At 36.4% G+C, this 57,671-nt stretch carries 43 protein-coding genes, 4 pseudogenes and 1 riboswitch (2 of these 48 running past the window's edge); of the genes and pseudogenes, 20 read left to right on the top strand and 27 right to left on the bottom strand.

All coding sequences use genetic code 11. The features are described 5' to 3' along the window. Window positions 1–144, bottom strand: partial view of an IS21-like element helper ATPase IstB gene (gene istB, locus ACV3PA_RS17135; RefSeq protein WP_341088992.1) — the 5' portion only. Its footprint begins 558 nt before the window's first position; 144 of the gene's 702 nt are visible here — the first part of the coding sequence; it begins with the start codon at window positions 142–144; its stop codon lies off the left edge, out of view. A gap of 11 nt (window positions 145–155) precedes the next feature. Beyond that, complete coding sequence (gene istA, locus ACV3PA_RS17130) at window positions 156–1,592, bottom strand: IS21 family transposase (protein ID WP_456126029.1); 1,437 nt, start codon at window positions 1,590–1,592, stop codon at window positions 156–158. A gap of 521 nt (window positions 1,593–2,113) precedes the next feature. Between istA and ACV3PA_RS17125 the strand changes: the two genes are divergently transcribed. Both ACV3PA_RS17125 and ACV3PA_RS17120 read left to right on the top strand, forming a co-directional pair. Beyond that, window positions 2,114–2,545 carry a hypothetical protein gene (locus ACV3PA_RS17125; RefSeq protein ID WP_456126028.1) on the top strand — a complete coding sequence of 144 codons (432 nt, stop codon included), beginning with the start codon at window positions 2,114–2,116 and terminating at the stop codon, window positions 2,543–2,545. 128 nt (window positions 2,546–2,673) lie between these two features. After that, window positions 2,674–3,114 (top strand): transposase, encoded by a 441-nt coding sequence (locus ACV3PA_RS17120; RefSeq protein ID WP_456126027.1) that lies wholly within the window; start codon window positions 2,674–2,676, stop codon window positions 3,112–3,114. A 536-nt stretch (window positions 3,115–3,650) separates the two neighbouring features. Here ACV3PA_RS17120 and ACV3PA_RS17115 read toward each other — a convergent pair. The 9 genes and pseudogenes from ACV3PA_RS17115 to ACV3PA_RS17075 all read right to left on the bottom strand — a co-directional run. Beyond that, a complete protein-coding gene (locus ACV3PA_RS17115; protein ID WP_456126026.1) occupies window positions 3,651–8,078 on the bottom strand; it encodes an Eco57I restriction-modification methylase domain-containing protein in 4,428 nt (1,475 codons plus the stop codon). Between the two features lie 2 nt (window positions 8,079–8,080). Next, window positions 8,081–8,974 (bottom strand): restriction endonuclease, encoded by an 894-nt coding sequence (locus tag ACV3PA_RS17110; protein ID WP_456126139.1) that lies wholly within the window; start codon window positions 8,972–8,974, stop codon window positions 8,081–8,083. A gap of 403 nt (window positions 8,975–9,377) precedes the next feature. Further along, on the bottom strand, window positions 9,378–9,617 hold the full coding sequence (locus ACV3PA_RS17105) for a Tn7-like element transposition protein TnsE (protein ID WP_456126138.1): 240 nt from the start codon (window positions 9,615–9,617) through the stop codon (window positions 9,378–9,380). A 66-nt stretch (window positions 9,618–9,683) separates the two neighbouring features. Continuing rightward, the gene (locus ACV3PA_RS17100; RefSeq protein ID WP_456126025.1) at window positions 9,684–10,103 is read right to left on the bottom strand and encodes a hypothetical protein; all 420 of its coding nucleotides are present in this window, start codon (window positions 10,101–10,103) and stop codon (window positions 9,684–9,686) included. 77 nt (window positions 10,104–10,180) lie between these two features. Continuing rightward, a pseudogene (locus ACV3PA_RS17095) lies at window positions 10,181–10,876 on the bottom strand (ATP-binding protein); the annotation flags it as partial. Beyond that, window positions 10,851–12,968: a Mu transposase C-terminal domain-containing protein gene (locus ACV3PA_RS17090; protein ID WP_456126024.1), complete on the bottom strand. Its 2,118-nt coding sequence runs from the start codon at window positions 12,966–12,968 to the stop codon at window positions 10,851–10,853. The pseudogene ACV3PA_RS17095 and the gene ACV3PA_RS17090, both read right to left, overlap by 26 nt. Continuing rightward, window positions 12,965–13,120, bottom strand: a complete 156-nt coding sequence (locus ACV3PA_RS17085; protein ID WP_456126137.1) for a hypothetical protein — start codon at window positions 13,118–13,120, stop codon at window positions 12,965–12,967. Before ACV3PA_RS17085 ends, ACV3PA_RS17090 begins: the two co-directional genes overlap by 4 nt. A gap of 24 nt (window positions 13,121–13,144) precedes the next feature. Continuing rightward, window positions 13,145–13,558 (bottom strand): TnsA endonuclease N-terminal domain-containing protein, encoded by a 414-nt coding sequence (locus ACV3PA_RS17080; protein WP_456126023.1) that lies wholly within the window; start codon window positions 13,556–13,558, stop codon window positions 13,145–13,147. Window positions 13,559–13,777: 219 nt separating this feature from the next. Then, window positions 13,778–14,974: pseudogene (locus tag ACV3PA_RS17075) on the bottom strand (IS1182 family transposase); the annotation flags it as partial. 3 nt (window positions 14,975–14,977) lie between these two features. Between ACV3PA_RS17075 and ACV3PA_RS17070 the strand changes: the two are divergent. Continuing rightward, window positions 14,978–15,346, top strand: a pseudogene (locus ACV3PA_RS17070) (transposase); the annotation flags it as partial. Between the two features lie 20 nt (window positions 15,347–15,366). Here ACV3PA_RS17070 and ACV3PA_RS17065 read toward each other — a convergent pair. From ACV3PA_RS17065 to ACV3PA_RS17035, 7 genes are all read right to left on the bottom strand, one after another. Continuing rightward, window positions 15,367–15,651: a hypothetical protein gene (locus ACV3PA_RS17065; protein WP_456126022.1), complete on the bottom strand. Its 285-nt coding sequence runs from the start codon at window positions 15,649–15,651 to the stop codon at window positions 15,367–15,369. Window positions 15,652–15,980: 329 nt separating this feature from the next. Next, entirely contained in the window at window positions 15,981–17,285 is a 1,305-nt protein-coding gene (locus ACV3PA_RS17060; protein WP_456126136.1) for an LLM class flavin-dependent oxidoreductase, read from the bottom strand. Between the two features lie 54 nt (window positions 17,286–17,339). Continuing rightward, window positions 17,340–18,092, bottom strand: a complete 753-nt coding sequence (locus ACV3PA_RS17055) for a 3-oxoacyl-ACP reductase (protein WP_456126021.1) — start codon at window positions 18,090–18,092, stop codon at window positions 17,340–17,342. Between the two features lie 135 nt (window positions 18,093–18,227). Then, window positions 18,228–18,328, bottom strand: a riboswitch (TPP riboswitch). 118 nt (window positions 18,329–18,446) lie between these two features. After that, window positions 18,447–19,529 carry a hypothetical protein gene (locus tag ACV3PA_RS17050; RefSeq protein WP_456126020.1) on the bottom strand — a complete coding sequence of 361 codons (1,083 nt, stop codon included), beginning with the start codon at window positions 19,527–19,529 and terminating at the stop codon, window positions 18,447–18,449. A gap of 19 nt (window positions 19,530–19,548) precedes the next feature. Further along, window positions 19,549–20,367, bottom strand: coding sequence for a hypothetical protein (locus ACV3PA_RS17045; RefSeq protein WP_456126019.1), 819 nt, complete (start codon window positions 20,365–20,367; stop codon window positions 19,549–19,551). Further along, the gene (locus ACV3PA_RS17040; protein ID WP_456126018.1) at window positions 20,364–21,044 is read right to left on the bottom strand and encodes an ABC transporter ATP-binding protein; all 681 of its coding nucleotides are present in this window, start codon (window positions 21,042–21,044) and stop codon (window positions 20,364–20,366) included. The genes ACV3PA_RS17045 and ACV3PA_RS17040 overlap by 4 nt, the downstream gene beginning before the upstream one ends. Next, window positions 21,037–21,423, bottom strand: a complete 387-nt coding sequence (locus tag ACV3PA_RS17035; protein ID WP_456126017.1) for a GntR family transcriptional regulator — start codon at window positions 21,421–21,423, stop codon at window positions 21,037–21,039. The genes ACV3PA_RS17040 and ACV3PA_RS17035 overlap by 8 nt, the downstream gene beginning before the upstream one ends. Window positions 21,424–22,458: 1,035 nt before the next feature. Here ACV3PA_RS17035 and ACV3PA_RS17030 point away from each other — a divergent pair. The 6 genes from ACV3PA_RS17030 (at window position 22,459) to ACV3PA_RS17005 (ending at window position 27,904) form a co-directional block, all read left to right on the top strand. Continuing rightward, window positions 22,459–22,800 (top strand): DUF3139 domain-containing protein, encoded by a 342-nt coding sequence (locus tag ACV3PA_RS17030; RefSeq protein WP_456126016.1) that lies wholly within the window; start codon window positions 22,459–22,461, stop codon window positions 22,798–22,800. Between the two features lie 1,263 nt (window positions 22,801–24,063). Beyond that, window positions 24,064–24,843, top strand: coding sequence for a hypothetical protein (locus tag ACV3PA_RS17025; protein WP_456126015.1), 780 nt, complete (start codon window positions 24,064–24,066; stop codon window positions 24,841–24,843). Between the two features lie 110 nt (window positions 24,844–24,953). After that, a complete protein-coding gene (locus ACV3PA_RS17020; RefSeq protein WP_456126014.1) occupies window positions 24,954–25,367 on the top strand; it encodes an SRPBCC family protein in 414 nt (137 codons plus the stop codon). A 109-nt stretch (window positions 25,368–25,476) separates the two neighbouring features. Continuing rightward, on the top strand, window positions 25,477–25,722 hold the full coding sequence (locus ACV3PA_RS17015) for a DUF2164 family protein (RefSeq protein ID WP_055966353.1): 246 nt from the start codon (window positions 25,477–25,479) through the stop codon (window positions 25,720–25,722). Between the two features lie 681 nt (window positions 25,723–26,403). Continuing rightward, complete coding sequence (locus ACV3PA_RS17010; RefSeq protein WP_456126013.1) at window positions 26,404–27,309, top strand: helix-turn-helix transcriptional regulator; 906 nt, start codon at window positions 26,404–26,406, stop codon at window positions 27,307–27,309. A gap of 79 nt (window positions 27,310–27,388) precedes the next feature. Continuing rightward, entirely contained in the window at window positions 27,389–27,904 is a 516-nt protein-coding gene (locus tag ACV3PA_RS17005) for a DinB family protein (protein WP_456126012.1), read from the top strand. 598 nt (window positions 27,905–28,502) lie between these two features. On the opposite strand, the gene ACV3PA_RS17000 is transcribed toward ACV3PA_RS17005, so the two are convergent. Both ACV3PA_RS17000 and ACV3PA_RS16995 read right to left on the bottom strand, forming a co-directional pair. Further along, window positions 28,503–28,862: a LysR family transcriptional regulator substrate-binding protein gene (locus tag ACV3PA_RS17000; RefSeq protein ID WP_456126011.1), complete on the bottom strand. Its 360-nt coding sequence runs from the start codon at window positions 28,860–28,862 to the stop codon at window positions 28,503–28,505. 17 nt (window positions 28,863–28,879) lie between these two features. Further along, entirely contained in the window at window positions 28,880–29,356 is a 477-nt protein-coding gene (locus ACV3PA_RS16995; protein WP_456126010.1) for a LysR family transcriptional regulator, read from the bottom strand. Between the two features lie 120 nt (window positions 29,357–29,476). On the opposite strand from ACV3PA_RS16995, the pseudogene ACV3PA_RS16990 reads away from it, so the two are divergent. The 7 genes and pseudogenes from ACV3PA_RS16990 to ACV3PA_RS16960 all read left to right on the top strand — a co-directional run bounded on the left by ACV3PA_RS16990 (window position 29,477) and on the right by ACV3PA_RS16960 (window position 37,592). After that, window positions 29,477–30,219 (top strand): annotated as a pseudogene (locus ACV3PA_RS16990) (SDR family NAD(P)-dependent oxidoreductase). 136 nt (window positions 30,220–30,355) lie between these two features. Continuing rightward, window positions 30,356–31,789 carry a hypothetical protein gene (locus tag ACV3PA_RS16985; RefSeq protein ID WP_456126009.1) on the top strand — a complete coding sequence of 478 codons (1,434 nt, stop codon included), beginning with the start codon at window positions 30,356–30,358 and terminating at the stop codon, window positions 31,787–31,789. Window positions 31,790–32,832: 1,043 nt separating this feature from the next. Next, complete coding sequence (locus tag ACV3PA_RS16980; RefSeq protein WP_456126008.1) at window positions 32,833–33,909, top strand: hypothetical protein; 1,077 nt, start codon at window positions 32,833–32,835, stop codon at window positions 33,907–33,909. A gap of 648 nt (window positions 33,910–34,557) precedes the next feature. Next, window positions 34,558–35,346 (top strand): ParA family protein, encoded by a 789-nt coding sequence (locus tag ACV3PA_RS16975; protein ID WP_456126007.1) that lies wholly within the window; start codon window positions 34,558–34,560, stop codon window positions 35,344–35,346. Continuing rightward, window positions 35,330–36,016 carry a hypothetical protein gene (locus tag ACV3PA_RS16970; protein ID WP_456126006.1) on the top strand — a complete coding sequence of 229 codons (687 nt, stop codon included), beginning with the start codon at window positions 35,330–35,332 and terminating at the stop codon, window positions 36,014–36,016. The genes ACV3PA_RS16975 and ACV3PA_RS16970 overlap by 17 nt, the downstream gene beginning before the upstream one ends. Beyond that, the gene (locus tag ACV3PA_RS16965) at window positions 36,013–36,792 is read left to right on the top strand and encodes a ParA family protein (RefSeq protein WP_456126005.1); all 780 of its coding nucleotides are present in this window, start codon (window positions 36,013–36,015) and stop codon (window positions 36,790–36,792) included. Before ACV3PA_RS16970 ends, ACV3PA_RS16965 begins: the two co-directional genes overlap by 4 nt. Continuing rightward, window positions 36,789–37,592, top strand: coding sequence for a hypothetical protein (locus ACV3PA_RS16960; protein ID WP_456126004.1), 804 nt, complete (start codon window positions 36,789–36,791; stop codon window positions 37,590–37,592). The genes ACV3PA_RS16965 and ACV3PA_RS16960 overlap by 4 nt, the downstream gene beginning before the upstream one ends. A gap of 64 nt (window positions 37,593–37,656) precedes the next feature. On the opposite strand, the gene ACV3PA_RS16955 is transcribed toward ACV3PA_RS16960, so the two are convergent. Further along, a complete protein-coding gene (locus ACV3PA_RS16955; protein WP_456126003.1) occupies window positions 37,657–38,412 on the bottom strand; it encodes a coiled-coil domain-containing protein in 756 nt (251 codons plus the stop codon). A 111-nt stretch (window positions 38,413–38,523) separates the two neighbouring features. Further along, window positions 38,524–39,252: a hypothetical protein gene (locus tag ACV3PA_RS16950; protein ID WP_456126002.1), complete on the bottom strand. Its 729-nt coding sequence runs from the start codon at window positions 39,250–39,252 to the stop codon at window positions 38,524–38,526. Between the two features lie 670 nt (window positions 39,253–39,922). Between ACV3PA_RS16950 and ACV3PA_RS16945 the strand changes: the two genes are divergently transcribed. Beyond that, window positions 39,923–40,612, top strand: coding sequence for a 4'-phosphopantetheinyl transferase family protein (locus ACV3PA_RS16945; protein ID WP_456126001.1), 690 nt, complete (start codon window positions 39,923–39,925; stop codon window positions 40,610–40,612). 6 nt (window positions 40,613–40,618) lie between these two features. Here the strand turns inward: ACV3PA_RS16945 and ACV3PA_RS16940 are convergent, their stop codons facing one another. The 5 genes from ACV3PA_RS16940 to ACV3PA_RS16920 are packed head-to-tail and all read right to left on the bottom strand — an operon-like array spanning window position 40,619 to window position 44,790. After that, the gene (locus ACV3PA_RS16940; protein WP_456126000.1) at window positions 40,619–42,172 is read right to left on the bottom strand and encodes a hypothetical protein; all 1,554 of its coding nucleotides are present in this window, start codon (window positions 42,170–42,172) and stop codon (window positions 40,619–40,621) included. Beyond that, window positions 42,165–42,878, bottom strand: coding sequence for an ABC transporter ATP-binding protein (locus ACV3PA_RS16935; RefSeq protein ID WP_053451822.1), 714 nt, complete (start codon window positions 42,876–42,878; stop codon window positions 42,165–42,167). Before ACV3PA_RS16935 ends, ACV3PA_RS16940 begins: the two co-directional genes overlap by 8 nt. 19 nt (window positions 42,879–42,897) lie before the next feature. Beyond that, window positions 42,898–43,665 carry an ABC transporter permease gene (locus tag ACV3PA_RS16930; protein WP_456125999.1) on the bottom strand — a complete coding sequence of 256 codons (768 nt, stop codon included), beginning with the start codon at window positions 43,663–43,665 and terminating at the stop codon, window positions 42,898–42,900. Beyond that, entirely contained in the window at window positions 43,662–44,564 is a 903-nt protein-coding gene (locus tag ACV3PA_RS16925; protein WP_456125998.1) for an ABC transporter ATP-binding protein, read from the bottom strand. The genes ACV3PA_RS16930 and ACV3PA_RS16925 overlap by 4 nt, the downstream gene beginning before the upstream one ends. Beyond that, window positions 44,548–44,790, bottom strand: coding sequence for a PLDc N-terminal domain-containing protein (locus tag ACV3PA_RS16920; protein ID WP_456125997.1), 243 nt, complete (start codon window positions 44,788–44,790; stop codon window positions 44,548–44,550). The genes ACV3PA_RS16925 and ACV3PA_RS16920 overlap by 17 nt, the downstream gene beginning before the upstream one ends. Window positions 44,791–45,210: 420 nt before the next feature. Between ACV3PA_RS16920 and ACV3PA_RS16915 the strand changes: the two genes are divergently transcribed. The 3 genes in view from ACV3PA_RS16915 to ACV3PA_RS16905 are tightly spaced (at most 20 nt apart) and all read left to right on the top strand, a layout consistent with a single transcriptional unit that may run on beyond the window. Then, on the top strand, window positions 45,211–52,407 hold the full coding sequence (locus tag ACV3PA_RS16915) for a condensation domain-containing protein (protein WP_456125996.1): 7,197 nt from the start codon (window positions 45,211–45,213) through the stop codon (window positions 52,405–52,407). After that, window positions 52,394–56,668 carry a condensation domain-containing protein gene (locus tag ACV3PA_RS16910; RefSeq protein ID WP_456125995.1) on the top strand — a complete coding sequence of 1,425 codons (4,275 nt, stop codon included), beginning with the start codon at window positions 52,394–52,396 and terminating at the stop codon, window positions 56,666–56,668. The genes ACV3PA_RS16915 and ACV3PA_RS16910 overlap by 14 nt, the downstream gene beginning before the upstream one ends. 20 nt (window positions 56,669–56,688) lie before the next feature. Further along, on the top strand, window positions 56,689–57,671 hold the beginning of the coding sequence (locus ACV3PA_RS16905) for a condensation domain-containing protein (protein WP_456125994.1). It continues 8,962 nt past the right edge of the window; 983 of the gene's 9,945 nt are visible here — the first part of the coding sequence; it begins with the start codon at window positions 56,689–56,691; the stop codon falls past the right edge of the window.

Raw genomic sequence — 57,671 nt, 5'->3', positions numbered from 1 at the left:
TTTTTTTATAAGTCGCTCTGCCTTCGCTTCTTCACGAAGCCTCATCTCCATTTCAAAAAGTGTCAGGAGAAACGTCTCGGACGATTCCATCGGAATCGTTTCGTAAATTTCAGCGACGTAAGCGAGCCGAAGGGATTTGCACATCTCTTTTAGATTCACGACTGCACCTCACTCTGCCACGGTCGATTCAAACTGTCATACTTGCTCCAGTCGACATCGTAGGGGTGCTCTTCGATGTCAGAATAGGCATCGCTTTGGCTCAGTAGCTCATACAATCGTTCATCGATTTCAGTGATGGAATGCAGGACTAATCTAGAACGTAGCCATCCCAGTCTTTCTCTACGTATCATCAGATTTTGGATGTTCAGATACTCTCGAATTCGTCCAGGGAGGTACTCCGCGTGACGTGAATGACCATAACTACGTGGCTTTTTGTACCATTCGTTGAGAATGCTTTCCCAAGGTAACGCCCGTTTCGTCATCATATAAGGTCGTTTTTCTTCGTACAGGATTTCTCCATGACGAGAAATGATTTTCATATCGTCCCATTTTAGGATTGCTCTCACTTGTCCATGTCGGAAACCCGATGGAACGAGAATCTTTGTTTGATCGATGGTCACTTCTCCATATTTGTTCACCTTCAAGAGTTCCTCTCTAAACACTGGAAAATCTTCTTCCGGCAGTCGAAGGAGGTGCTTCTGCTCTTCCACAACGAGATCTTTGATCCGTACTTTCTTTTCGTAATGGATACGTTCCATGTCATCCCTGAGGGATGATGCGAGGCGCCGATTCAACGACTCGAAGTCATTCATGATAGGAGAAGGAACCAGGAAGTTGTAACGGACATATCCGACCTTGTTTTCGACGCTTCCTTTCTCATTCCCACTGTACGGATTACAGCTTTGAACCTGGAAACCATAGTGCGCCACGAATTGCTGAAAGGCATCCGTATAAATGGCTTCTTCTTTTGTTGTCCGTACTTTAGCGACAGCTGCCGGGAGATTGTCGATTCGTAATTGTTGCGGCACGCCTCCGATTTCTTCGAACAGTCTCTTCAATCCGATCAGGAAACATTCCTGGTTCTCTGCTGGTAATGCAACCGCAGCTGTTCGATTGCTATATGGCATGGATAGGATCAAGCAATGCACATCGACCGCATGACTATCCTTCACGACTTCCATGACACCAAAATCTACTTGTGCTTCTCCGGGAGGGTGGGCCAATCGTTCGAATCGACTATCGTTTTCTAAATCGCGACCTAGTCGCCATTCTTTTATAAATTGACAGACGGTCCGGTAGGACCCTTCAAATCCATATGTACATAAGGTCTCATATAGTTTTTTATTGGTTCGCCGTTGTTTCTTTTTCATCATCGCATCTTCCTGTAGCCAGTCCTCAATCATCTCGCCCCAACGGGTGCCATACATCATGCCTCGCTTGGAAGAAGAACTTTCTTTTGGTAGAAAAGACTCATCGGCATATTTTTTAGCAGTTCGCCAGTTCAGGTTAAGATCTTTCGCGATTTTATTGATGAAATAGGATTTATGGTTCCTTAAAAATTTGATACAATTGATTTCGGACATTGTTAGCATTCCTTTCATCTCCTTAACGTTCTTATTTCGCAACTTAAACGTTAGGATGAAGTTGTGGGTGCTGGCAAGTCCTTTTCTTTTTTCGCAAAAGGAGTGCAGAACTGTGTACGTTTCCGTCGCACAAGTCTGCACTCCTATTCTGCATTACACAAGGCTTAGGTGATTTTTGAACTTTTACTCCTGGAAGTATAGAACTAAAATCACGTGAAGCTTGAGCGGAATCAGCATTTTTTACGTAATTTTTGAAACCTTTTCTACTAGTTTCAGTAAGTCGAGCAGTGCTTCTAACTGCTCCCCAACCTATTGGAGTTGTTTTGCGCAAAAAATCTCAACACCTGGTTCTTCCATATTGAAAGAATCATTAATATCTATTCTATCAAAGTCCGAAACAATTTCTTCTTTTTCGGAAAAAGGTCTACATGATGCCTGAACAGGCTCATCTGAAAAAGAGAGATTGAAGAAAAAGAAAAATGTTAAACAAAATACATGAATTTTCTAATTATATAAAAGGAGGTTTTTTGTTGAACAACATTAATCTTGAATTCTTACTTAGTGTTGAAGACTACGAATTAGAATTGGATACAATGTCTTTAAAAGGCAATGACCATTATGCCATTGATCTATATTTTTATGGAGCTGAAGATGCATCAAAATTAATAATAGGTGATTCATCACGCGATTATTTTTTAATGTGTTTCGAAAAGTATTCTGTGTTTATGGGAACTCTTCAAGAGCATGGAATCATTGAAGAAGGACTCAGGAATCCCTATCCAGTCGTAAAACTAAAAGAGTCGGTTTTTGGTGAGTTCACTGAGAAGCATATGAAAACAAAAGAAATTTACACCGAACGTGGTGAACTACATTTATTTGTTATCAGGACGCATAACCAAGAGTTTTATATTCTTTCTTATAGTGATCCGATGGTCATAAACAATATGGCTAAGAGCGAGTAAAAAATTTGTGAAAACGGTCGATTTCGACCGTTTTTTCGTTCTTGGCTTGCTATTAACGTCATCGTTGAGAGGAATTGTCATTTTACGCAAGCATATAAAAAAGTAGAAAAGAAGAAGGAGGACTTTCTATGATGGGTAAAAGAGATCACCATCATCGCTCAGAGAATGTCACCATCACATTGGAACAATTGGTCCCGCAGGACCATCTCTTCCGAAAAATAGATGCAGTCATCGATGTCGATTTCATTTATAGTGCCGTAGAGAACTTGTATAGCGAAAACACAGGCAGACCAAGTGTCGATCCCGTTCTGTTAATCAAAATGGCGATTCTTCAATATTTATTTGGTATTCCATCTATGCGGCGTACCATCAAAGAGATTGAAACCAACGTGGCATATCGTTGGTTTTTAGGTCTTGGTCTGGATGAGAAGGTGCCGCACTTCTCTACGTTCGGCAAAAACTATGACCGGCGTTTTCAGGATACAGATGTCTTTGAGAGTATTTTTTTATCAGGTCCTCACGCAAGGAGTCGAAGTCGGATTCGTAGACCCATTGGTCCTCTTCATTGACTCCACCCAAATCAAAGCAAACGCGAACAAACGGAAGTATAAGAAGAAGTTCGTTCGACGCGCCGCACAACAGTACAAAGAAGAACTAGACCAAGAAGTCAACGAGGAGTGGATTTTGCATGGAAAAAAGCCTTTCACCAAAGCTGAAGAATACGAGACGAAGGAGAGTACGACAGAGTTGTTGGTTTGGAATAAAGTTTGATTAAAAGTGTTCTGCAAACGTTGATTTTATAATAGAAGAAACCCATGTATTTTGAACAAAGATTAATCAAAATTCGTAGGTTTGGTTTTGAACTGGATTTTGTTTTTATAAAAAAGATTGATTAAAACTAAATAGCTATTTCAACCTCTTCGGAAATCAAGCGTTGTACAATGCTATTATGAATAATAGCTACAAATGTTTTTAGGCTCATATTACCATTATAAGCGTTTGTAAATTTATATCATTAATTATAAGCGTTTATTAGCAGTATAATACATTTATAAAACAAAAAAGACACCTAAAATCAGGTGTCCTTAAAGTATAGATTTAGAAACTAAATCATTGGTTTAATTTTACTTTCAATGTACTCAATTTCTTGAGAAGTTAAATTGTATTTAGCATATAATTGCTGATCAATTTCTGATATAGGAAGAGACCAATCAATTTCTGTTGAATCATCGAATTTTTCTAATGGTACAAAGCGATAAGTATTTCTTGTACCATGTTGACTACTTTTTGCTAAACTATGCAAATATCTAGAAAACTTACACTTTAGATATTTAACAATATTTCTTGCTGAATTAACAGTTAAATTTAGGTTAGCACCAATTACCAAATAAGTTTCAGTACAAATAGTTCCTTTTTCTGCTATAAGAGTATTTAAGTTATCGTCATTCAATTCTGTTCCAATGTTATTAGAATATGGTGTTAAAACTTTAATCTGATCTATCCATTCAGAATTTTTATTAATACTATTTTTTTCGATATAACCTATGATTCCTTTATTAGCAAAACACTTAATTGGAACTGTTAAGCCCTTCATAGAAGATTTAAAATTCGAACTTTTAGTGTAATTTGTTGCAAATCCGAATGGATTTCGAGCTGAAATATAATCCATTAGACTCTCTTTATTTATATCTAAAATTTTATCTAAAATTGTTAGTGATTTAGAGTCACGCACAAAAATATTAGAATCTTTAAATTTTAAAGGTCTAAATACATCAATAATAGCTTGGTTACCTTCATATGTTATTACACGAGTTTCATTTAAAGAATTATCATATTTTTTATCCCATAGAAAATATGATACTCCCCCTCGAATGTTCGTATTAGGAAATATATCCTCAGGAGTTAACCAGTCATGTAGTTCTTTTAAACATATGTCATTTAACATCTCTTCTCTAAAATCATCTAATCCTTTTCCACCAACATACCAACGACTTGGCATAATCATTGAAATATAATTTGGATTCATAGATTTAGCTGTACGTACAAAATATTGATAAATAGGCGCTGCACTTGATTGTGCACCTCCATCTTTTTCTTGATAAGGTGGGTTTCCGATAATTGCATCAAATCTCATATTCTTATCTCCAAATTCATTAAGTATTACTTCTTTCGTTTCCAATAAATTATCCTTAATTCTATTTGTTAAATCTTCAATATAAACTAAATTCTTTTCAAATTTTTCATTTATTTCATAGCCATTTAACGTCCTATAAGTGATAGTTCTTGCCATAGGGGTTTTATTTAGTGCGAAAATATTATTTTCCAATACTTCTTGCCACAACGCTTTATCTTTTTGGATATAATCTGTTTTACTCCAGTTTATATTCTCTTGTAAATAGCGACGTTGATAAATATTAAATGCCATATACAATGGATAAAGACCTGTTTTACTATTAATCTCTAAAATCCTTGTCTCTTTATCAAAGATTTCATTAGTAATTTCCCCATTATCAATATATCTAAAAGAAGCATTATCAAGAGCTTCTCTATACGTTTCATCGAAAAAGTTGTATCCACCTATAGTTTTACCTAATTGAAGATTAACCACTCTCCATGGTGTTAAAACTGTCTCTTTATCAGGGTTTTTAAATCCTGAAAAAATAGACGTTATTTTTTCTATTCTATCTTGATAACTTAAATTATTCGCAGACACTGCTGCTTGACGAATACGGTGCCCCGCCTCTATAAAAATCTCAGGATCATAGAATTTTTTGAATTTCATAAAATCAAACTTACTAATACCTTTAGGCATAAATTCTTCCCATGAAACATCATCAACTTGTTTTATAAAATCCTCTAGCGTAATATCCTTATCTAAGTCTAAATTCATACCATAAATCATTAATGGAATCCTGATAGATATACCACGTAGAATAGAAATCATATTATTACGTTCTTTACGCAGTTTTTGTTCTGCCTCTATTGCAGCTTGTTCTTCTGGAGTGCGTTCTTTCTTAGGCTTTTTCTTTCCCCTTTTTACTTTTTCTCGTTCTTGCTCATTTAAACCTGTTGTATTTACATCAATTTTTTTTGTAGCTTTGGTTTGTTGTGTTTTTCCTAATTTGCCACTCAAGTCGTTAAACAAATTTATATCTTCCTGAGTAACTTCCCATAACTCATCATTATAAATAGACGCATCATCAAATCCAGATAAAACAGCTCTTTCAGCATATGCTTTCTTTAATTGACGCATCATTTTATCGACTGAGAAAGTTTTCATTTCATTACCTGATTGTTCAATAACAGGCAAGAAATTCAAGAGTGTACCTAATTTATCTCGTTGGTCATTCGTATTTAAAACACCTGCTTTAGGTGACATTGATACGGATTTTGCTAATATATTTAATGCTCTATCTGGAGCAAAATCAAAAATATAGGCTTTTTTCTTCATACCTAGAATTTCATCGGAAAATGGTGTTTGTGCACGAAAAGCTGCTTGAAGATAATTTTGCGCACTCGTAGTATTGTTTAAAAATACTACGCCATTTAAAGCAGGAATATTTACACCTGTTGTTAATTTCCTAACTGTTAGAATAATTGTTTTTGTTGCTGATGGTCTGTCTGTAATCACTTTACGGACACGTACCAAATCTTTATCATTTTCACCAGCAATTTCATTATCATTGTCATTTACAATATTAACTACAGAATATTCACTAAAAACAGCGTGATGGTCTAGCAATTCTTTCAATGCTCTAGCTGATGCTCTACTTGGAAGCAACCAAAGTGTATGTCGAATACTTTCTCTAAATTCTTCAGTCGAAAAAGGATAATTGGTCTTTCCGTCTGTTGAAATTTGATCAAGCCATTTAATAATCGACGATTCATGTACAAATTTCCCACTATTATCTTCTACTTTAAAAAACTCCGCGAAATCAAAATATTTATCGCTATTTTCATATTGTTTATCCACTGCCATTTGGAATGTGTACATTTCTACTTCAGGTAATGCTTCATATGGATTAACCTTTTCTGGGTTCTCTAGTGAAAAGCGAATTTTAGCTTGTTGCTCCATAATATAATCCCAAGTGAATACTTGTTCTTCACTAAATTCATCAAGGATATTAAAAGGCGTACCTGATAATTCCAACATTTTAGTTTCTGTTTTCATAAGACTTTCATAAAGTCTATCACCACGATCTGTTTGTGTACCTTCATGTGCTTCATCAACGACAATTAAATCCCAATTTATTTCAAAAAACTCACTATTTTTTTCGTGTTTACCTCCTACTTCAATTGCACCACGTAAATCTTGTATAGACACAAAATAAATAAAAGGTGTTTTACCATTAGCCAATTTTCTTAAGTCTTTTTCACCTTTTATTTTCGAAGCATATTCATATCCTTCTTTAGCCATTTCTATTTTCTTAAAATCCTCAAACCAGGAATCTGAAACAACTGGTCGATGGGTCATTACTAAAACTTTTTCATACTTGTTCCTTTTAATTAACTCATAAGTAGAAAGCGTTTTACCAAAACGCATTTTAGCATTCCAAAGTACCTTGTTATGTTTTTTGAATGCTTTAGTTGCTTGATTTATAGCTGCTGTTTGTTCAGAACGCAAATTAATTTTAGGTAAATCGATATCATTTTTACTATTAATAGAACTTCTACCTTCTTTTACAGCTTTTATAGCAACTTTTGCAGTTTCTAAATCTACTTCAAACCACTCTGTACCATCTAACTTTTCAGAACGTTTATAACCAGAACGCAACAATACCTCATGAACATCTTTGTCGCTAAACCAACGTTTAGATTCCTTAATCCAAGCTAGCTCTGCCCAACTAATTTTTGCCGGAACTCCGGATGTTTTCATATAACTATTAATTCTTTTTTTCGTTACTGACTGTAAAAAATCACTATTTGGCGACCAATTTTCCTCTTGATCCTCTTCAGGAGCTGTTGTTTCACCAATTTTTTCATTACCTTCATACACTGACCAATTGCCACTATTATTGTCAGCTGTTTGTACATAAATTATTTTACGTTCTCTATTATTTTTGAACCTTGATACTACAGTCGGTTCAACAAATTCACTTCTAATAATTTTAATATCATTCTGTGTAGTAATATACCAATGTAAAATTATTCTTAATTGATTTAAAGCTTTATAAGCTAATTCTTCATCATCCACTACACTATGAGCGCCCAGGTTCCCGCTACTTTTTATGTCATAAAAAAGATCAATAATTGCTGATGGAATATCATATTTTTTAGATTTAATGATCGATAATTTATCATTAAATGTTGCTCTATTCGGTACAAAATCATAATTCAAATCAATTATTAAGCTTGTCAACGAGTCTACTATTTTTCTAACATTCACTAATGTATTATCAAAAGCTTTTAAAGCAAAATCTAATTCTGCTTGTGTAGCTGTTTTATAGAATTCTGTTAAATCACTATCTAATTTCATAAATTCAAAGTTGGATTTCTTTAATTGAATATCAAATCTTTCAAGTGTTTCACTCACAGTCAAATAGCCCCTTTATCAAAATACTCCATTTTATTTGTTTCCCAATTCATTATTTTTACTCTTTTACCTGGAATAATTTTAAAATCTTCCACTTCTTCATTAACTTCTTCGAATATAAAATCAAAGCTCATTTGAACTTCTTTTGATTTTTCTCTTTTTTCTGACAATGGTAAAATATAATACAATCCAGAATTTTTCATTGGAACACCCTGTTTTTTCGCTATCCCATCCATTTGAAAAACATTGTAACTTATAATCACAGCAATTTTCTTAAATTCCTCATATAAAGGTTCTTGTTGCCACTTTTCAACATAATAATCTCGATATGTGTATAAAAGATTTTCTCGAGCCAACAATAACGAGTCACCATTCCACTCAAAACCGTAACTTGCTTGATAAGCTAATTCAACTAAACGTTGCCATTCAGCTTTATCAGCAATCTTAGTATTAATTCTTGTTAATTTTCGATCGACAAAGCCCACCCGTTTATTTAGAGATATCGATTCACCTGTAACAGTATCATAACGAGTTGCCATATATGGGCCTTCTCCACATGTTATCTCAAGCCATGTACGTTTTACATATGTTTCTAAATCGTCTTCTAAATATTCTTTATCTACTAGATCATTTTGTTTTTTTACAATCCAAATAGGTGTGAATACTTCCGCACTCGATTTTGTTCTCTCTTTTTGAAGTTTTTGAGTTTTTAAAACACGGGGCATAATTAATTGACCATTTCTCCCAGTCACTAATTCAGGTTTTATTTGTGCAGTTGGTCCATAAATTTCACGTTCCCTATTCACATAATTTTCGTTAGCCCAAATAATATTTTTTATAGTTTTTTCCGTCGTTAAAGTTCGATCGATTAATAATATATCTAAAATCTCTGGCATTTTTTCACGTATACTATTTTCAGATATATCTGCAGATTTTAAACTTCTATTTATTTCATTTCCAAATAATGATAGTCGATTTTCGTTTGACCTATTATTTTGCACAGCTACCTTCCTTCCGAAGCTCTTTTAATCAAGCACGTATTAATTCTCAAAATGAAGTTTTAATTAATTTTATTATATCATAATAGATTTTAAATTAATTTATCAAAACCCCCTCTCTGAACCTCTACATTTGACTCTTTTGCTCCAACATTTCCAAAAACGACTCAATCACCTAGCACCGATAGAATATCGACACCAGATGGCTACTTAGTCTTTTTATAGCTATCTACTTGACAGGGGTAAGTCCCACATTTAATTAATAATAAAGGTTAGTTATTTCAAATAACAAGATTGCATATTACATCATTTTATTAACCAACAACTTCGCCCTATGTTTATATCCCTTTTTACTATGTTTTGCTTTTTGTATGATTACATTGTTTCGTTCTAAACTTTCAAGCGATTCTTTCACCCATGTCCCACTATTATTCACTAGATTTAATAACAAACCTTCAATCAACTGATTCCAATTAAATGATTTGGTAGAAGAAAAAATCAGCATAGAAAGTGCGCGATTTTCTCTTTCTATTTCTAAGATTTTAAATTCTTTTTCATTAAATAAACTAACTGTCGCTACTGCATATTGGCGTGCTGTTACGCCATCCTATAAATAACTAAACTTTCTATTTTCCTCGGGGGTTAGTAGCGAACCTAATTGTATATTAATGGACCTTACTTCTTTATAATCCTCTAATTCCTGAAGAACATGTACAAATTCACCCAATTCTCTTTCTGCCTGGACTTGCTGCAAAGATTGATGTTCAATCCCTCTCGCTAGACGATTACCACCTGTATCTGAGGCTGAACGAATTCCTGAATCTTTAAATGTATATCGTTTCGTGCTTTCATCTTCATATGTTCGTTGCTTTGTTGATTTATCTTGAACCTTTACAATACTTGGCGATTCAGTGTATTTATGAACTTGTTTATTCATTTCAATTAATTCAAAATCCTCTGTTGTACCTTCTACCGTTTCATCTATTATCTTTTCCCTTTCTTCAGTAGATGATTTTAATTCACGCATCGTAATGAAGTGAGTTTTACAACCGCTTTAATTGAAATTGGTTGTCGGAATAACCACTCAAACTTCAATTCACCTGTATTTAAAAATGTATAGGCAATATTTTCAAACGTTTTTCTTAGATCCTGATTACCTAATAGCCATACTAATTGATATAAAAAGCTTTTACATAGTGTGGAAAGGCTGCCGTCATACGGACAATCAATTTTCATCCAGACAATTTGTGTACGTTTAAATGGTTGTTCTTCATACTTCTCATGCTTAATTACTTGTGGATACATTAACAATAAGCGTTCAATTGCTGTTGTTTCTCCGATACCTGAAATCCCGATAATAGATAAGCTATCTGCTGTCGAACGAATGTAATTTAAGCGTTCATCTATATATTTATGAGCATCTTCTTCATCTTTTCGTAATTGGTGTAAAACTCGAATACGTTCCAAAAATGTTTTATCTAAAGGGTTTCTGGCTAAGTAACCTCTACGAATCAACGTAGATAATCGACGTTCTACTTCGAAATGAATAGGTAATGGCTGAATAAAATTTTTTATACGTTTAATCACATGATAGCGAATGTTTGTCGCACTCTGCTTATCTTGATTTGTGATTCGTGGTGTCACCATAAATCGATCCATCACATCATCTTCACTCAAAATAGGTGGGAGCGCCTCAATGAAGGGATTTTCACTGTACTCCGACAGCAGTTGCTCTTTATACTCAGCTTCTTCAAAGTTGCCTTTTAAAACTACATTAGTCATCTTTTCCAAGCTGCTCATCTCGTTTCTTCTTCAATTTTTCCATAAGACGTGACGACGATTTTTTAGGTGGGTGTTCTTCTAACTTTGTTCCTGATTCAAAATATATAATTTCTGGTGAATGTTCAGCTACTGTAGGGGTTAAATCAAACTTTTCTTTATTTCTATTCGCTTCTTTTTCAAATTTTTTATTATCACGTATAGCTTCAATCTTCTCTTTTTTACTTATAGGTTGGTGCGTAACTTGGTTTTTCCTTTTGACAGCTGATTTTATAATTTGATCCATCATTGTATCAGCGTTAATAGTTAGTTGTACTTGCTTCGAGCGGTTCTCTTCTTCTAAAAAATCTTCTTTATATTGCTGACTCGGCTCCAACAATATACATGTTTCAAAATCCATACCATCATCATTTGGAATATAGATTTTATCTAAATGTCGTGGATCATAGACAATATCAATGCTTTTATTTTTCAACTTGGCATACCATTGTTCTTCGATTGCTTGTTTTGAACCATATAATAAATTTTTAAATTTAATACCTGTTCTAGATATAGTGGCTTTACCTCTTGGCAGCACATTCAACCGTAAAATCGCTCTGTCTATTGTCCTTAAACGTCCTTTACGATTTTGTACACCCCATGTCCATAAATTAATAGGTGTTGGCACAATTTCATCTGTAATCATCTCTTTTTCCATTAGATATTTATCAATAATTTTATGATTATGATGGAGTATCATTGTAATAACTAATGCTGTAAATTCTTTTAAATTTAACGTGGCATCTAATCTGTAATCTCGATCTCCTCGTTCTCTATACTCTTTTTGAATAGCACCCGGAGCCTTTTGCTTAACTTTCCCATTAATCGTGCGGAATTTACGCTCAACAATCCCTTTTAAATCTCCTCTATAAGCAGTCGTATTTTCAATTTTAATATTTAAATTATTAATGAGCCCCGCAACAGAATAACCTTCGAATTCTCCTCGGTCAGCAATAATCACTTCTGGTAAATGATGTGTAGGCCACTGTTCTTCTGTAATATCTACTCCGTATTGTTTACAAAAATCAGTCTTATTAGCCACCATATTATCTAAAGCCATCATAGCACCTAGCCACGAAGGTCCTTCAAGTCCGACATACAGCCCCGTAACCATGCGCGGATAAACATCAATAATTGCATAAATAACCGGTCTACCAATAATTCGATTTGCATCAAAAGAACTCACTAAATAAATGTCTGCAATCGTTGCATCAACTTGAAACCTTGTACCTGGTCCATTTGTTTCAACTTTAGAATTACTTAAAATAGGGCGATGCTTTAACTCATATTCTTTCGCACTCTTACGAAATGTTATATCTTTTTTAGGATCTTCTAATTTTTTAAACCAATAATAAAATTGATTATATGAAGGAATCAAATTGGGTTCCCATATACGATACTGTATCTCACCATTTTCTTTGTATCGTGTAGAATAAAAATCTCTCAAAATAAAATGATATACATCTTTTAAAGAATAGTTATTATCTCTGCGATAGTATTTATTAATCGCATGCTCAAATTGGATTTTAATCTCGTCTGTGATGTTGATCCCGCTTCGCTGTTCTCCACTTATAGCTATTCTACGTGGACGACCAACCTTATCATTACTTAACTTTTTAGTTTTGCCTCTACCACCGGATTTTGCATAATCAGGTAACATTGCATTCTTATTCATCCCACGCTGCCAATAACGACTGAGGAGTTTTTTTACTTTTGTAGGTGTGACATCTAATTCCTGAGCTATCTCCTTAATTTTTATTTCTCTACCATTCTTCTGAAGCAAATCATTCATATGTTTTAAACAATATTTTTGAACAATATCCCAATCTAAATCTCGTTTCTGAATTTGAATATCTGTTAAGTCTTCATCTTCAATTACACATGCAAATGGATCCGTAATAATAATCCATTCTCTTTGTTCTACGTCTGTTAAAAACGATGTGAATAGCTCTTTCTTAGGCATTGATGTAATAGCATCCACATTAACGATATACACATAGGATTCTTTGATTTCAACAATAGGTATTCGTTTTGAGTCCTTCACAGATTGCAACACTTGATTAATATAAATCATCCGTATTTCACCTGCTTTAATTTACTTTCGTCAATGGTTTGAATAACCATAGTTTCTTCTATATTTAGTGGTTTTAACATATCTATTTGAACGATTTTTTGAGCTAACAAATGATAAAATAATGTCATTCCGCTGCCTAAAGACAAGTGCACTTCTTTATCAAACAAATTTGTGATTTATCGAATACTTTTATCCGTATCTAATACTCTCTTCAATAATTCAATTCCTAAATCTTCAATAGATTGTGGACTAATATTTTGGTATGCATCATATTGTTGAATATCATAATAGTCATGTATATAACTAATATTTCGTGCCAGTGTTTTAAGTATTTCTAATTCCGTCACAATACCCCAGTCCACACCTCTTTTTTTCCAATAAACACGCTCAATTTCAAACTTCTCAAGAACCCGTTCTTTTAAAAGTTCATCTTTCATTTTTATTGTTCTGGCAAGCTCTACGCTACCTTCACCTTTATCTACTGTTAATAAAAAATCAGTTGTCATGACAATTGGTTCACCAGTTTTCGGATCATTTGGATGTTTAATTCCTAATTCATCGGCAATGACAAGTGTTTCTTCTAACGGCAACAGCGGATATTGTTCTCGAATGTCGACAATAGAATCCGAAAATTCAGTTAAATAGAAGTAATTTCGCTCCAAATCCGATAAAAATTCATGTTGACTATTAGATGTTCTAGTTCTTTTTGACATAAAAACGAGGCTGGGACATAACTAGCTGAATTTAACAAAAAGAAGGAATTGTCATCACTCAGGATGTGCAATTCCTTCTTTTTTCGTTGTCTCTCGTCAAGCTGCCCTTCGGGCAACGCTTTGGATGAGCCATTTTCTTAAATTTACGGCCATGAGGATAAAGCCGAGCTCACGCTTCACCTTCGCTTTTCCTCTCACAGAAAAGCGAGTGAAACTCAAATTAGCCTTCAGATATCCAAAAACTGGTTCCATGTCTATCTTCCGCTTCGCATAGAGGGATCCTGTTTTTTGATCTGAAAGCCATTTTTTCATCTGTTCTTTTTGTTCTTCCCATGAAGTGTTTATGTGTACCTATCGGTGACGACCCTCTTTGGCCTTGGTACAACGGGAGCGAAACGGGCAGCCATCACACCCTTCGCTTTCATACACCTTGAAATCACGCGTGAATCCGTACCGATCTGTTCTCTTGGACATGTAACGGAACGTTACGTTTTGTCCATTAGGGCACACAAAACGATCCGACCTTTCATCATAAGGCCAGTTTGCTGTGTTAAATGGATCATTGCGCCATTTTCGCGACTTTTCTTTTTAGAACATCGTGTAAGGGATGAGTGGAATGCGCCCACGGCGCATCAGAATATCCTGATAATTCTCCTGACTCCCATAGCCGGCATCCGCAACGATATGTGGTGGTAGTGGTAAATATGAGCTGACCTTATCTAAGAAAGGGAGTAACGTCCGGGTATCCGTCGGGTTTGGATAAATATCATAAGCGAGTGTGTATTGTCCTTCGGTTGCGATTTGAACGTTATAGCCTGGCTTGAGTTGTCCATTTTGCATGTGATCTTTTTTCATTCGCATGAACGTCGCGTCCGTGTCCGTTTTCGAATAGCTATTCCGTCCAGCGAGCGTCCTCTTTTGGATGGCATATCTCTGTTTCCGCTCGATGAAATCTGTAATCTCCTTTCGAAGGAGACGTGGTTCCTTCCGTTCAGAACGTAGGCGTTTTCTTTCTTGGATGTCCTTACTCGCCTCGATTTTTTGGTTGATGGAGGCGATATGTGCGTCTACAGCTTCACCCATGTGTTCGAGTTCTGAGAGGGTGAGCTCGTCCGGGCTTTCACGTTCAATTTCCGGCAGGATGTCTTGTTCGACGAGGTTGTCATAGATACGGTTCGATTTGTCCACGAGAGACGTACTATGACGTTCGATCGATTTCCGCCAAACAAAAGTATATCGGTTCGCATTCGCCTCTAGCTTCGTACCATCGATAAAGATGGCTTCTTCATTGATTTCTCCCAATGTACACAGTGTCGCGACCACAGAAAAGTCATCCATCGCCATCTCTGGAAAGAGGCGATGGATGAAGTGGAGCACCTCAGACATACAGTTGTGAATCGTGAGTTGTATCGAAAGCGTCAGGAAACAATTGAACGTGTATTCACAGACACCAAAGAGAAGCATGGCATGCGTTGGAGCCGCTATCGAGGGCTGAAAAAAACGACGCTCCAAGCGATGCTTACTTTCATTGCCTTGAACCTCAAAAAGCTTGCGAATTGGTCCTGGGATTCCTTTGGGAATCCATGTCTTCAATACGTTTTAATGGGGAGTACATACAACAAACCCTCATTCCGATCACGAAATGAGGGTTTGTCTACAATCTGAGCGAAGAACTTAAGAGTTCTTCACTTTTTGTTTTTAAGACCTAATGGAATTGCAATAATAACAAGAATTCCAATGATAATAGTTAAATAAAATGGCACGCTTGATCCATCTTTATTTAGATCGTCAGTTAAAGAACCCGCTTTGAAAAACAACATGATTGAAATGACGGCGAGGACTACTGTATTAAATGATATGTATACAAAAGACGAAATTTTAGATGGAATAACCAAGAAGATTACATTTAATAAAACCAGAAAAACTAACAAGTAAAAAATTGAATTCAAAGAATCAAAAGTACCAGCCAAACAACCCCCCCCTTTAATTAGTATAAGAAAAATATAGCATTTTAATTTTAAAAATTGTAATTATCATATTACAAATGTCGCTTTTTAACATTTAAATCAGTGTGATTATATTTTTACAGCTCGATAATCGCGTCTCTGAGATTTCACGATATAATTCAATTTCCTCTGGATGCTGAGCTTCCCATTCGAGATTTTGCAACACTAAGATTTGTATCGTTTCTTTCATCTAAATCTTAAAGTTCGTAAATCGTAAGTCACGCCGATTCATATTTGATCTTTAAGGCTTTCTTCGAAATCTTTTCGGAATTTAACTAAACTTTTCATCTAATTTAATCAATTAAACCTAGATGCTCTCTAAATGTAGTACTTTGATAGGACACTTTAAACAATCCTCTTTTTTGTAACTCAGGAATGATCATGTCTACAAAATCTTCTAAACTTGATGGTAGTGACGGTGGCATTAAGTTGAAGCCATCCGCCACTCCTTCGTTAAACCAAGTTTCCATCTGATCCACAATTTCTTCCGGAGTACCAATCAATGTAAGGTGCCCTCCTCCGGCTGCTAAATAGCCTAACAGTTCTTTGAGCGTCGGATCCGTATCTTCGATAATCTCTAGAATCGTTTGATAGCGTCCAATGGGACCTGAAAAATCTTCAATTGATGGTAAGATCGGAATCTTTGCTTCGAGATCCCATGTGGAGCAGTCCTGTTGCAAAAAGAAACTCAATTGTTTTAATGCATTGACAACCGGTAATTTTTCATCTAGTTCGGCTTTTTTGGCTAGTGCCTCTTCTCTTGTTTTACCAACATACGTTACTAAGCCTGGGTATATCTTAATCTTCCGATTGGGTGATTCAGTCTGTGTAATTTGCTTATGGAGTTTTTCACGAAAAGCATGGGCTTGTTTAAAATTCCATGACACAGAATAGACAGCATCCGCATGTTTTGCTGCAAGGGCAATCCCTTGTTCAGAAGCCCCCGCTTGCATCGCTACTGGCTTTCCTTGGGGACTACGTGGCGTAGACAAGGGACCTTTTACGCTGAAATACGCTCCAGCATGATCGGTAGCTTGAATCCGTTCAGGATCAATCAATTGGTTATTTGATCGATTTGAGAGAAAAGCTGCTTGGTCCCACGATAAAAATAGCTTTTCCATCAAACTCGCAAATTCTTCCGCCTTGTTGTATCGTTCTTCCCTTGGAGGTAGTGTCTCCATCCCGTGGTTTAACGCTTCCCAATCTGTCATCGAAGTCACTAAGTTCCAGCCTACTCGTCCTTTCGTCACATGATCGAGACTTAGGAGTTGCCTGGCTGTTGTATATGGATTGGAGAACGTGCTCGATATCGTAGAGACTAATCCTATATGATTCGTCACTTGAGAAATAGCCGTCAGATTAATTAAAGGATCCAACCAAAAGGCAGGTAAATCCGTCGCATTGGTAGCCGGAAAGGATTGATTGTCAGCAAAAAATACCGCATCCAAACATCCGCCTTCCGCTATTTGAGCCAAACGCTGATAATAGCGACTCTCTCCGATTTCTTCAATTGCAGAATCAGGCATCAACCATGCGGCTTGGTGATGACCACATCCATATAACAAAACGCCAATATTTAACTGATTCCTGTTCGTCATCTTCCTTTCATGACTCCCTTCTTTCATCGCTGTGAATCTCTTTAGACGTCTGCCTTAGTTCATCGTTAGACCACCATCGACCGTTACGTTTTGACCCGTAATCCCGGATGCTGCTTCTGATGCCAAGAAGGCGACCATTTGCGCTACTTCTTCTGGACTTGTCACTCTTTTCAATGGGGTCGATTGGGCAATTAAGTCAAATACTTCAGGGGTTGTCACAGCACTCGCATCTGTTACTTTCAACAATCCACCGGAGACGACATTCACGTTTATGCCATATTGACCTAGTTCCGCGGCCAAATTGCGAGTAAATCCTATTAAGCCTGCTTTTGCTGTTGTGTATTCATGATAAGGAACAACTGGGTTTTGATAAAGGTTTGTTCCAATGCTGATGATACTACCGCTATGTCGTTCCATAAATTGCGGCAGGACACTTTGGATGGTGTAAAAAGCCGCTTTTAGCGTTCCATCCAGTTGCTTTTGATAATCTTCCCACTCTAAATCGATGAACGATTTTTGAGCAACCGGATCAAATTTAAAATCTACTAATGCATTATTGACGACAACATCGATTTGACCATAATGTGCTGTTGCGGATTGCATCATGCTCTCAACATCTTCCCGCTTCGTGACATCTGCATACAAGACAAGTGCATTCTCTGCTCCCAGTTCGATCACAAGGTTTTCTGCCGCCTCTTTGCTTTTATAGTAATTAATCACCACTTTAAATCCATTGTTCACTAACACCCTTGCAATCGTCGCCCCAAGTCCTCGGCTACTGCCCGTCACTAAAACTGTTCTGCTCATTCTTGTCCACTCCCTCATCCATTTCTGCAACTTAAATAGCGAAGTAGTAAATAAAAAAACGCAACTCTCCAAAAGGAAAGTTGCGCACGTCTAAATAATCACATAGCAAAGAGCGACATCATCGTCTCCGCTTGTTCATCAGAGTTTACACTTCCCTACGCTAGTACGACCTAGTTCAGGTTCAAAGGGTTTGAGTAGCTACTCATCTCAGTTTAACAACACCCCTAGTGATTCTATTTAAGTTACTTTCACTGTAGTGGTCTTGAAAACCCCTGTCAATGACTCTAACAGATAAATTCATTTCGAGTACTCTAAGAATCAAGTGAACGAGATGAACCTATGCGTCTATCAAGATTACTCCGATACAGTGACATCCTGTACCAAACGATTCTTTTTAGCATTTTTATCTTTGATGATTCCTTGATACGAAATCGATTCACTTTTCGTATCGACTACCGTGACTTGGAAATCCGAATCATTGATATTAGCGATATGGTATAGCTTTCCCTGCGCAATCATTGTATAGGAGCCATTGAAGCGGTAAGCATGCTGCCCTTCCACTTGATGTTGCTTGACTTGATTCGTCTTAAAGTCATAGGTACTCCATTTGATGCTTTTACTTTTTTCTGAATCAAACGTACCGTAAGCGATCAGTGATTGGCTATTTTCATCAGCATTAAAGTTCCCTTCCGCTGCATACGCATCAAGTGCTTTGATTCGTTTGATACCTTTGCCGTTATCTAGATAATAAGCGCTATCTTTTTCTACCCCTTCCGCATCATATGCGATTTCACGATAGACAATTCCATAGTCGTTCACTGCCACATAATGACGCTCTTGATTAGTCTTGAGTTGCTTGGATTGAAGCGTCTCCACTTTTCCTTTTGCAAGGTTGAGTAATAACACCGTCGATTTTTCCTTTGCTCCATGATCATCCCGTTGGACGTATACGTTCATGCCGTCTTGATGGAAGACACGGATGTCAGCCATTTCACGATCCGGTACCGTTAAACGATGAGAAAGCGTCTTTTTAAATTGTTTCTGTGTACTTTTGTCATAAGAATGATAGTTCAACTGAGATGCCTTTACTTCAATTCCGTATGTCCGCGAGCCCATTTCACTAGTAAATACGTCTTCCTTAGAAAGAAAGCGATAGAAATCAGCAGGGAAGTCTGCAGCGTAGCTATTGAACAACCCTGTGATATAGTTCTGCGACTCACTATGGATTTGACCGTCCAATTGGATATTGTATTGAGTAGGCTTGATGTCTCCATTTTCAATCTCGATGTTTACTTTTTTAAGAGCTTCTGCATTTTCTTTTCGTATACTCTCGACTTCATAATCCGATCCTTTAATGCTTACGGCGTAACCAAAATAACTGAGTAAGGTGACGCCAGCAATGCCTCCTACGATGATCAGTTCTTTATATCGTCTCATGACTTCCTCCTTCTAATGATTAAATAGATACTTTATGGTTCAGTAGTCGAACACATTTCCAACTTATATACGCAAAATAGATGAGGATAAAGGAAAGATAGACGAATACTTGTTGATTCGGGATCAGAATGCTAGTCAGATCAAATAAGTAACGTAATGCAATGAATGGTACGATTAAGAGCGCTACATCCTTTGCGATCGTCAGCAAAGCTTTCCCTTTTTGATAGGACCGTTCTGTCAAAACGAACAAGAAGACCATCGTGATGACGAAGAGTGCGAGCGCTAGAATGACGAATGTATCGATCACATTGAAGGTATAGAGCATGTTCAACGCAGCTGACTCCCCGATGATTTTTGATGCAGCTTGTAAATGTTCCGGGAGTAACCATTCGTAGAGTCGACGACTTAAAAGAATCGTGATCCACTGGATGCCCATGAAACCACATACAAATACTAATACTGTTGTCAGTTTGGATAAGAGGATTGTGATGCGTTTACCCGGTAGCATCAATAAACGGTAGATGTACTTGGACTCGCCATACCAATCGCGGTACCAAATCTGAAAAGCATATAGAATCGTGAACATGATACCGATTGCAATCATGTACTTGAAGTAGTTGGTCGCATCGCCAAACGTCAACGGTCCATTCAATTGATCAACGGCTTCCATTTCCGTAAGTCGCTCTTTTTTCATCAAATCCTCCAGCTTGGATTGATAATGAAGAACCTGATATACGACCGATGTGAGTTCAACAATCACTAACATCGTCAATATCGAAAGGTATAGTTTGAAGCTTCGCTTGATTTCCTCGTTTGATAGCATAAAGAATTTCTTCATGTCTGATAGACCTCCCTCATTCGATCCTGTACTGATTTCCCGTAAAGCTCACGCATCTCTTCCGAGTCATCTTCCTGTATGATGGTCCCGTTCTGAAGAAAAATAACGCGGTCGATGAGATGTTCCACTTCTGCAATCTCATGAGTCGTCATCAAGATGCCCTTCCCTTCCATATAGTGACTAGAGAAGATCCACGCAATTTGTTCTTTCGTAAATAAATCAATCCCAGCCAACGGTTCATCGAGCAGTAAGTAAGGTCGATTCATCGCAAATCCAATCAACAGATTAACCTTTGCTTTATTCCCTTTCGATAAATTGGCGATGCGGTCTGTCGCCATCAGTTTAAAGAACCCCATCAGCTCCTCTGCTACTTGTTGATCCCAATCCGGATAATAGTCGCGCATATAGGCGACGGCTTCTCCGACGCTCATATACCCAGGCATCGTAGAAAGATCCGGAACGAAAGCGATGCTATCGTGGGTCGTTTTCCCATCCACTTTGATTGTTCCAGCATCTACTGGGACTAAGCCCATGATGGCTTTCAAAATGGTGGATTTGCCTTCCCCATTCAATCCAATAAGACAGGTAAGTTGATTTAATGGAACAGTGAACGATACATCGTTCAGGACATTTTTTTTTGGACCATATGACTTTCGTAATCCACGGACTTCAAGCATCTAGCTCACTCCTTTTTCGAATGTTGTATTCTTTTTCAAAATTAATGATGACCTCTTCTAATGGAATCTGGATTGCATATATCGACTCTACGAATTGCTTCACTGCATTTTCAAGAAGCTCTATTCGCACTCGATCAATGATGGATTGATCCAGCGTCACCTTACTCGGTACGTTACGGTCAGTTGTAATCAACCGTTGATCTTCCAGTTCCTTATATACTTTTTGCGCGGTATTCGGATGAATTTTAAGCTCATTTGCCAGTGCGCGACGCGAAGGGATACTTTCCCCTCTTTTGAATTCGCCCATAACAATACGTTTTTTAAACCAATAAAGTACTTGTAGATAAATCGGGGTACGTTGATCAAAATGCAATAACATCACCTCTCTTAATGAATGTTGTATTAAAACACTAATACACTTTATAACTGTATGATATGGTCAGTACAGTGAGAAGTCAATGTTTTTTTATTACTCTTTTTTTATTGTTAGAAGATTGGCTATGATTCACTTTCTGTTATTCATAGTGATTTAGATTCTTCATGAACGGAGTGTCAGCATCAAAAATAAAAAAATCCTTGAATGGAGTCATTCAAGGATTTGAGAAAAATAGAGATACCGTGGAATATTCGAATCACTTTACTGCAAACAATTTTTTGATAAGTTATGTATCAGTAATAGAAAAACAAATAGGTTTAAGAAATAACACTAAATAAAAAGATACAAAATGACGTTCTATAAAAAAATCCATGGTTTATACAACTATCCTTCTATCTACTTTATCTCAAGTTGAAATGTATAAAGTTTTTATTAGAAAAATCGTCATTTTGCGTGTAATTGCAGAAAAAGTCATCAAATCCATAAGGAAGCGATGACTTTTTATTAAATATCCGTCGTCTATTTTCTCTTCATAGTAAATAATTTTTCACCTGAGATCATCAACAATATCCCAATCACGAACTCTAACCCAATGATCCACAAAACAAGATTTGGAACTGCTGAAAATCCATTTTCTCCAATACTACCATATACATCTAACTTCTTAAGCATATAAAAATCAGTTAGGTATATAGATAACCAAAGCTTTGAAGAGCTAGCTAATAGAAAAAGAAAGCCGATTTTTCGCAAAGAAATACCCCCAATCAATATATATATAACAATAATTAATGTAACACTCTTTTATTGAAATTTCCCCGAATTCAAAAAGGATATTACCAACTTACAATTGAACGATAGATTTCGCTTTATAGAATACTTTCCCTGACTTCTTACAACTTGTAATGATAATTGAATATGGTTTTACCTCCATTGAAACGTACTATTAAATAATCTTTATAATGTAACTGATGCATCAAACGGGATATTAATGTTAGCATTAATACTTAGAATCTTATATTGATTTGAGGGGGCATCATTATGAAAAAGGCATATTTGTTCGTTTCTATTCTTATGATTGTAGGGATTGTTATCATAGGGGCATCAGCCTATAAGAGCTTTTATTACGATAAAAAACAAGAGACTACAAAGAACATCAACTTCTATCTCAAAGAACATAACTATGAAAGACAAGTTCAGAAAAAAGAAATTCGACGAGACTCTAAAACAGCTGAATACTTTGCCAAAGTTACGTTTAAAGATGAACCTAATAATGAGTATGAAATTCATCAAACTGGATCAAATCATTTTGAAGTTGTCGGTTACAAAGATGGAGTACAAATAACTAATAAAAAAGTAGGAAAATACATTACATCTGAGTGAATTTTCTCAAAGAGAGAATAAGTTCAATTATATAGATCATTAAAAATGATACTTTCACTAAATCAAAGTTTACGATTAAAGATATTTATTGAAACTTCAAGTAACTTGCTAAGCTAAAAACATCATTCGCTACACCAATCTTAGAATTTACTTTTATTCCTACTCTCTATTAGTCATGAGAAATATACTTGATATTTTTACAATTAAAGTTAGGATTACTTCGGTTATGGAGGCGCTTAATGAACAAACAACTTTCGAATAGAAAAAATATGGTTAGGTTTTTTCTTTTATCAATAGTTCTGATTGTTTTTTCATCATTCTTAGAGCTATCAAGTCAGGTGACAAATACGATAATCATATTGACGATCATTAGTTTGATTAACATGGAAATTAAAATTAAGGTCCTGAGAAAAAACTCTACTTTTTAAGGATAAGTAAATAAAGGGGTTCAATCGTTTCCGATTGTTAGAGTTCTCACTTGCTCTTTTAGAGCAAGAACCCAAGTCGTAATTCAATATTTAAATTCAGCGTTTCCATCACATTTTCTTTTGTGGTGTACTAAAATATAACGCTCAATCCCTTCTACTGTGTTTGATCAGGAACTCTAGTCGTTTTTAGAACAGATAGTGATTCTTATTTTTTTTACTTAGTACTCAAAATAAAAAATCTATATTAAACCACTGGAGATGACTAACTTAATATGAAAAATGCTAAAACCATTTTAATTTCTAACCTGATTATTTTAGGAGTCATTATATTAATTCAATTGCTTTCTCCATCCCTTGGAACCTATTTGCTCGATTCAAAAATAGAATTTTCGAATGAGGATTCAGCGTATTGGATTGCTAAACTAATTGAAATAAATACTGTTCAAAGATTTTGTTTATTAGTAGGATTACTAAACGTCAGCTTAATAGCTGTCTCAACTAACTACCTTTTAAAACATAATTAAAAATTAATGATATGCAATAGAGCTATTCTTCTCGTTAAGAAAAGAATAGCTCTATTCTATTTACATCACTTTAGTCATTTCGCTAGATAAGTATTATGTTTTTAAAAATTAAATCTTGGCCGTTTTCATAAAAAGATTTTGAGAAACCTTATTCACTATTAAATAAAAAATTCCACCTAGCTTTTCCACAAAAATATCTTTAATTCAAGGAACAAATTAATATTGAAATCATTCTTATTGGAGTAGTTTTTTTCTTACTAAGCTGTAAAATAAATGTAACGTATACATTTCATTAAAAAGGAGGCAAACTTATGCAGGTTAGAAAAGGAATCTTACTTGTCGTGATTGCGATTGTATACCTTTTACTGTTTACCATCACCTTTTGGAGTATCATTGGTCTATTTATCACTATTTTAGGTCTATATTTCTACTTCAAACCAAGACTTCGCAGTCCTGTCAAATATCCCGTGGTTGTTGTTTGGCTAGGTGTTTTCATCGCTTTTGCAATTTCTATCTATATGGTGAAAGGAACAGAGACGCAAAAGGCAGAAATCAAGTCTTCTTCACAAGACTCGAAAACGATAATTGCATTTAAAAAAGAAGCGACGGAATTGAAAGCATCTTTGCAAAACACAGAACGTAAGCTTAAAGAACAGCAACAAGAAATAAAAAAGTTGAAAGAGGAGTTAACACGCAAGGAAGAACTACGCCTACAAGCGGTTGAAAGTTATCAAGAGGAAGCAGACAAACGTTCTGCCCTTGAAAGTGAATTGAAAGAAGAAGAGACAAAACGAATCGCGGCCGAAGAGAAAGTGGATGAACTCCAGTCATCCTTAGCAAGTATTGAAACTTTGATGGAAGAATCGGAAAACCTTGCTGACGAGGAGTACGAGGAAATCCCTGAAGAAGAATATGTAGAAGAAGAAGTCGCAACAGAGTTAGAATACGATCCGAATGGCGCAGATCGAGATTGTGGTGATTTTTCAAGCGCACAGGCTGCTCAAGATTTTTATCTGGCTGCCGGAGGTCCTGCCAACGATCCTCATGACTTAGACCGTGATAACGACGGGAATGCTTGTGATTGGAACTGATTTCTTTGTCAGATCTTTTTCGCATGTCGTATTTTTCATACATGTATCTTTTTTTCTTATCCAACTTTACTTTATGAAATCAATAAAAAATGATTAGGTGGTAATATATCATGAATCAAGCTGTAGAAGACATCAATCATTCGGTCTCCATTGAAGCTCCTATTGAAGAGGTCTGGGATCGAATCTCGACCGCTCGTTCTCTATCACAATGGTTTATGCCGAATGATCTCATTGCACGTCCAGGATATGAGTTTCATCTTCAATCCCATTTTGGTCCATCTCCTTGTACAGTACTCAGCGTACTGCCAGAGAAAGAATTGTCATTCCGTTGGGATGAGGATGGATGGATTGTAACTTTTTCTTTAAGTACAATGAATGACCTTACAATCTTTACGGTGAATCATAGCGGTTGGAAAAATGCGAATGATCTTGTCCCGAAGGTAAAGCAACCACAAGGTCAAGTTCGTAATTTCATGTCCCAAGGCTGGTATGGGATGTTGCAAAAATTGAAAGAAACTCTTTAATCAAAGGCGTGTACATTTTTCTTTGCCAAAGTATAGTCTGTGATTTCAAGACGACCTCCCGTATAGTTTTTTTAGGTTAGACATTATTAAAGCAAAAGGAAGTGTCGTCATGTTTGATCGGTTTAACAAAGAACAGCACCAACAAATTATTCAGTCCATTCAAGATTTTTTCCTAGAAGAGCGCGATGAAGAATTATCCGAGTTCGCCGCAGAACGTGTTTTGGATTTCATCAAAGAATCGATTGCCGTTCATTTTTATAATGTGGGGATACAAGATGCTCATGCAGCGGTGTTAAACCAATTCTCTTCATTAGATGATGAATTGTTAACGCTTGAACGTCCACTATCTAAATAATGATGATAGAGACATCATTTCATTCTGTTCTAATTAAAAAGTGTGCGCCGGCGCACACTTTTTAATTTTTGTTTACTATTATGCAAAACATATCATATAGAGTTTTATTTATGTAAATCACTATATCTTACTTATTTAATCTAAGCTATATGTACTGTAGGGTCATTTCAATCGAATATATTGAATCATTTTATAGATAAAATAGAGAACGACCATGATAAAAAAGATATTACCTAAAACTCCTAAGAACGCGATCTGATCCATCTCCGCCACTCTCCTTTTAGCTGAACTAAAATGTATAGTTGAATTGACCTGAATTCTAACATACTTTGATTCTTAAACGAAACCCTTGCTTTTAGATTTCCAAGATGGAGTATACATTTTTTTTATGAGTATTCGTTTTTTATTTTATAGTGTTAGCTGCTTAAGCTTTACTAGCCAATGCATTATAAGATGGAATAGGTATAATGAACATTTCGGGTTAAATGTATAGCTAACTATTTCCATTAAGAATGTGGTGAGTGAAATAATAAAAAGTATGCGCCAGCGCATACTTTTTATTTTGTATTTTTTTAACGTTATTAAAGTGTTTTTCAATTTTTTTTGTAAATAAATCTTATATACTTAAAAGAAGAAATACATAACAAAACCGTTATTGTGCTTAGCGTAAAGGAGAATACATTGAAACTTGAACGTTTACTAGCTATTATTTTTAAATTACTACATCGCTCTACTATTTCTGCGACACAATTAGCCGAGGAATTAAATGTCTCTCAAAGAACGATTTATCGAGATATCGAAACGATCAGTGCAGCCGGTATTCCCATTACCTCATACCATGGAACAAACGGCGGATTTGGTATTATGGAGAACTACAAATGGGATAAAACGTTTTTAGATACTTCTTCTATGGTTGAGGTATTATCTTTAGTAAAAAGCTTATCGGATCAATTAAATGATCAAGATCTCAAAAAAACACTTGATCGCTTATCTATTCTCACAGAAGAAGAACAAAAAAACTACTTACACATTGATTTAACGCATTTTTCTGTTGATCCTTCTGATTTAATTGATCTAAAAAAAAGCATTAAAGAATCAAAACGAATTAGCTTTCAATATATTAGTGCTCAAAATGAACAGACTACGCGAGAGGTCGATCCGCTTTCTCTACAGTATAAATTCCGGACTTGGTACTTATACGCTTATTGTCATTTAAGAAATGACTATCGAGAGTTTAAAGTATCGCATATGCTTCATCTTCAGAGATTGACTACCTCTAATATGGATTCTCATTCTTTACCGAAAGAGAGTCCATTAGTTGATCCCCCAAGAGAACGTATCATTCTACGTGTCCATCCTCAATCCATCCATTTAATATTGAATTATTTTAACCATCAATCGATGATTCAAGAAGAAGATGGGAGTGTTACAGTGACATTGATGTTACCTCCACCATTGCATGCAGAATGGCTCATTAACATATTGTTAAGTTTCCGATCAGGCGTAGTAGTCATTCAACCTTTATACTTACAAGATGTCTTAAAAAATGAAGCTAAAAAAATATTGAATTTATATGAGGATATATGACAGTCAGTTGTCATATATCCTTTTTTATACTAAACGTAGTTACACAACGATTACTATTACAACTAAAGGAGCGATTTGAATGAACGCTGGAAAAACGATGGTTTCTTATCATGAATGGGCAATGAGAGTGATGTTAGATCATCTAGATAAATTGCCGAAAGAAGTTTTAAAAAAGGAGATCAAAAGCTCTTATCCTACTATTGCTAAAACCCTCAGCCATATTCTTGCTGTTGATACCATGTGGATTCAAATTCTAGAAAAAGTAGATTTTCAACAAGCATTACAGGATGCGATGAGTCAATTACTGCTTACTGATGCCTATACAATTGAAGAATTCAAAATGGCATTCAAAAATGTAGCATTAAAGTATCAAACCTTCTTAAACGAAAACTCAGACCTCACTGTGATGATAGATGTAAATAATCCTTGGTCAGGTCCACGGCAAACAACCTATGAAGAAATATTCTTACACGTATCTAACCATGGGACGTACCATTTAGGTAATATCACTACCATGCTTAGACAACAAAATGAAACTTCACTCATGATGGATTATTCTCTTTTTTGGTATGAAGACACAACAGTTACATTATGAAGGGACGTATTAATAGTTAGTAATCAATTAGAAATTCTGTTTTAAAGCAAAAAAGTGTGCGCCGGCGCACACTTTTTTGCTTATATGATTTATGGTAAGCCTCGAAGATACACGAACTATATCCTAAGAATAAAAATCAGAGGCGCAATTTCGTTTCATACATGTTTCATCAACTAATTTATTCTCTAATCGATCAACTCATTTTCTTTAAAAGGTTTCTTCGCAGTATATACAGTTTTGTTTCACGTGAAACCTTATCTACTTTATGTTTTCCAGTTTATACTCATTGATCTTCAAATTCTCTCGTCATGTTTTTTGCACGACGTGACGACGATTTTTAATTTATCTCAGTTAATTCATGAAAATAAAACAACATATTTATGATTGATAATTTACTTGTTACGCGTAAAGTTAAACTTCAAAGCTTTCTCATGGTAAGTTTATTTTGTATTAAACATGATAAGTAAAATAACAAAAAGTATGCGCCAACACATACTTTTTGTTATTTTACTTTCACTTTTACGAAAGACTTTTTTTATGCTTAGTTTTAAATTTCAAATTCAAATTGTCCTCTATGTTACATGATCATACCTTAGTCTCATACGTTCAGACATAATGATTTTATAAAGCGAATGAACTTCTGCAGACTCTTACTAGGTTTTCTTTTCAGGCTAACTATGAATTCTATTCGAACAGGCATAGGTAAATCAGATTGGATGATTCCCTGCATCGTTTTTCGATTATCTAAAATCCGCTTCGATACGACACTCATACCCATTCCTGACTCTACGGCATTTAAAATGAACTCGAGTGTATCGAACTCCATTATTTTAGGGTCCGTATACCCCTTGTCCTTCGCGACTTCGAATGTTTTGTTCCGGTACGTACACGTAGTGTCACTATTGACGATGAGCGTCGGGCATCCATCTTCTTTAACCTTGAAGTCCTGATGTGACAAGATTACTATATCTTCAGTTAACTATGTACGGACTCAAAACGTTCTTCATTGAATAAACCATTGACAAACACGCCGTCAATTTCACCATAGAAGAGCATTTCCTGCAATCGTTGCTTGCCTTGTGTCTTCATCGACATACCAATGTCATCGTTCTCTTTCATGAAGAGCAAAAAGAGTTTTGGAAGCATCGTCGCTGATACAGTCTGTGTTGCACCTATGGCCAAATATTCTCTCCATTTATTTTTATTGATTGCCGATTTTGCATCCTGCATCAACTTCAGGATGTCCTCGGCATATTTGTACAGCGCAGTCCCTTCTTCCGTCAATTTCACTCCACGATTACTCCTAATCAATAAACGAGCACCTAGTTCGTCTTCAAGAATCTTCATCCGTTGACTGACGTTCGATTGAACATAATCTAACTTCTCTGCTGCTCTCGAAATCGAATGTAGATTTGCTACATGCTTGAAAATCAATAAATCCTGGGTGTCCAATAGTATCATTCCTTTCTGATATCACTCATAGTGATATCCCGTTCATTATCAAGAATAATACTCTCGTCTCGAATAGAAGCATAATATTATCAATCACATCGAATGAGAGGAAAATTGTCAATGCATTTGAAGGGTAAAGTAGCCATAGTGACAGGAGCTGGATCCGGCATAGGAAGTGCGACAGCGCTCCGTTTATCCGCCAAAGGAGTAAATATTATCGTCAACTACAGTCAGTCTGAAGAAGATGCGCTAGAGGTCGTAGAAAAATTATGAACGATGGTGGTGTGGCAACTCCTTTTCGAGCAGATGTCTCAATAGAATACGAGGTTCAGGATATGGTCATTCATACCTTCATGGTGTTTGGAAAAATTGATTTTCTGGTGAACAACGCAAGCATCACGTCTCAGATTCCTATAAATGAACTGGACAAAGTGACGGGAGAGATATGGGATTCTCTCTTTGCTGTTAATGTAAAGGGCATATTCCACTGTGTGAAGGCATTCGTACCACATATGAAAAAACAATCCGCAGGTGCAATCGTTAACCTTGAAAGCGTAGCGGGAGTAAACGGTATCGGTTCTTTCATTCCTTATGCAGCCACTACTAAGTCGGCCATTCATACGATGACACGCTCACTTGCTATCTCACTCGCACCTGACATTCGCGTTAATTGTATCTCTCCGGGAGCGGTCGCCACGCGTTGGTGGGCTGGGAATGAGGAACGGATGCATGGTTTAGCAGGTAACCTTCCCTTAAAGAGAATCTCCACACTGGAGGATATCGCGGAGGCTATTCTATTCCAGTTGACACAATCGTCCATAACGGGACAAGTCTTCGTGATTGATAACGGGCAAACGCTCTAAAGTTAAGACACTGTATGATAGATCTAAATCGATATCATTTTTCAAAAAGCGTGCGCCGGCGCACGCTTTTTATCTAATTTCCCACTCCTCTTCAGACATGCTATGCTAGCTATATCGAATTAAGGGGGCGTGCATTATGGACTCTACCTCATCCGTCCAACATAGACAACTTGTTGTCTCTCAAGCAGCAAAGACACTGCTCGAGAACGATGTTACCGAACAACTAATCTCCATCGATATCATTGATGTCGAAGCCTATGTCAATCAACTTTATGAAGAATATTATGAATTTCAAAATGAAGAAGATGTTTATACCAAGCTTCGCTATTATTCCTTTAAGAAATTAAAACGTCGCTGGGTACGGGCAGCCGTAAAAAATTATGTTGAGAATAAAGGTCCGATGAAAGAACTACGAGGCCTTCATAAGATGTATCTGGAGTATTGGGACATTGCGGGAAAAGAAGGTTTCCAGCGAAAGTTCTCCGCTGATAGTGTTGAAAAATTGATGCAAGAACACATACAGGAACTTGAAGAATGGGCTGAAAATAACAACTTGCTAATTCATACGTATCCGCATTGGGGACAAAAAACGAAGAACCAGCAAACGACAACGATGCGGACCGATATTCTAATGGTTATTGGCGAGGTTGCGAAGGAATTGAAACGTGCGCAACCAAAAGCACACGTTGCGACTTCTACCTCGATTACGGTACCGTTCTTTGGAATCGCTGATCGCATGAAAAATACGACGGAAAAGTTCAATCAAGGAGAAGGTATGTTGACGGACTTATCTCTTGACCTCCACGACTTCTCCGCTGTCGTTCCTAAATACAAACAAGGTATCCCAGCGAATTTATCCGTTCTGGTCAGTAATGAGTTTCTTGCAGAACTCGACGGAAAAGTCCCGGATCTTGATGCTCGTGATTTTGAGGCCTTTAACGAAATTCTGTCATATCGCGATGTGACGTTTCAAACGAGTCGAAAGATCGTCTTCCCAATTTCAAAACTTGTCAAAAAGATTTATGGAAACGATAGCGGGAAAAGCTATACCCTCACAACCCAACGTCTTGTAAAACTCGGTTATTATCGCGTAGCGGTTAGAAATGAGGAAGGGGACCTCTCGATCTTCGGTCTCTTCTCCTCTGTTAAAATTAGTAATGCTTCTTCTGTTAAGCGGGACACGCAAATCACTGTCACCGTCTCAGAGGAAGTCTATGATGATTTATTAAAACAACAGATCATCAGTATCTATGGAGAACAGATTGAGCGATTAAAAGGAACATTCGCTTATCATCTCTCCTTTGTGCTTCAAAAGGAGCGACTTAACTCGTATCAGTTAAACGAAGCAATGCCCGCGAAACGGCATTGGCGTCAGTTTACACACTCTATTCGATTTAATAAGAGTCGAAAAGCAGAAAACTTGAAAGAGCTTGAAACTAACTTGGATCGTATCAAAGAACTTGATTTTATCATTCAAGATTGGCATCGGTCCGGTGACTACTATTTCTTATACTTCCATCCATTAGAACGCTGGGAACATGATGATCGCAGGAATGCCCTTCTATTATAAGTAACATAGAGTTTTTTATTCATGGATTTAAATAAAAGAGTGAACGAGATGATTCTTCTCGTTCACTCTTTTTAATTCTTGTTAGGCCAATCATTGAAACTCGATGTTAGACATTCATCGTATCTCCTCATATGTGTTATATACCTTGTCGTGATCCTGTAAAATCATGATTAGTTATCGTGAATTTTTGACATCGATAAAATTGGTCGTTTTGTAGTTACTTCACAAGAGACTCCACAGTCACTATAAGTAGAAGTCAGCACGCTCTCATTATTGTATTCTGAACTACTTATATTCTCGAAATAGAAGAAACGTTCATACTCACAAACTTTAGAGTAATACCAATAAAAATGGACTGTTGTGAAGTAATAATAAAAAAACAGAACGTACGTTCTTAAATATTTTATTATTCTTCCTCTCTTTATACGGACTCATGTAAGACTGGATAAAATGTTCTCCAGAATATCTATTGATCGTACATGTCGAATCGTGTCGGAAAACGACCATTTTTCAAATTCAGACGTTATTTACCGTACTGAAACAACACTTTATCTATTTAGGTCGCTGATCACCGTACCAAAACAACAGTTTTATAGTTTTGGTCGTTGATTCCCGTACTAAAATGACCATTTTGCACTTTAGAACACTTTTTAAAAATTATTTTAAAGCGGCTATCTTATCCATTTGGTCGTCATATACCGTACTCAAACAACACTTTTGGACATTTTAGTCGCTCTATCCCGTACTGAGATGACACTTTTAATCATTTGGTCGTTAAATACCGTACCAGAATGACATATTGCATCGCTACATGTATGAATTTATTCAAGAAAAACCTCTAGAAAGCGCATCATATAAGGATTTCAGAGATTCTGGTCGTTTTTGACCGTACTGAAATGACATCTTTTTTGTACCTGAAAACGGCTTCATATCAACGTTTATAGAACATTGGTCGTTTTTGACCGTACCGAAAACGCGTTTTGACAGTTCCTTTTCTGAACAGGATACTAGTAATAATAGTTCAGAGTAGGGGAGGTGTAGGTATGTCATTTCAACATGAAAATCGTCATGTATTGGTCGCTAATAAATTACTGATCGCGATGAGCGGTTTAACACGTTGGACAAAACGTCAAGACAGTTTCTTATATGAACAGCATCACTATAACATTCCAGGACCTTTCTTGGCATTGAAGTGGACAAAATCTCGTATTCGCCATTTGTTGACGCTTTTATCGCATTGCGATGATCAAGGCGTTCTCTCATTGATGGAAAGTGAAGCATTGGCTCACTATGCGCGTACGTCCGTTCGATCGTTACACAATAACCTACGCCTTTTTGAATCAGTTGGACTTATTCGCTACTCGATTCATTTCTCTGGAGTCGTCACCATTGAACTTGTAGATTATCTTGAAAACTACCGTGATCTTTTTGAAGAAGCTGGTACGTATACATCGAAGACCGGTTATACGTCTCTTTGGTGTGAGATGGTGCGCCAACTGATGGATATTGAGCATGTGAATATCCTTCGTGTCGCTTTACGTGCCCTTGTGCAAGTAGAGCGGGACGTGAATGTTCAGTCTCAGGAGAAAGCGACTTTAACCTATGATGAAGTACGTGGATTCTTACCGCGTTACTGTGGACACCGTTTGGCTGTAAAAGGAATGCTTGATCAACTTTCTCAGTTCTTCAATGTGCATTTGGTTGAGAACACGAAAGACTTCTTATCTGCAGTCAAAGAGAACCTCTCGCTTAAGAAGCGCATACATACCGTAACACGTCCTTTAATGTTTCACGTGAAACTCGAAGACCAAATTAACAGTAAGCGTATCCGGGAAGCGGAACGGGCGCGTACGTTGATCAGTTGGTTCGATCTTCGAGAAGTCGCTCGTGACTACGTAGATTTTGATGCATTGGAAGTTCCGCAAACATCGCTGCAATCGTTGAGTGATACGTACGGATTTGTTGCCTGTGATGCAGTCATTCGTTCGATTCGAAACGATTTTTACCAATACGGCGAACGTCTCGAAGATGCAGAACTCTATCGTCTCTTCTTTGAATCACCAATTCTCTATCTAAATGAACGACTCCGAGTCGTATCGGAAAAATTGGCCATTGCATGATGGTCTATTTGTCATGCTTTTTTTTGAAAATAGTCGTGAAAAGGCAACAAAATCGCGCCATTTTAAGTCTTTTTGATCGAATGCATCTTCATGCTACTCATTTTATTGATCCATCCAAGGACAATATCAATATGCCATACTATTTAGGAAAAAAAACAAATTCTATTGTTAAAAAAACAGCTTATTGAGTTGCTTATTCAATAGATTCTGAACGAAATCATTGAATGAATTCATAAAAAACAATACTTTTTGAATTTCTACAAATTGTGCTGTTCGTTTCTCGAATTACAAAATGTCTTGTTTTTGTTGGTATTAAAGGCTTGAGGAGGTGAAGCGTTTTTCTAATTCTTATTAATCTTTATTAATCTTTTTAATCTCTTCCAATGTGTTAAATCATAATAATCTGGTAGATCACGGCTTATTATGATGAAGAATAAAAATTAAAAAATGGAGAAGCATTTTAAAAACGTAGACAAAAACATCTGCGTAGGAAAGCTTAAATAAGCTGTAAACATTTCGACATCGAAATGTTTACAGCTTATTTAATAATGTATACATAAAATTACATTCATATTATCTTTTGAGTGCTGATAATCATTGAAATTATTAATTTCATGTGCCATGATGAATGAAGAAAGGGGAGAGATGATGAATATTATGACGTTTTACATATCAAAGGGAGGATCAGGGAAAACAACGTGTTCGCTCAATATGGGTCATGCCCTTGGCGAACTCGGATATCGGACGCTTCTTGTTGACTTAGATCCGCAGGGATCATTAAGTAAGTTAATGCTGAAAGAGTCGGATACGATTCAATACATGACTCTGTACGACGTCCAAGCGAAAGGATTAGCGATTGAAGAGATCTTATTTGATGATGAAAAACATAACGTTAGTCTTCTTCCCTCCAATGAACGAAATGCACGTTTAATCAATTTAATATCTGAACAAGATAAGATTTTCCTATTAAAAGACTTACTAGCTCCTCTTGCCCATGAGTTTGATTGGATTATTCTCGATTCAGTTCCTTCAATCAATGAATTATCTAAAGTCGTCTTATCGTGCGCAGACGAGGTCGTTATCCCATTCATGCCGAAAAAGCTCGTCTTTGATCAGTTAGGAAGTACGGTTCGAACGATTCGACAAGTGAAGAAGTATTATAATGCTTCGCTAGAGCTAACAGGCATTATGCCAGTCGCAATCGATCTTGGGTTAAAAGGAGATCGCGACTACGCAGAGGCGATGGAGCAGTTGGCAACAACAGAACAATTACATGTGCTCCCCTCTGTACGACGTGCTGCTTTTATTGAGAAGGCAGCAGATAGCGGAAAGAGTGTTTTACAGTACAAGTCGAAAGAAGGCATCGAACTGGCCCAACCGTTTCGTGAGCTAGCACTCTTGATGACAGGAGGTCCAAAACATGAAAGCGCGGAATAAACAAATTCATAAAGTAAGACCTCAGGATCAACATCCTTATCGAAGTGGATTGACCGATTTGAGTTCCGTTGTGCAGAAGTTACCCGTCTCTCGTGATTTAGAGAACCTTGCTGTCGAAATTAAAGAGTTAGCGAAGATTCAAACGATATCCGTTTTCGGGATTGGTAAGCGTTTGTCGATTGCTAAATCGGAAATGCACGATCAACAAGAATGGCGTACGTTTTTAGAAGTGGTCAACATGTCAACGTCACTCGCTTCCCGTTACGTCAAAGCATTCGACACACTAGAACCATTTGAAGAACAACTCCAAACGTTACCGGCATCCAAAGTATTTGAATTGATGTATGTCGATGATCCAGAAGACGTTGTACTAAATGGACTTCCGATAGAAGAGGGAAGAAAGTCGCTCGAACAAGCAACTGTCCGAGAAATCCGTGCTGCTCGATCAACGACACCTAAAGTAAAAGTCAAATCGTTTCAACAACCGGAAGTGACATCGACCGTCCTTTCTACACGAGTTCCGACAGAAACATCAGAACAGATTCATGTGCTTGCTCGTGCTAAAGGACTCAGTATTAGTGAATACATTTCAAAGATGATTGAAGAGACGATTCAGCGGGACATTATTGAAGATCAGAGTGAGATCGTGGAAGGAGAGAAGGAACTGTGAAAAAAATTGCCTTATATAATCGGAAGGGTGGCGTCGGAAAATCGACAACTACGATTAATCTAGCCCACGCATATGCTCGCCAAGGATTGCGCGTTCTCGTCATTGATGCAGATGACCAAGCATCGACGACAAACGGACTGGGCTTAACCGACGATTACGATGGAAAAGTGCTCCTTGATTGTCTGATTGAAGAATACGATCCGTTGTACGCACCGATTGAACAAGTGATTGTTACCTGTGATTATGAACTAGGAACGATTCACTTAGTACCCACGCGTCGCTCTGCTTCTCCTACCGGACTGACGAGTCAGATGGGATATGAATACCGCTTGATTGAAGAACTAGCGCGACTTGAAGACTTATTTGATATTTGTTTAATTGATTGCCCGGGATCAACGTCCGCTTTAAATCCATACGCGCGGTGTGCTCTTGTTGCGCAGGATCGGATCGTCATGCCGGTACAGATGCAGAAGTTCTCGATGGATGCTGTGTACACAGCTCCAGAAGAGTTGGAAGAGATGAGACACGGATATAAAGAAGATATTCATATTTCAGCATTCATTCCCACAATGGTGAATGCTCGTTCTAAAGGAGATATGGCGACCGTGGACGAGTTAAAGGAGTTAGGGGAAGAAGTTGGCATTCCCGTACTGACGACAATCCCATACATTGTAAAAATTCAATCCTTACAACGAGAAGCACGTCCTGTCCTTGACCATAAGAGTCCAGCGACAGATGCTTACTTACAGTTAGCAGAGGAGGTACTTGCCCTATGAGCAGTCGACGTAAAAAAGGACAAGCAACGTTCAAAAGCTTCCAGAGTACAGTAGCTGAGAAACCTGTTCAAGAACAGGGAACAGAAGCATTACGAGAAGAGCAGGTCGAAGCGGTCAAGAAGTTTGCTGCGCCTGCGATGTCAAATCCGTACCAGTCGCTCCCGGCTGTCGGTTTATCACGTGTGCTATCAAAGCGACTTCCGGAAGACATGGAAGGTATTATTCAGTACTACAATCACATTGATACAATCCAAGCGACAAGCTTTGTTGAGAAATGTCGTATTCTAGCACATGCGAATGAAGTATTCCGTGACGCTGACACTAAAGAAGCTTTTCAAAAGGAACAAGGAAGTTGGAAATCATTTTTAAATCGAATTGGAATGTCTCATCCTCAAGTCAATCGGTTCATTTCATTCTGGAATGTATTTGGACCAACGATCTTAGACAAAGCGATTCAACAAGACTTTAGTGCTTCTAAATTAGCTGAATTATTAACATGGCCAGAGGATCCAAAAGTCGCGTTACTGGAAGAGCGAAAGTATAAGATAAAAGATGGCGAATTCACGGTCTACGAAATGACACGTGAGCAATTACGTGAAGTGAAAAAAATGCTAAATGAGCGGAAAGAACAAAGCGTAATTGATGCAACTCCTGTACTGCCAAAACCAGCTCGCGTTCACGTGGATTTCTCTGACAAAAATGATCCACTATACCAAACGCTGAAAAAGCGAGCGCAAGATCAAGGCATGAAGCCCGATCAAATCATTCGAGCAGCGTTAGAACAATACTTACGCACGTAATTGGATAAAAAAGACCGTCCTACATCTTAGTAGAACGGTCTTTTGATAATTTCAGCTTAATCGATTACTCATTTTTACTATCGAGAGATGATTGTGTACGCTCTCGTAAAACAGCTAGCTCGACTTGTTCGTGAAGTCGACGTTCAAATGATTCTTGATCCCGTTGCGCAATGGTCAGCGCTAACGACAGTTTTCGATTTTCTTCTTCTAACTGTTCGGAACGCTCGGTACGTGCTTTCAATTCATCGATCCGATCAGTTAATGCTTTGTTCTGACGATACAATTGATCGCGCTCTTCTTCGAGTTTAGTAAGAGTACCTTCCAAGTGAAATACTTCTCGTTTTAATGATGTAATTTCTTCTTTTTTAGATACTTCTATTTTTTCTTGTTGTTCTCTTATTCGAACTAATTCATTTTCTGTCTGTTCCAGTTTTGCTTTCATGTCTTGAAGTTCTTGTTGATGGAAAGAGACTTTTTCAATGTATTCTGCTTCTAAATTTTCTTTAGCGTGTAGCACTTCTGACTCTAACTTAGTGACTGTATCTAGATGCCGTGATTGGATGCGTTGATTTTCATGTTGAAATGTCTGTAGACGTGCTGCACGTTCTTGAAAGAGAAGTGTAATCTGCTTAATTGAAGCTTCTAATACAGCATCCTCCTCAGTGAGCTTTGGATCAATTTTCTTTTGTTCAGCGAGTACAATAAACTCTTCAAATAACTGATTGGTTGTAATCTGACGTCCTTTTAACAATTCACCAATTTTGTCAGTAACTTCTTCAGAAAGGCGGAACGATTTATTCTTCATTTCATAAGATGACATGTATATACCTCATTTTTATATTTTCATTTCACTCACCTATCATAAGATAAAACAATTTATTGAACAGTAAGTAAAAAACAATAAGTAACAAGCAATAAGAAAAAAACTTTACTATTTATATCTTCTCCTACGAATTTGGTGATTTTTAAGATTGGATCTTCTAAATTGAGAAGACCCTTTTTTTTCTTGATTTTCTTTTATTAATAATGTTAACTGAATATCTTTCAATATAGAAATTAATTCATCCACTTTTTTTCTTTTTGGAAATATACGAAAATTATATTTTTGTTGAAAAAAAATCTTTATAAAAAAGATAAAACTAAAAACTATTAAAAGATAAGTATACCAGTTCATTTTTTGTGATAATGGCATAACTGTTATAGTTAAGCTAATAATTGATATCATTAAAGAAAAGACTGCAAAATTGATATTTTTTAAAGAATAATTATCGCTATTATGTTCCTTTAAAAGATCAATTAAATGGTTTATTTCATTAGAAAATGTAATATTATGAATTTCTTTTAAATATGCAGGATATTCATTTAAAAATTTAATTTTTCTATTTTGAAAAAAAAATTCTATTTGTTTGTCGAGTTTTTTTCCGATAATAATTAAAATTAATATGTTTAAAAGGAATAATGATATATTTAATTCTTGATTTACTTTAAAACCAGTTAAACTTTCAATTTTTGAATTGAAAAACAAAATACTACCTAATACTGCATAGGTAATAAAAAATAAAAAATTTAGCCTGAAAATTTTTCTACTTCTGTAATCATTTTTCTTTAAAAATTCTTCGTTTTGTTCAAAATGATATTGAATTAGTTCAACTACTCTCACGTGAAAGCACCTCATTGTATTTTAAGCTTTATAGGTCTTAATTGTACGATATATCCTTAGATATAAGGATAATTTAAATAATTTATTTTAATTAAAAGTTTAATTACATTTGATTTGATAAATAGATATACGAATGAAAGTAGTATTAAAACGATGATTTTGACAAACCATTCTTATCTATGTCGATCTATTTAGACAATCATTACGTAATATATGAAACCGGGACGACTAGAGTGCTTAATAGTACGTGTAGCTATTACGTAACATCATATTCGATAAGATTTCTAGCATCTTATTCTGTAACTATGATCACTTTGATTGCTGCTGGCCCATCCAATTCTAATGCTGTAGTTGCCAATCAGTACCAAGTTTCAACTGAATACTACCGTTAAGAAAGTATTAATTTTCGACAGTCCCATATAATTTTCTATCAGATGCTAGCATGCGATTTTAAAAAGATAAATTTAAGTAAGAACGTTCAATATTAAACCAATTGAAAGAACGATAGCATCAATCCATATGATGTATAAAGTGGGGTCTTCACTAGTTCATGGGACATTATGAAGAAAGTGGTATTTCCACTTCTAAGCTTAATGATCTACACCTGGAGGATGAAATAACGACTTCATTAAATAATGAATGATAGTAATTTAATTAAGGAGAAAAACTAGTGATACAAATATACAGTTTTTATATTGATGACTTTGCAACGCTTTCAATTAGTGATTATTTAACTACACTAATTAGCAAAGAAAGAATAAATAAAATAAAAAATTTAAGGAAATCTGAGGATAAGATAAGAAGCCTGTATAGTGAGTTGTTGATAAGATACGCGTTAAAAGAAAAATTTAATTTAGCGGTTGAGGATATCAAATTTATAAAGAATCGTTTCTCGAAACCGTTACTATTAGGGTACGAGAATATTCATTTTAATCTCAGTCATTGTGGGCACTGGATCGTATGTGCAGTGAGTGACTCGCCCATAGGTATAGATATTGAAAAAATAGAGTCAGGAGATAATCGTTTCATAGAAGAGGTTCTGCACTATAAAGAAATCGAATATCTAACACGCTTTGAAGGTAATGAAAAAAACACCAAGTATTATACACTTTGGTGTTTAAAAGAAGCATACGGGAAGTACATGGGTGTAGGATTAAATTATGAGTATCAGAAAAACTTATTCGAAGAATCGCCTCAAGGATGGGTTTTAAAAGCACAGCAGAGTGATGCAAGTGAGTCGCTGTATTTTCAAGTAAAACGACTACCTGGTGATTATCTTATAGCAGTGTGTACTCCATATAGTAATTTGATGACTATTAAACAAGTTGACCATCGAGAAATTATCGACTTCACTCTCTAAGTGATGTTAGTTAAGAACGAGAGTTTGTTCTTTCATGGACTTGATCAACAAGAAAATTAAAATGAGGTTGAATAGAGCAAGCATCGGGAGTGCAAAATTGAACCCTAGAATACTCAGTACTGTATTTAATGAAATATACATCGTGCTGATGGCAGCGGTAAAGATAGTAGATTTTCCTTGTTTAATGATTTCCATCTCACTAGACCAGTTGTAATTGGGAAACTTAAGGTTTATGAAGAAACCGACCAGACTAATCAAAAACAAGCTAGATGCCGTAAAGACGATGAAGAAAAGGCTGTCCACGATGGAAGTGCTAAAATGAAGCATATAGACTAGAATGGCACAGATTACGCCTGGTATAAACAACATGAGATTTAATGCGATTTTAGCCATCGATAAGTCTTTTAGTGTCAGCGGGGAAGTGAGTGTAATCCAGATGCTTTTTCCTTCGAATGACAAACTAGAGGAAGTCGTCGTGGTCAATAAGATACAAATAGTCGTAAAGATGATAAATATATACTTACTACTGATTGTGATGAACGAAAATTCAAAAGTGTATGTGTAAAGAAGTGGTACCAAGTTGAATAGGTAGACTAAACTACCAATCAGTAATATCACGGGAGTTAAGATGGTGTTACTTACATAGGTAATCGATGATAGATAAAGTTGCACTTCCTTGAGAAACAACTGTTTGAAAATGTTGTTTTGAATGAGTGGTGTTCCTTGATTGATTTTTCTTTTACGTGTCTCCTGAAAAAGGCTTTCTACAGCTACATACTTATATTTAATGATCCAAAGAGAAAGGATGGTTAATCCTCCTGTTAGGACAGTCATGGCAAGTAGTCGCATCATGTCATTTTCGATGTTCCAAAGACCTGTCAGTCCAAATAGATTGAGAGGTGAAGATAGATAAAAGATGGATTTGTATTGAAGTGAGTCAGAATTAAGAAGCGCAAAAACGATTGGAATTAAGAAAATTGAAACTGTCACTAAAGCTTCAGCAACGTTATTTTGTAATTTGATGATGCTTAATATCCATTTACTCAAAATCGAAACGAGTAATGTGGATGAAAGGATCAGAAGAGGTGTCGTGATGAGTAATACAATCGAGCTGAAAACAAAGGAAGGAATGTTTGGAACGATTAACAAGTAAGAACATACCGCAGCAATGAGTGCTACCGCGATTAACGAGGTGTAGATGAAAAATAGTTTAATCAAGTGAAACAATCGGAGTTGCCATAGGGGTAAGGGAAGACTGAAGATGAAATCCCGATCGTTTGAGAAGACGATTTTTTTAACACCGCTTAGTATTGTCCAGATCCCGAACACCCAGAAAAGAAGTGAAGAGAGAACAGGTAGAAGAATGTCTACCTGATCGTTCGAATAGAGGTCGAAGGCGATATATAGCACATAGGAGATCGCCATGAAGAGTGCAGCACAGTACCCAGCAATCGTCAGAGTAGCGTGATTACGATCTGACTTACTATTTGCGTTATTCAGTCGAGATATTTGAAGATCGTTTAGGATAACGAATTTTTGTAATGAAAGAAGCTTATTCATGTGTAGTAATCCTCCTAAAAGTCTCGTTCAAACTTCCGTTTACCAATAAGTTGATCATCGTATCATTCACAACTACTTTTCCTTCGTGAATCATCACAACCTTGTTGCAAATTTTTTCTGCGACTTCTAAAACATGAGTAGAATATAAAACAATGGCACCTTCTGAAGCACGTTTTTTCATCTCTTCTTGCAAAAAATAAGTGGCATTAGGATCTAAACCGACAAACGGTTCATCTAAGATGATCAATTTTGGGTTGTGCATCAATACGGAAATAAGGACTAACCGCTGCTTCATTCCATGCGAATAGGTGGAGACTAGATCATGGATTGCATCACCAAAATGAAGTTTCTTTAATAAAATCGTTAGTTGATGATTGATCGTGTCGCTATCCACGTTGTAGATGCTTCCTATGAGTTCCAAATACGAGTATCCTGTCATATTCCCATATAAGGCGGGTGTGTCAGGTGAATAGCCGATCTGTTGTTTAAACGCTTGAGGATCGCTCTTAATACTGATGTCATTCAACTCAATTTCACCTTGATCAAAATTATGAATACCGACAATCGATTTAATTGAGGTTGTTTTCCCAGCACCATTCATTCCAATGAAAGCACAAATATCGCCTTCCACGAGTTCTAAATTTAAATTCTTGATCCCCTTCTCGGAACCTCCATAAATTTTCGTGAGATTTTGAATCGTCAACATATGAAATCCCTCCTTGTTATTAAGAATGTTTCAATTTTTTATTTGAGATTACTAAATTAATGGATATGAACAATAGACAAGAGAGGATACTTAAATGATTCGCATTTGATACGGTCATAAGTTGTGATTCTGCTAAGTTTAAGACCGAACCTGGTGATAAAAGAAATATGGAATGATTTAAACCTTTTAGTAATACACAAACGATTGATAGGATAATCGTAAACACAGCTACGATTATCGGATTTTTAATGAAACTACTTAATAAAATGGTAAGACTGATAACGAAAAGGATCCAGATGCTGTAGTATAGGAGAAAACCTAAAAAACCTAAAAATGAGAGAGCACCGAATAAATAGATTGTGTAGTAATAAGAAGTGAGAGCACCGACCATGATGCAAAACATACTAATCAACCAGTGACTTGTCATTTTTGACAGGATGTAAGAAGGAACGGTGACAGGTCTTGTTAAAATGAAGTCCTGCATTCCATTGTTCCGATCAGTCGCAATCATTCCCATGAAACTGATGATGAGTATGATGAGACCGATTTGGTTAAATTGCCCTGAAATTGTAGAGATGAAGATTTCACTAGAAGACGGAATCGGGCGATTCGGATCAAGTGTAATTCCATCTGCACCACCCACGTTTTTTAGAATGACGTCCATATACTTATTGAGAAGGGGCTGAGTCATTCCTAAAATAATAAAGACGATGGATAACCAAATGATTTTAAAGTCTTTAATAGCTTCAATTAACTCGGTTCGGAATAAAATGTAATAGTTGTTCATGTCTCTGAAACCATCTCTAGAAAAATATCTTCTATACCCTTCTCATAATATTCAATCGAGGTAATATCCAAATCATTCGCTTGGGTTTTAGTCAGCAGCGTTTTTAAGTCTAAGTCATGTGAGCCGGTGAATATAAAAGATCTGGAAGAGGTATATTCAATATGCTCAATCGTGTCATCGTTTTTCTCAAAAGAAATGATTTTTTCTTCGGTGTAAGCTCTGTTAGTTCTGATAAGTACTTGCTTTCGATTGAGTTCAGCATAGTCTTCGTCAATATTCCCGACGATTTCACCGTTCTTGATCACGATATATCGATCACAAAACTCACTCGCATCATCTAATATATGTGTCGAAATAATAATCGTTGTTCGTTTCTTGAGCTTTCCGATTAATTTCTTTACTTCGTTTCGGCCGATAGGATCTAATGCAGAAACTGGTTCATCTAAGATAAGTAACTGTGGCTCATGTAAAATGGCTTGTGCGATACCAAGCCGTTGTTTCATTCCTCCTGAAAGTTGCTCAACTTTCAGCTTTTGTTTTCCCTGCAACCCTACTTCCTCTAGAACGAGTGGGATTTTATGGAGTAATTCACTCTTTTTTAATCCTGACAGTTTTCCGAAAAACATTAATGATTCTTCACAAGTCATCCAGGGCTTAAAATCTGTATGTTGTGACAAATAGCCGATGTGTTTTTTATGGCTTAGGATTGGATCAGAATAAAAACGAATATCACCTTTGTCATAATTAAGAATTCCGGTCATGCATTTAATTAAAGTTGTTTTACCTGCTCCATTAGGTCCTAATAGTCCTATACATTCTCCTTGAGAAATCGAAAAGTTAACGTCGGTTAGAATAGGGCGACTATTAATTGTCTTGTAAAGGTTACTGACCGTAATCATGACGATGAATCCTCCTTCCGATTACTAAAAATAAGATTGGTCCCAATAATTGAATCAGTAAGATGACAAGTAACCAGACATAAGGAATTGCTATCTGATCTTTTCGTTTAAACCAATCTACAAGGGTAATGATGATGAGCAGTAGATTAAAGAAAAGAATAGGCAACATGAAGGGAAGAATTTGATTCCAGTCGATCTCCAAAAGTGCATTAAAGTCTGTGTTCAACTTAATCACTCCTTTCTATTTCCATTATCAATAATGAAAATTAATAAGTCAACGCTTTTGTTAAAAAATAAAGAATGATTGGAAAAACCATAACCATTATTAAGAATGAAAAAATAAATTTTTTACTTCAATGATTAAAATCCATAAAAAATAATTGTATTTTAGAAAAGTAATAAAGCTTATATTAGATAATTGGTCTTACCAATTATGAATGCCTAATACGATAAATAGGATAAATTAAAAGTATATCGAAATAAAAAGTCGTTCATGAAACATTTGAAATGAAATATAATTACGATTTTATGGGAGGTTGAAACTTTATTTATAGTGTGTTTAATTTGAAACGAGGAATTTTATGGGAGTGTTTTACTGTTATTTGATTGAGAAATAGTTCTAAAAATGCATCGGAGGTCAATCGATATGGAGAGTATGATGTTAAAAAAGTCAAAAGAAGTAACCGATTTTGAATATCAAATGTTTATCTTATCGAAAAAACTTGGGACATCAGATTTATACACGGAGACGTGGGCTTTCAAGCTTTCTGATCATATCTCCATGTCGAAATTGGAAATGGCAATACTCTCTGTCATCGAAAAAAACGAAGATATACATAGTCGATTTGTAATGGTGGAGGATGCACTTAAAAAAGTATCGAATGTAAATCATGATGTTTTAGAAGTCATAGATAGCAATGAGATTGAACTAATGAACTTGATTGAGGATTTGAAGAGTGAAAAATTTGATGTAGAAGAAGATGCGTTAATACGCTTCTACTTGTATCATCATCGTTCTTCAAACGAAGTATATCTATTAATCAATTCGCACCATATTTTAACAGATTCTGTGACTAAGAATATTTTGTTGAATAAAATATTCAATGAATATGACGATAAAATTGATTCTCTGGCGATCAAGACAATAGAGAATGATCAAGGAATAAATAAAAATCCACTCTTGAATCTAGAATCATATAAATCTTATCTAGCCAAAATCATTAACTATCCTGATCGTGCTAATCCTTATGGTGCTATTAAGGAGAATATAGATGGGCATGTAAATCACATTTTGTTTTCGGAAGAGTTTCTTGATAAAGTCACTAGCATTTGCAAAACAAAGCGCATCACTCCTGTAACTTTTTACTTATCTACATTTTATACATTCCTATGTCATGAATTGAATACGACGCAATTTCGATTAGGAATTCCTTTTTCAAGTAGAAGTAATAGTAATGATTCAAATAAAATTGGATATTTTGTAAATACTTTGCCGTTCGGTCTGGACATTGGTGATTTTAGTTCCTACAAGCAGTTACTAAAGCATGTTCAACTGGAATTATTCAAGTTAGATGAGTATAAAACGATTGCAAGCTCGCATATTTCGGATATCACGTCTTCGATGAACGGCAACTTATATAGAACCGTGTTTAGTTATCAAGAAACAGAACCATTGAATCAAATAGACTCTGAAGTCTACACATCCCAGAACGGAGCAAAATTTGAATTAACAGTAAATTTCAAAAAAACAAAAAATTCTCTTCAATGTGAAATGGAATTTTCAGATGAAACATGGTCCTTAGAAGAATCATCCCGTTTCATTCATCGATTTAAGAAATGGATGCTGAGACATGTTGCTGAAGAATTTGATTGGGATGTCTTGAACATTAAGAACAATCAAAATGAATTGATTCTCGAAGAGGATTCTTACCAATTAAGAGGCGAATTTAGTTCTCAAAAATCGGACTCAATCTACGATAGATTTTCATCATACAGCAATCATTCAACATACCATTATGCGATTTCACATAATAAACACTGCATCAATTATAAAGATCTGAATGATAAGGTGATCAACTTCTCGCATAGACTTTTAAAACTTGGACTTAATTCCTCTCAAGTCGTCGCTCTAAGACTAAATAGATCTATCGATACAATTGCACTCATCTTTGCTCTATCGAAGGTAGGGATTACGCACGTCCATCTCAGCGAAATGTATCCTCTAGATCGAACGGAGTACATATTAAAGGATTCGAAAGCGTCACTCCTTATCTGTGAGGAAACGACGAAAAGCGATGATGGGCTACTCTTAGAAAAGATCACATGGGTTGATTTTTATCAAATTGATGATACTCCTCCGATCTCAGTACAGACCCAGAACAAAAATGAAATTTTCAGTTTGATCTACACTTCTGGAACAACAGGGGAACCTAAAGGAGTAAAAATCAAAAATGAAAGTATCATTAATTTTTCATCCAATCATATGAATTTTATCACCCATCCAAATGAAGTGTTTACACATGTCAGTACGTATACATTTGACGCATGGTTTTTCGAGGTAATGCTTCCTCTATTGAATGGGAAGACCTTGATAGTGATAAATTCACCTATAACTGACGAGAAGAATTGGCATTTTGGAGAAAAAGATGTTTTACCAACGGTCTCATTTTTGACCACAGCATTATTTAACTCGTTCGTAGACAGTAAGTTGATTAAGAAAATTCATTCCATCCAGAAATATGTAATCGGGGGCGAAAAGGTCTCTCCAAAACATGTAGAAAACGCCTTCAAGCAAAACGAGAACATAGAGATCATTAACGCATACGGACCAACAGAAAATACGACGTTCACCACCATCTATAAGATACCGAAACAAGTACCACGAGACATCCCGATTGGTACACCACTGACTAATACGAATGTCATTATAACGGGTCCGAACATGGAGATTTTACCTAAAAATTGTTATGGAGAAATAATGATTTCTGGTAGGAATTTAATGCAGGGCTATCTCAATAAAGGAAATGACAAATTAATCGAGTCAAACGTGAACGGTTTGGAAGAGATGTACTATAAAACAGGCGATATCGGAAAGATTGGTCTCGACAATCAATTGTATTACTTACACAGAAAAGACCGCCAAGTGAAGATTAGAGGATTTAGGATTGAACTATCTGAGATTGAACAAAAGTTGATGCAGGTTAATGGAATCACAAAATGTGTTGTACAGGTAGAAGATGAAATCAATCGCAAAAAATTGATTGCCTATTTTACAGGTACGCTTGACGTGGAGAACCTTAAAAAACATGCTGAAATCTTATTACCCAAATACATGTTACCAAATCAGTACATCTTACTTGAAGACATCAAACTAACGATTAACGGAAAAATCGATAAATCTTCTGTAGTTGAAGCTATTCATATTAATGAGAACACCAACCTAGTTTGGAGTCATACAGAAAAAATGATTTTGGAAGCTATCTCAAAAGTCACAAAAAATGAGAACGCGGATAAAAATGAAAACTTCTACTCGTTAGGAATCGACTCTATTTCGTCTCTTCAAGTGTGCTCGCTTTTAAGGTCCAAAGGAATGGACATCAGCGTTTCAGAGTTCTTCAAATACCAATCGATCGCGTCATTGGCGAACTATATCGAGGAGTCTAATAAGTTAGGTGAAATTAGCGATGTAACACGTCAAGTGTGGACTGAGAATACACTTTCACCTATCCAAAAATGGTTTTTTGATACGCAGCCTAATCATCCATCACATTGGAATCAGACAGTTCTTATAAAGCTATCAGGTGGACAACATATAGAGACGATTGTGGAGAGTCTAGAGAAGCTAGTGAATCAATTCAATATTTTCTCTTCGATCTTTACATACGAGGATGAAAACTGGATTCAGAAAATCATGGAGAATCGTTCCTATCATATTAGTGTTCAATCTGATGTGAGTGAGATGAACTTAGATGATGTGCTGGCATCTAATCAAAAAAGAATCGATATACGTAAAAATCTATACCATTTCTCTATCATTCGAGTAGCTGATAAAACGTATGTCCAGCTGGTCATTCATCATTTAATTATTGATGGCGTTTCATGGAGAGTACTGTTATCGCAGCTCTCAAATAATCTCGAGGATAATTCGGAAATACTTACGGAAAGAAAAAGCTTTAATGAGTGGGTACAGTATCTCGATAATTTTGAGGTGAGTAAGGCATCTAGGCTATTTTGGGATGAGCTCGATATCGAACTGGAACCTAAATTGACGGTTAACTATAGTGATATTCATTCCCTTGAGACGGAATTTAACCTATATCAAACAAAGGAGCTAAAAGAAAAAGTCATTCATCATTTCATGGGAGATCTAGAGTCTACTTTGTTAGGTATCTCTGCCAAGGTAATAAATAAAGTCATACAGAATTTAAATGAAACGATGGTCGTACAGCTCGAAGGTCATGGAAGACCCATGATGGAATCTGATTTTTCATCCACGATTGGTTGGTTCACGAGTATCTATCCAATTCAGTTGAAATGTGAAGAATCTACATCGGATACCATTTTAAAAACACATAAGATCATTTCTGAAATTCCAAATAAAGCTTTCGATTATTCTTTACAAAAATCGCTGAAATTTAAGTCTGACTGGACCTTTAACTTCATGGGTGACTTTAATTCTGATGCTTATCAAGGATTTGAGGTTTCAGAGATGTTTAGAACAGATGATTTTTCGAAAGAAAGTTTAGTACCCTACAGCCTTCAAATCGTACCCATTGTAGTAGACGATAAGCTCTCGATTAAAGTATTCTTCAATGAAAAATTGTATTCTATTGTTCAGATTCAGACATTGATCAAGGAATTGAATGAAGAGTTACTTACCTTCATTGACTCTAAAAGTGAGCGATATCTGCCTGTCTCTGGAATGAAGGAAGGTATGTTGATCCAACATGAAGCGTCGGAGGAGACTGGAGACTATATCATTCAATGGACAATGGATACACCGAATATCGATTTGAATAAATTTCAAGTAGCGACGAATACATTGATTCGTAAAGTCGATGCATTAAGATCAGTATTTACATTTATCGATGGAAACGGATATGAAATCATCAAAGAAGCCAGTGAGGTTTCGCGCAACTACATGACTACTATCTTCGATTGGTCTCTATTGGCAGACGATGAAGTCGAACGAGAGACTAAAAGATACTTAAAGAACCAAAAATCGATTGGCTTTGACTTTACGAATGGTCCATTGTTTAGGTTTACGGTCATTAAGAAAAAAACGAATTTCACTGTCATTTTTGAATTCCACCATATCATTTTAGATGGATGGAGCATGTCTCAATTATTCGATAGTTTATCCCAGGCATATGAACACGGTGTCGAAGTGGATCTACATGATTATGCCCAAGTTCGAATGAATCTTGAAACGTTGAAGAGTTATAGCAATTTAGAGGAATGGGACGGAGTTCTGTCCAACTACACGCCAATCAAATTCATGAATACGAATGGAATAGATGAAAGAATTCAGAGGTCCGGTTCCAATTCTATTAGTTCTTTGTTGTCTCAATACCTAAAGACGAACAACTTGACGATGAATGAATTCTATATGCTAGCTTGGAGCATCACACTATCAAAAGCATTCGGGAAAAAGGATGTCCTGTTCGGAGCTACTATTTCGGGGCGGAATACACTCTCGATGCAAGAATTGAACACAGTAGGCATGTTCATCGCGACGCTCCCAGTCAGAATGAACGACTTTGATGTAACAGAGACATCTTCATTGATTACTGCTATTAAACAGAATATGAAACGTATGCAGGATCATGATTATATTTCTTGGCTAGATATATCCAAGAAGTTAAAAGAAAACAGTGAAATTCAAATCGGTTATGTTTTTGAAAACTATCCTGTATCTGATAATGATGGAATGTTTTCGATTTCTAACTTTGATGGACAAGAACAGGTTGAGTTTCCGCTAGCACTTTCTGTTGTTCAAAAGGGGCAGGAAATCATACATGAAATGACGGCAAAATCTAGTGAAGTAAGCAGCGAATTATTGGATACGATCGAAGCCTTGTTTGAAGCGGTTGTATCAGGATTGATTCAGCATTCCAATGACTATGCGTATCTCTCCAAAAGGATACACGACGATACACGATTATTTAGTCCGCCTCGAGAAGTAACCAACTCAGAGATGGATTTGAGATCAGAATTGTTAAAGGGCTTCAAAGAATTTAGTGACAATGTATTCATTAAGCAAGAAGAAAAGTCCCTCACATATGCTCAAACGTTAAACATGATAGAGCAGATCATTCGAACTACGAATCTCTCGTCTGATGACGTCGTGGTAGTAAAAACGGAAGACCGGCTGAAAAAAACAATCTATCTCTTATCATGCTTGTTATCTGGAGCAACCTATGTGCCTGTTTCGCAAGAATACAATGAAAAACGAATTGACTATATTCTTGAAAATGCAGCTGCCAATTGTCTTTTCGATTCAGAAGGTAAGTTCCAAAGAATCAGCGAACGTTCGAAAAACGGTGGACTTGCTTATATTATCTATACGTCAGGAAGTACAGGGGAACCAAAAGGTGTGAAGGTGACACCTCAGAACCTAAGTAACTTTATATCCTCCATGAACGACTATACGTTTATCAGTCAAGAGGATGTCTATTATCAAAATATTGCTATGACCTTCGATCCTTCTATTATGGATGTATTGCTCCCGATGACAGTCGGAGCAAAGATGTATATACCTCTGGAAAAAATGATAGGAGACGAATTAGAAGAATTACTCGTCAAAGAACAGATAACTATCATGACATGTACACCATCCTTACTAAAAAATATGGATTTGTCACAGACAAAAAGTCTTAAAACATTGTTTGTCGGTGGAGAGAAGTTGACAATTAAAGACATTAAACATGTACCTGATACAACGACCATAGTAAACATGTATGGACCAACTGAAGCGACAATCACCAGTACGTTATTCGTTATTACGTCTTCAAACAAATACGAATTTAAGAGTTATCCGATTGGCCGACCGTTAAAACACATGAAGTATGCTATTCAATCTAAAGATGGCATGAGACTCCCATATGCTTCTCCTGGACAATTGATATTGGAAGGACCAATGATTTCTCCGGGCTACATCGATGATCAATTGACAAAAAAACACTTTAGGAAGGTTGGATCTTCGGAAGTGGGGACGAAATATGAAACCGGAGATTTCGTTCTTGAGACGAGCGATCACAGTATTCATTATCTAGACAGAGATGATGATCAAATTAAGTTAAGAGGTTACCGTATCGAGCTTCAGGAGATAGAGATCGTTTTAGATGAAGTAACCTCCATTCATGACTATCATCTAGTATTGGTGAACAATAAAACTTCTTTAGCATTGTTCTATAGAGGAGAAATTGAGAACGGCCAATTGAGACAAAAATTAATGAATACATTACCAACCTTTATGATTCCTTCAATCATCAAGCAAGTTGATGTATTTCCTACCACGATCAACGGAAAAATTGCTGTTGATGAATTGCTCGATGCGAAGGCAAACTCCATTGCAAATAGTCTATCGTACACCGAAAATACTGACGAAACATACATGACGATTCATTCGATATGGTTAGACACACTAAATGTAAATCAGTTGAATGAAAAAGATAACTTCTTTGAACTGGGTGGAAATTCACTACTAGCCATACAGGTCGTGAAAAAAGTAAACAACGCATTGTATATGAATGTCTCGATCAAGACATTATTCAAATATCCAACTTTACTTGAATTTGTAACTCAAACGCGAAGAGGTGAGATGTTAGATGTTCCGAACTGAAGCATTAACCCCAATGCAAAAAGGGATTTGGAGTCATACAAAACTTGAGGGTGAAAACGATCAATATTTAATTCCATTGATTCATAAAATTTCAAATGATGTCGAAACGACTGGTATCGAACTCGCATTAAACGAGGTCATTCGAAAGAATGAAGCATTGCGTGTAGAAATAGTTCCTGGAAACGACGTGTACCAATCAATCCAACCGTATGAGTATCATACTCTAGAGCTTATCTCAGTTAAGGAGAATGCAATTGCAGAATCGATTACGGAGTTCTTATCCTCAGGCATCTCTTTAAATGATTCACTTACGCAATATGTATTGTTTATAACACCACTTAACAAATATTTAGTCTGTAAATTCCATCATATTATTTTTGATGGACAATCAGCTAAAATTTTCCGAGATGAATTGATTGCCAACTTAAATAGTGTACCGCAACAAAAAAATGATACGCTCTATTCTTCATATCTGAAGAGTAGAGCGCATCAAAGTGATGCTGGGAATACATTCTGGGAAGCATATCTCCAGCAAGAAGTAGAGGGAATACCTAAATCGACGAAACAAAGTACCCAGGAAGTTGGTCGGCGAGATATTCAGGTGACTAAATTGCAATGCAGTTTAAGTGAGTACAAAGATGTAACACTTGAATTAGGTGGAACCTTATTCACGACAGGACTCACGGCTTTTCAGGTGCTGCTACATAAATACTTTGACCTTCATCACCCAGCCACAGCGATTCCTGTTTCTTTACGTTCATCAACGGAAGAACGGATGATAGGTTTTTTGGCGAATGTCTTACCATTGATATCCCATGTAGATGCTAATAAAACACTATTTGAACTACATGAGAACATTCAGGACTTGGTTTTTTCATTGATAGAAAATCGCAATATTTCATCCGGGGAAATAAATAACATGGTGAACCGAATGAAAAAGTCTACTTACCACAGCATGACTCAATGTGTATTTGACCTTGGTTTTGAAGATAATTCATTAGAGAACACTTTGATTAAGCAGACCAGCATCAACACGGAATATGATTTCTTAGCAAAAGTCATCATTAAGGATGAGGCAGTCTATTTTGAAACGAACGTCGATCAAGCGATTTTGGACAGTCAGGTCATCGCAGAGTTACATCAATCTTTTGACAAAATTATTCAAGCATTACGAGTAGACACGAACCAAGCACTTTCAGATGTCAACATCCTTCCAGACGCTCAACTACAAACTGTATTAGAATCACTCAAAATAAGTTCATCCTTTTTAACTACGCACGAAGCAGGATCTCCTCTATTCAAGGAATTCGAATCTGACGAGCTAGCAATTTCTTTTAATGATTTCTCGATCACTTATCTAGAATTGGCAATTTTAAAACAACAATTTCAAAAGAAACTAGAGGATTTGTATATACAAGATGGGGCCAAATGTGTGGTCGTTACGAAAAATAAAGGGCTTGCAGCTGTCCTCTATTATTGCATTCAACAATCTGGACATACTTACATACCGATTGCCCATGATCATCCAAGCGCCAGGATCGATAGTATCATCGAAGAGGCTAAACCAGTCCTCATTTTGTCTGATTTTTTGGAATCAGACAAATACAAGGTGACCGATGTTTCGATGGATAATCCATTTCTTCATTTAATAGAGGAAAACATCCTCTCTCGAGAAAGCGAGAGTTATACCGTCGATACATCGTATATCATATTTACCTCAGGTTCCACGGGTGTGCCAAAAGGCGTGCCAATATCCTATTCAAACATATTGAGTCTAATAGATGAATATAAGGCATTCGACATCAGCTTCGGGGATTCAGTAGCACAAATTGCAAGCCTCTCTTTTGATGCAAGTGTCTTCGAGTTCAGTCTTGCTTTTCATATAGGCGCTACGTTGAAGATATTCGATACAAAAGTAGGACATGAGCATTTTCCTGACTTTATACGACAAAATGAAATCACACATTTTTTAATGACACCGGAATATTACACAATCTTAGACTTTAAGTCGTGCGATACGCTCAAAACAATCCTGGTAGGTGGAGCACCTTATCGAAAAAATGCATCCATCCCACCACAAGTGAGAGTCTTGAATGCTTATGGTCCTAGCGAATGCTCCATTATCTCATCCTATAAATGCATGAAGGACACAACAAACGAAGCAAATATCGGGAAACCAATTTCTTCACTGTCCTATGTAATTCTAAATTCAGACAATCGCATCGTTCCGGATGGACAACGGGGGCAGTTATGCATCACTGGGAAAGGCATGTTTGACGGATATCTCAATCCCGATGTTAATCCATTCATAGAGTTGAAGGTTGCTGGCGAAACGTATCGGTTCTTCAAAACAGGTGACGTTGTCTATCGCGATAGAGATACACAAGATGTGATCTATACGAACCGAAATCAAGACATGATTAAGATTCGAGGAAATCGCTTAAATCCTGAGGAGATCACTCAACTTTGTTTAAAGCGTCCTGGAGTCACGAATTCCGTCACCGTGTTTCAGGATGGTCGACTCTATAACTTTTTCGTAGGGACAGACACGCCCCAGGCAATGGAGCAGCTATGTCGAAAGCACCTTCCTTCCTACATGATTCCTAGCGAGTTCATTAAATTGGATAAGATACCCATGACCATTAATGGAAAAGTGGATATGAACGAACTCAAAAACTATATCAAGTCAAAAGTAGATGTGAAGAAGTCTGAGAATGGAAACGTTCTGTATACGGATTTAGAGCAAAAAATTCTACAGGTGTTCACTCAACTATTCGATGAAAAAGATTTTAGTTTAAACGACAACTACTTCGAGATGGGTGGAGACTCTATCAAAAGTATACAGCTTGCTTCGCTCTTCCAACGAGAGAACATGAATATAACCTCTATCGACATTATGAATGCGACCCAGTTGAAAGATTTATCAAAGCTCGCACTAGTAAATACGATGGAGTTCAACCAACAACCTATTGAAGGTTTATTCGAACTACTTCCGATACAGAAATGGTTTTTCTCGCACGATTTCGATAACATCAACCATTGGAATCAATCCATGGAGTTTGAGATTGATAGCTCGTTAACTAAAAGCGATATCATCAACATCTATGACGCGATCCGGAGGAAACACGATGTATTAAGAAGTAACTTCATTGATACAGATCATGGCAAGAAAGTGATGATTAAAGAAAACGACAATAATAAAGGGATGGATGAAGTTTCAGTTGTTGAAATTCTAGATGTGGATAAAGAAATAGAAATGAAGCAACAACTGATAAATGATTTACAGGGAAGTTTAAACATTGAAGGCGGAAGTGTATCGAAGCTAGTCGTTATAAAAGATTCGGCTGAACGACATAGCTTAGTCTGGGTGATTCATCACCTGATTTGTGACAACGTGAGTTGGCTCATTTTAAAGGACGATTTTGATATGGCGATGAAGCAAGTAATAGCGAGACAGCCCATTCAATTGATGGAAAAGACTACGAATTTCGAAGTATTGATTCAAGAGACAACCAATCAAGTCATTCCCACTCACATTCGGACAGAATGGGAACGGATAATAGGAGCGGATAGTAAAGAGCGTTTCAAAAATCAGATGTCTTCCACTCTTAAGATACCTTTTAAAACAAAGATTTTTGAAGTAGATGAACGTGAAACGGAAGCACTCCTCTCTTTCTCTAAAAAGAAAAACTATAGTCTCGACACAATGATGATGATGTTGTTTGGTCGAGCAATGATGCGACAGAACGAATTAGAGGAAGTTTGGATTTCACAAGAACTTAATGGACGAGATCGATATTCCGACAATGTTCGATTGAATCAAACCGTAGGATGGTTGACTTCCATTCATCCTGTTCTATTGAAAAACAAGGAGCGGTTGGATGAATATCTATCCACCAATCACTTTACTGTCGATAAAACCAAAGCTATAGGTAAGTACTATGAACTATTAGAGCCTACGATGGAGACGCCTAATATTTCATTCAACTATTTGGGAGAGATGAGAGAACTACCTGACGTTGTAAATAAGAATGACATCAACAAGTATGATTTTTTTGATGAAATCGCTCTGAATGTTGCTTTAGTCCAAAACAAATTCATGCTTGTATTCTTATATAAAGAACACTTGGATCAATTAATTGATTCACTACAAACTATTATTCGAAATGAGATTCCTAAGTTGGAGCAAGAAGATGAAATTGAGGTTTTTGGTTTAGATAACAGTTCATTGGTCGATCTAAGTGAACTATTCAAAATTTGACGCATGATGAGGTGAACCACATGAAAATTCTATCTGTATATCCTATGACAGAAATCCAAAAAGGGATTGCGTATGAATGTGAGTTACATGACCATACCAATGCTTATGTTAGTCAAGCAATCATTGAGATCCATTACAGTGACAAAGAAAGATACAGAAAGTGCTGGCATGCAATACTCAATCATTATGAAATATTTAGAACGAAATTCGTATTCGGTAAACTGAATGATGATATGCAAGTAGTGATTGATGATGCCAACTATACGTGGTCAGAACACCTGTGTTTAATAGAAGAAATTGAAGTTATCGCTAAATCCGAAAAAGATATTTCGATTAACGATCTACCTTTGACGAAGTTCAAAGTGCTCGAGACGCCAGAGGGAACATACCTTGTTTGGACGTTCCACCATCTTTTACTTGATGGATGGAGCATGAGTGCCACCTTGGATAAGGTCGATCGCTTATACGAATCGGAAGATAATATAATAGACGAAAAAAGGAATACTCTGAACCATTCTTATAGCGACTATATAAAAGGTAGCTTGAAAAATACTATGAAAAAGTCCGATTCATTCTGGGAAAACTATTTAAATGATTTTAGAGGTGCGCCTTTTCCTAACATATCAACAGTAAATAGGGATGTCTTTTCAGAAAAGAGTAGAGAAATCGATATAAGCTACCCTGATATTTTTGAATATTGTAAAAACAATAAAATTACTGTTGCAGCATTATTTGAGACGGCGTGGGCTACGCTATTAAGTTTATACACTCAAAAGCAAGACGTACTATTTAGTGTCATCGATTCGGGTCGTTCTATTTTGGAAGAGCAAAATGATGACTTGATTGGGATGACGATTCAGCGGAGATCTAAACGAATCCGATTCAGCGTAGAGAACACAATCCATGAATTGTTAAGAAACGTCATGGATGATGACTTAGAACTTCAAAAGCAAGGCCCTTTGTCTTTACGAAACGAAAATAGCATTCTGAACGTTGGAAACAA

It is taken from the genome of Exiguobacterium sp. EA-TM-5 (assembly GCF_053878415.1).
Note: the sequence above shows the minus strand (reverse complement) of the source record. Positions and strands in the feature narration are given on the sequence as shown.

Excerpts from the sequence above, each read along its gene's own strand:
- ACV3PA_RS16915 (WP_456125996.1), top strand. The coding sequence starts at position 45,211 with ATGGAGAGTATGATGTTAAAAAAGTCAAAAGAAGTAACCGATTTTGAA.
- ACV3PA_RS16985 (WP_456126009.1), top strand. The coding sequence starts at position 30,356 with ATGGACTCTACCTCATCCGTCCAACATAGACAACTTGTTGTCTCTCAA.
- ACV3PA_RS17025 (WP_456126015.1), top strand. The coding sequence starts at position 24,064 with ATGCAGGTTAGAAAAGGAATCTTACTTGTCGTGATTGCGATTGTATAC.
- ACV3PA_RS17120 (WP_456126027.1), top strand. The coding sequence starts at position 2,674 with ATGATGGGTAAAAGAGATCACCATCATCGCTCAGAGAATGTCACCATC.
- ACV3PA_RS16925 (WP_456125998.1), bottom strand. The coding sequence starts at position 44,564 with ATGATTACGGTCAGTAACCTTTACAAGACAATTAATAGTCGCCCTATT.
- ACV3PA_RS17050 (WP_456126020.1), bottom strand. The coding sequence starts at position 19,529 with ATGAGACGATATAAAGAACTGATCATCGTAGGAGGCATTGCTGGCGTC.
- ACV3PA_RS17035 (WP_456126017.1), bottom strand. The coding sequence starts at position 21,423 with ATGTTATTGCATTTTGATCAACGTACCCCGATTTATCTACAAGTACTT.
- ACV3PA_RS16910 (WP_456125995.1), top strand. The coding sequence starts at position 52,394 with ATGTTCCGAACTGAAGCATTAACCCCAATGCAAAAAGGGATTTGGAGT.
- ACV3PA_RS16935 (WP_053451822.1), bottom strand. The coding sequence starts at position 42,878 with ATGTTGACGATTCAAAATCTCACGAAAATTTATGGAGGTTCCGAGAAG.
- ACV3PA_RS17020 (WP_456126014.1), top strand. The coding sequence starts at position 24,954 with ATGAATCAAGCTGTAGAAGACATCAATCATTCGGTCTCCATTGAAGCT.
- ACV3PA_RS17110 (WP_456126139.1), bottom strand. The coding sequence starts at position 8,974 with ATGCCAGAGATTTTAGATATATTATTAATCGATCGAACTTTAACGACG.
- ACV3PA_RS16930 (WP_456125999.1), bottom strand. The coding sequence starts at position 43,665 with ATGAACAACTATTACATTTTATTCCGAACCGAGTTAATTGAAGCTATT.
- ACV3PA_RS17055 (WP_456126021.1), bottom strand. The coding sequence starts at position 18,092 with ATGAGCAGAACAGTTTTAGTGACGGGCAGTAGCCGAGGACTTGGGGCG.
- ACV3PA_RS17045 (WP_456126019.1), bottom strand. The coding sequence starts at position 20,367 with ATGAAGAAATTCTTTATGCTATCAAACGAGGAAATCAAGCGAAGCTTC.
- ACV3PA_RS17040 (WP_456126018.1), bottom strand. The coding sequence starts at position 21,044 with ATGCTTGAAGTCCGTGGATTACGAAAGTCATATGGTCCAAAAAAAAAT.
- ACV3PA_RS16975 (WP_456126007.1), top strand. The coding sequence starts at position 34,558 with ATGAATATTATGACGTTTTACATATCAAAGGGAGGATCAGGGAAAACA.
- ACV3PA_RS17090 (WP_456126024.1), bottom strand. The coding sequence starts at position 12,968 with ATGATTTATATTAATCAAGTGTTGCAATCTGTGAAGGACTCAAAACGA.
- ACV3PA_RS17060 (WP_456126136.1), bottom strand. The coding sequence starts at position 17,285 with ATGACGAACAGGAATCAGTTAAATATTGGCGTTTTGTTATATGGATGT.
- ACV3PA_RS16970 (WP_456126006.1), top strand. The coding sequence starts at position 35,330 with ATGAAAGCGCGGAATAAACAAATTCATAAAGTAAGACCTCAGGATCAA.
- ACV3PA_RS17100 (WP_456126025.1), bottom strand. The coding sequence starts at position 10,103 with ATGCGTGAATTAAAATCATCTACTGAAGAAAGGGAAAAGATAATAGAT.
- istA (WP_456126029.1), bottom strand. The coding sequence starts at position 1,592 with ATGCTAACAATGTCCGAAATCAATTGTATCAAATTTTTAAGGAACCAT.
- ACV3PA_RS16980 (WP_456126008.1), top strand. The coding sequence starts at position 32,833 with ATGTCATTTCAACATGAAAATCGTCATGTATTGGTCGCTAATAAATTA.
- ACV3PA_RS16955 (WP_456126003.1), bottom strand. The coding sequence starts at position 38,412 with ATGTCATCTTATGAAATGAAGAATAAATCGTTCCGCCTTTCTGAAGAA.
- ACV3PA_RS16960 (WP_456126004.1), top strand. The coding sequence starts at position 36,789 with ATGAGCAGTCGACGTAAAAAAGGACAAGCAACGTTCAAAAGCTTCCAG.
- ACV3PA_RS17030 (WP_456126016.1), top strand. The coding sequence starts at position 22,459 with ATGAAAAAGGCATATTTGTTCGTTTCTATTCTTATGATTGTAGGGATT.
- ACV3PA_RS17015 (WP_055966353.1), top strand. The coding sequence starts at position 25,477 with ATGTTTGATCGGTTTAACAAAGAACAGCACCAACAAATTATTCAGTCC.
- ACV3PA_RS16940 (WP_456126000.1), bottom strand. The coding sequence starts at position 42,172 with ATGAATAAGCTTCTTTCATTACAAAAATTCGTTATCCTAAACGATCTT.
- ACV3PA_RS17005 (WP_456126012.1), top strand. The coding sequence starts at position 27,389 with ATGAACGCTGGAAAAACGATGGTTTCTTATCATGAATGGGCAATGAGA.